The organism is Verrucomicrobiota bacterium, assembly GCA_037139415.1.
Lineage (GTDB): Bacteria > Verrucomicrobiota > Verrucomicrobiia > Limisphaerales > Fontisphaeraceae > JBAXGN01.
The window spans coordinates 1-45,420 of sequence record JBAXGN010000043.1 but is presented as its reverse complement, the minus strand read 5'-3'; the positions used below and the strand labels follow the sequence as shown (position 1 = coordinate 45,420).

The 45,420-nt window shown below is 58.4% G+C and carries 33 protein-coding genes and 1 pseudogene; 16 read left to right on the top strand and 18 right to left on the bottom strand.

Annotated features, from left to right (window positions below):
* Positions 1-768: 768 nt before the first annotated feature.
* Complete coding sequence (gene speY, locus WCO56_09710; GenBank protein MEI7729837.1) at positions 769-1,974, top strand: deoxyhypusine synthase; 1,206 nt, start codon at positions 769-771, stop codon at positions 1,972-1,974.
* 164 nt (positions 1,975-2,138) lie between these two features.
* On the opposite strand, the gene WCO56_09705 is transcribed toward speY, so the two are convergent.
* Genes WCO56_09705 through WCO56_09695 form a run of 3 tightly spaced genes read right to left on the bottom strand, consistent with a single transcriptional unit; the run spans position 2,139 to position 5,382 of the window.
* Positions 2,139-3,254 (bottom strand): carbonic anhydrase, encoded by a 1,116-nt coding sequence (locus WCO56_09705; protein MEI7729836.1) that lies wholly within the window; start codon positions 3,252-3,254, stop codon positions 2,139-2,141.
* A gap of 51 nt (positions 3,255-3,305) precedes the next feature.
* Positions 3,306-4,808, bottom strand: a complete 1,503-nt coding sequence (locus tag WCO56_09700; GenBank protein MEI7729835.1) for an SPFH domain-containing protein — start codon at positions 4,806-4,808, stop codon at positions 3,306-3,308.
* Positions 4,809-4,821: 13 nt separating this feature from the next.
* Complete coding sequence (locus WCO56_09695; GenBank protein MEI7729834.1) at positions 4,822-5,382, bottom strand: hypothetical protein; 561 nt, start codon at positions 5,380-5,382, stop codon at positions 4,822-4,824.
* A gap of 628 nt (positions 5,383-6,010) precedes the next feature.
* On the opposite strand from WCO56_09695, the gene WCO56_09690 reads away from it, so the two are divergent.
* The 7 genes and pseudogenes from WCO56_09690 to WCO56_09660 all read left to right on the top strand — a co-directional run bounded on the left by WCO56_09690 (position 6,011) and on the right by WCO56_09660 (position 11,614).
* A complete protein-coding gene (locus tag WCO56_09690; GenBank protein MEI7729833.1) occupies positions 6,011-7,897 on the top strand; it encodes a proton-conducting transporter membrane subunit in 1,887 nt (628 codons plus the stop codon).
* A 31-nt stretch (positions 7,898-7,928) separates the two neighbouring features.
* Entirely contained in the window at positions 7,929-8,780 is an 852-nt protein-coding gene (locus WCO56_09685) for a complex I subunit 1 family protein (protein MEI7729832.1), read from the top strand.
* A 19-nt stretch (positions 8,781-8,799) separates the two neighbouring features.
* Positions 8,800-9,207: pseudogene (gene nuoB, locus WCO56_09680) on the top strand (NADH-quinone oxidoreductase subunit NuoB).
* Positions 9,208-9,216: 9 nt separating this feature from the next.
* The gene (locus tag WCO56_09675) at positions 9,217-9,705 is read left to right on the top strand and encodes a GNAT family N-acetyltransferase (GenBank protein MEI7729831.1); all 489 of its coding nucleotides are present in this window, start codon (positions 9,217-9,219) and stop codon (positions 9,703-9,705) included.
* Positions 9,702-10,079 carry an NADH-quinone oxidoreductase subunit C gene (locus WCO56_09670; protein ID MEI7729830.1) on the top strand — a complete coding sequence of 126 codons (378 nt, stop codon included), beginning with the start codon at positions 9,702-9,704 and terminating at the stop codon, positions 10,077-10,079. Before WCO56_09675 ends, WCO56_09670 begins: the two co-directional genes overlap by 4 nt.
* 47 nt (positions 10,080-10,126) lie before the next feature.
* Complete coding sequence (locus WCO56_09665; protein MEI7729829.1) at positions 10,127-11,206, top strand: nickel-dependent hydrogenase large subunit; 1,080 nt, start codon at positions 10,127-10,129, stop codon at positions 11,204-11,206.
* Between the two features lie 3 nt (positions 11,207-11,209).
* Positions 11,210-11,614 carry a 4Fe-4S binding protein gene (locus WCO56_09660; protein ID MEI7729828.1) on the top strand — a complete coding sequence of 135 codons (405 nt, stop codon included), beginning with the start codon at positions 11,210-11,212 and terminating at the stop codon, positions 11,612-11,614.
* 34 nt (positions 11,615-11,648) lie between these two features.
* Here WCO56_09660 and WCO56_09655 read toward each other — a convergent pair whose 3' ends face one another.
* The 4 genes from WCO56_09655 to WCO56_09640 form a co-directional block, all read right to left on the bottom strand.
* Positions 11,649-13,511, bottom strand: a complete 1,863-nt coding sequence (locus tag WCO56_09655) for a right-handed parallel beta-helix repeat-containing protein (GenBank protein ID MEI7729827.1) — start codon at positions 13,509-13,511, stop codon at positions 11,649-11,651.
* A 434-nt stretch (positions 13,512-13,945) separates the two neighbouring features.
* Positions 13,946-15,682 (bottom strand): tetratricopeptide repeat protein, encoded by a 1,737-nt coding sequence (locus WCO56_09650; GenBank protein ID MEI7729826.1) that lies wholly within the window; start codon positions 15,680-15,682, stop codon positions 13,946-13,948.
* On the bottom strand, positions 15,683-16,654 hold the full coding sequence (gene rnhC / locus WCO56_09645) for a ribonuclease HIII (GenBank protein MEI7729825.1): 972 nt from the start codon (positions 16,652-16,654) through the stop codon (positions 15,683-15,685).
* 3 nt (positions 16,655-16,657) lie between these two features.
* Positions 16,658-20,794 carry a PQQ-binding-like beta-propeller repeat protein gene (locus tag WCO56_09640; GenBank protein ID MEI7729824.1) on the bottom strand — a complete coding sequence of 1,379 codons (4,137 nt, stop codon included), beginning with the start codon at positions 20,792-20,794 and terminating at the stop codon, positions 16,658-16,660.
* Between the two features lie 132 nt (positions 20,795-20,926).
* On the opposite strand from WCO56_09640, the gene WCO56_09635 reads away from it, so the two are divergent.
* From WCO56_09635 to WCO56_09625, 3 genes are all read left to right on the top strand, one after another.
* A complete protein-coding gene (locus WCO56_09635) occupies positions 20,927-21,826 on the top strand; it encodes a DUF6268 family outer membrane beta-barrel protein (GenBank protein ID MEI7729823.1) in 900 nt (299 codons plus the stop codon).
* A gap of 130 nt (positions 21,827-21,956) precedes the next feature.
* On the top strand, positions 21,957-22,448 hold the full coding sequence (locus WCO56_09630; GenBank protein MEI7729822.1) for a hypothetical protein: 492 nt from the start codon (positions 21,957-21,959) through the stop codon (positions 22,446-22,448).
* Between the two features lie 4 nt (positions 22,449-22,452).
* Complete coding sequence (locus WCO56_09625) at positions 22,453-22,857, top strand: PaaI family thioesterase (GenBank protein MEI7729821.1); 405 nt, start codon at positions 22,453-22,455, stop codon at positions 22,855-22,857.
* 61 nt (positions 22,858-22,918) lie between these two features.
* On the opposite strand, the gene WCO56_09620 is transcribed toward WCO56_09625, so the two are convergent.
* From WCO56_09620 to WCO56_09575, 10 genes are all read right to left on the bottom strand, one after another.
* Positions 22,919-23,950 (bottom strand): sugar phosphate isomerase/epimerase, encoded by a 1,032-nt coding sequence (locus WCO56_09620; GenBank protein ID MEI7729820.1) that lies wholly within the window; start codon positions 23,948-23,950, stop codon positions 22,919-22,921.
* A gap of 199 nt (positions 23,951-24,149) precedes the next feature.
* Positions 24,150-25,586, bottom strand: a complete 1,437-nt coding sequence (locus WCO56_09615; GenBank protein MEI7729819.1) for an arylsulfatase — start codon at positions 25,584-25,586, stop codon at positions 24,150-24,152.
* Positions 25,587-25,718: 132 nt separating this feature from the next.
* The gene (locus tag WCO56_09610; GenBank protein MEI7729818.1) at positions 25,719-28,226 is read right to left on the bottom strand and encodes a hypothetical protein; all 2,508 of its coding nucleotides are present in this window, start codon (positions 28,224-28,226) and stop codon (positions 25,719-25,721) included.
* Between the two features lie 816 nt (positions 28,227-29,042).
* A complete protein-coding gene (locus WCO56_09605) occupies positions 29,043-29,987 on the bottom strand; it encodes an SUMF1/EgtB/PvdO family nonheme iron enzyme (GenBank protein MEI7729817.1) in 945 nt (314 codons plus the stop codon).
* A gap of 178 nt (positions 29,988-30,165) precedes the next feature.
* The gene (locus WCO56_09600; protein ID MEI7729816.1) at positions 30,166-31,206 is read right to left on the bottom strand and encodes a uroporphyrinogen decarboxylase family protein; all 1,041 of its coding nucleotides are present in this window, start codon (positions 31,204-31,206) and stop codon (positions 30,166-30,168) included.
* A gap of 16 nt (positions 31,207-31,222) precedes the next feature.
* A complete protein-coding gene (locus WCO56_09595) occupies positions 31,223-32,641 on the bottom strand; it encodes a sialidase family protein (GenBank protein ID MEI7729815.1) in 1,419 nt (472 codons plus the stop codon).
* A gap of 47 nt (positions 32,642-32,688) precedes the next feature.
* Complete coding sequence (locus tag WCO56_09590) at positions 32,689-34,416, bottom strand: sialidase family protein (GenBank protein ID MEI7729814.1); 1,728 nt, start codon at positions 34,414-34,416, stop codon at positions 32,689-32,691.
* Positions 34,417-34,438: 22 nt separating this feature from the next.
* Positions 34,439-36,319 carry a LamG-like jellyroll fold domain-containing protein gene (locus tag WCO56_09585; GenBank protein MEI7729813.1) on the bottom strand — a complete coding sequence of 627 codons (1,881 nt, stop codon included), beginning with the start codon at positions 36,317-36,319 and terminating at the stop codon, positions 34,439-34,441.
* 3 nt (positions 36,320-36,322) lie between these two features.
* On the bottom strand, positions 36,323-37,591 hold the full coding sequence (locus WCO56_09580) for an MFS transporter (GenBank protein ID MEI7729812.1): 1,269 nt from the start codon (positions 37,589-37,591) through the stop codon (positions 36,323-36,325).
* Between the two features lie 30 nt (positions 37,592-37,621).
* Entirely contained in the window at positions 37,622-38,314 is a 693-nt protein-coding gene (locus WCO56_09575) for a GntR family transcriptional regulator (GenBank protein ID MEI7729811.1), read from the bottom strand.
* Between the two features lie 432 nt (positions 38,315-38,746).
* On the opposite strand from WCO56_09575, the gene WCO56_09570 reads away from it, so the two are divergent.
* The 5 genes from WCO56_09570 (at position 38,747) to WCO56_09550 (ending at position 44,625) form a co-directional block, all read left to right on the top strand.
* On the top strand, positions 38,747-39,358 hold the full coding sequence (locus WCO56_09570; protein MEI7729810.1) for a hypothetical protein: 612 nt from the start codon (positions 38,747-38,749) through the stop codon (positions 39,356-39,358).
* A 35-nt stretch (positions 39,359-39,393) separates the two neighbouring features.
* Complete coding sequence (locus tag WCO56_09565) at positions 39,394-39,798, top strand: YlbF family regulator (GenBank protein MEI7729809.1); 405 nt, start codon at positions 39,394-39,396, stop codon at positions 39,796-39,798.
* A gap of 233 nt (positions 39,799-40,031) precedes the next feature.
* Positions 40,032-40,769: a bifunctional demethylmenaquinone methyltransferase/2-methoxy-6-polyprenyl-1,4-benzoquinol methylase UbiE gene (ubiE, locus tag WCO56_09560; protein ID MEI7729808.1), complete on the top strand. Its 738-nt coding sequence runs from the start codon at positions 40,032-40,034 to the stop codon at positions 40,767-40,769.
* A gap of 293 nt (positions 40,770-41,062) precedes the next feature.
* Positions 41,063-42,358, top strand: a complete 1,296-nt coding sequence (locus WCO56_09555; GenBank protein MEI7729807.1) for a basic secretory protein-like protein — start codon at positions 41,063-41,065, stop codon at positions 42,356-42,358.
* An 11-nt stretch (positions 42,359-42,369) separates the two neighbouring features.
* Positions 42,370-44,625 (top strand): hypothetical protein, encoded by a 2,256-nt coding sequence (locus WCO56_09550; protein ID MEI7729806.1) that lies wholly within the window; start codon positions 42,370-42,372, stop codon positions 44,623-44,625.
* A gap of 41 nt (positions 44,626-44,666) precedes the next feature.
* On the opposite strand, the gene WCO56_09545 is transcribed toward WCO56_09550, so the two are convergent.
* A complete protein-coding gene (locus WCO56_09545) occupies positions 44,667-44,894 on the bottom strand; it encodes a hypothetical protein (protein MEI7729805.1) in 228 nt (75 codons plus the stop codon).
* Positions 44,895-45,420: the final 526 nt, after the last annotated feature.

Genomic DNA, 45,420 nt, shown 5'->3' with positions numbered 1-45,420 from the left:
TTGGAGAACCCTCCACCAGTCTTGGAGAACTCTCGGAACGGTTTGGCGGATCCTCCACGGGTCTCGGAGAACCCTCGGAGAGTGTTGGAGAACCCTCCACCGGTCTCGGAGAACCCGCGAAATGATTTAGCGGATCCTCCAAGGGTCTCGGAGAACTCTCCAAGGGTGTTGGAGAACCCGCGAAATGATTTAGAGAACCCTCTACTGCTCGTGGAGGACTGTCGGGGAGAGTCAGAGAACCCGAAGAATGATTTTTTTGGGAGGGTGATTCTTCCGGATGAACCATCCCGGCGCGCCACGGTTTGGGCGGGGGCGGGGGAAATGGCGGGGAGCGCGCTGGTTAGCGCGTCCTGTTGTCCGGTCGGAATTATATCCAAAACCGCAACCCTGTTCCCGTAACGATCCATGTCGTTCCTTCTTAAGGTCTTTGCTGAATCGCGGAAAACTTATCAAGTCCTTGGCGTCGTGCAACAAAAAAATGCAGGAAAATAAAAATAAATTGGTTCGGCGCAGAGCGGGTGGCGTGGAAGGTTTCTCCAACGCTGCCGGGCTGGAGGCCGGAATCCCCCTTGGGATTCTCCCGGCACACATTGGCGGGTGCGCGGTTTCACGCGGCTCCATTGGCACAACCCGGCGCTGGATCGGATTCCCATAATCTGAAGATAGTGGCCGAGGGAGTGACGGAGAGCGGAATGGGCGGAATGATTTTTGTTGGCAATTGGCCGGGTATCCGTATTGTTAGGGCCGTAACTTTAATTGATACAGAACATGAAACATCAAAAGAACGCACGTTATCGTGAAGACCTGACTGAAACGCCGGAGTGGCTGAAGGCCAAGAAGTGTCCGCACCGGGCCAAGTTCATGTCCGGCAAACGCATTTTGCCCAAGAACCTGACCGGCAAGGAAAAGCTGGCCGATCTGATTGACAACACGTTCCTGGCGTACAATTCCGCCCGCCTCAAGGAGGGCTGCCAGTTGTTTGTCGAGAAAATGCTGGATCAGGATGTGACCATCGGCATGAGCCTTTCCGGCGCGCTGACGCCCGCCGGGCTGGGCTGCTCCTCGGTGGTGCCGCTGATCAAGGCTGGCTTCGTGGATTGGATCGTCGCCACGGGCGCGAACCTGTATCATGACATGCATTACCCGCTGAATTACCCGGTGAAGGTGGGGAACTTCAAGTTTGACGATACGGAATTGCGCAATAACGACATCGTCCGCATTTATGACGTGCTGCTGGGCTACAGCGATTGCCTGATGGCCACGGATGAAGTGCTGCGCGCGCTGTTGATCCTGCCCGAATTCCAAAAGGAAATGGGCACCGCCGAATTGCACTACTTGATAGGCAAGTATTGCGCGGATTGGGAAGATAAAAACGGGCTGAAGGATGTCTCGGTGCTCGCCGCCGCGTACCGCGCCGGGGTGCCGTGCTACACGTCCTCGCCGGGCGATTCGACCATCGGCATGAACGTCGCGGGCGTGGAGCTGCGCGGGAATAAGCTGCGCATGAACCCCTCGATTGACGTGAATGAAACCACCGCCTTTGTGCTCGCGGCCAAACGGGCCGGCGGCAAGAGCGCCGTGGTGCTGTGGGGCGGCGGCAGTCCGAAGAATTTCATGCTGCAAACCGAACCGCAAATTCAGGAAGTGCTGCGCATCAAGGAACTGGGCCAGGATTATTTCCTGCAAGTCACCGATGCCCGGCCCGACACCGGCGGCCTTTCCGGCGCGACGCCGAGCGAAGCCGTCAGTTGGGGCAAGGTGGACCCGGAGCGTCTGCCGGACGCCGTGGTGTGTTATACGGACACGACCATCGCCATGCCGTTGCTCACGCATTACGCGCTGGCCAAGCACAAGCCGCGCAAGCTCAAGCGCCTGTATGATCACCGCGCCAAGATGGTCAAGGCGTTGACCAAGGAATACTTCGCCCATAACAAGGTGAAGATGCTCGATGGCTCGGAGCCGGTGCTGGATTAATGGACCAGAGCGACGCGTTATCACGATATTTCGCAAGCAAACCGGGTTGGCCAACGCCAGCCCGGTTTTTTTACGACGGAACGTCTCCAAAACTCATGCAGGGGCTGAGCCAATCAAGGCCATAACTTGAGACAAACCGTCAGGGCTTGAGGAGCGTTGGTTCCCTATCGTTTTTGGAACCAATCTTTATTACCCGGCAGCGGTGGCGGAGTAGGAACGGCTTTGCCTTTGCCAAGATCCGGCATCAAACCGAGCGGCTGCCATGAGGTGGCGCCTTCCGGCTGAATGGGAGTCTGGGCGTCAATCCGGCTGTCATCAATCCAGCGCAGGATGGTACTGGCCGGCACCGGACCGTACACCTTCTGATCCGTGCCAATGATGCGATAACGTTTGCTGGAATTAATTTTTTTCAGCAACGCTGCCGGGGAAGTGGGGGATAGGGCGACGGGTTCGGCGGCGGCAAAGGCAGTGGGCCGATCATGGACAACGGACGGCGTTTCCGATTTGCTCATCCCAATCTCTTCCTTGACTTTGTGCAGCGTGGCGCCGATTTCCTCGACCTTTTGCTCAACCCGGTGCAGCACTTGGCTGGTTTGGGAAGCCATTTCCCCGATTTTACTAGAGGGAAATTTCATGCCGCCAATCTGAAATTCCGGCGGGTGATCCCCCAGCGCCTGGGTGATGTCCTCGGCTTTACGAATTGCGGAGGTAAATTTGGAAGCCGTGGTATCCAGCGTCTGGTAGCCGTTGACAATCCACTCCAGCTTGCCGCTCTGGATGTCCAGTAGGAAACCATGCACCGGGATTTTGGAGCCAATGATCGGACTGTTGCGGATGTGTTCCACCGCCTTCAATACGTTCTGCCGCTCGCTGGCAAACATGCCGAAATATTCCACCAGGTTTTCAGGAAGCCGCGCCCGCTCGATGCCAAGCGCCCGCATGCGGTCCGTGAGTTGCATGATGGTGCTCTTGCCAATGAGGCAATCGGTATGGCCGATCACCGCAATTTCCTTGCCGCCCTTGACCATGCAGGCCAGCGCGAGGGAACGCATGGTGCTGCTGAGCGGATTGGTGATGATGTTGCCGGCATTGCGCAGCCAGATGAATTTCTCCTCGGGGATGCCGAGCACCTCCGGGATCAAGGGATTCAGCCGGGGATCAATGCAGGTCAGCGCCACCACGGGCAGCGAATCCGGGAAATCCCCCGGCTTGATGCTCGCGCTGTTGTCACCGCCCACCGCGCGGTGATTGGCTTCCACGATGGCTTCAAATAGTCGCATAAAATCACGCCTTGGAACCGGATTGGCGCGACGAACCAGGCGCCAATGCCATTATTCTTTCTTGGTTTGTTCCATCGCGTTCCGGAGCGCGGGCACCTGGGCCAGCAGCTTCTCGAACTTGATGCCGGTCAGGCTTTCCACGACGGGTGGCAACTGGGCGATAATCTGGGTGACGTCGCCCGTCAACTTGCTGGCGCCGCCGCCGGGGCCATTGCCGCTGTTGATGATGACGATCTTCTCGGTCTTGGAGAGCGGTTCGCTGATCTTGCCCGCCACTTCTGGCAGCACGCGCACGATCATTTCCACGACCGCCGCTTCGTTGTATTGCTTGAAGGATTCAGCCTTCAGACGCATGGCTTCGGCTTGGGCTTTGCCTTGCGCCTCGATAACGGCGGCTTCAGCCAACCCTTTGGCTTTATGCGCCTCGGCTTCCGCGATACCGGTGGCCTTCACCACTTCGGCCTGCGCAAAACCGGTCTGCTTCGCAGCGGACGCCGCACCGGCGGCTTCGGTTTCCAACTGGAACTTTTTGGCATTAGCCAGAGTTTCCACCTTGAACCGCTCGGCTTCGGCGGGCTTTTGCACGGTGGCCTGCAATTCGCGCTCCCGGCGTAGAATTTCCTGCTGTTGCAGCTCGATCTGTTTCTGCTTTTCAATAATGGTGACCTGGATTTCTTCCGCCTTGACGAGCTGGCCGGTCTTGAATTTCTGCAAATCGTAAGCGAGGTCAGATTCGGCTTTCTTCTGGTTGACGGTCGCCTGATAACTGGCCACGTTCGATTGATAATCGCGTTGCGCCTCGGCAATCTTGGAGTCGGCCTGGAACTTGGCTTCCTGCCCGGACTGCTGGGCTTGGGAGGATTTGACCATGGCGTCGCGGTCCGCCTCGGCTTGGGCGATCTGCGCGTCGCGTTTCACCTGGGCGATACGCGGCTTGCCGAGGGCTTCCAGGTAACCTTGGTTGTCGCGGATGTCACGAATGGTGAAGCTGACGATTTGCAACCCCATGTTCGCCATGTCGCCGGCGGCGACTTCCTGCACCTTCGAGGCGAAGGCGTCGCGGTTCTGGTAAATGTCTTCCACCGTCATGGTGCCGAGAATGGCGCGCAGGTGACCTTCCATCGTTTGGGTGGCGATGTTCTTAATGTCATCCACGCCTTTGCTGAGAAATTGTTCGGCGGCGGTGCGGATGGAGATGTCGTCGCCTTTGACCTTGATCTGCGCCACGCCGTCCACTTTGACTGGCACGCCTTTGCTGGTATAGACCTCAGGCGTCTGCACATCAATGGTGAGCAACTCCAGCGAGAGAATATCCACCTTTTCCAAGACTGGCCACACAATGGTGCCGCCGCCCTTCACCACGCGGAAGCCGATGGTCGAGCCATCATCCAACTGGTACTTGCGGCCGGAAACGATCAGCACCTCGTTGGGCCCCACCTTCGTGAAGCGACTGGCAAAAATCGCCAGGAAAATGAAGATTACAAACATGATCGCGCCAGCCACCAGCGCGATCGGCACCCACGGAATTTCCGCGAACAATATCAGGTTAGTCATAGTTGAGTTTTGGTTAATGTTTCACTGCCACAAAAAATTGAGTCCCTACCACCCGTGTGATGGTCACCGTCTGACCGCCACTGATGGCCGTGCCATCCTCGGTCCGCGCTGGCGCGTTGTAGCGGGAACCGCCTTGCACATAAGCAATCTCGCCAGTGCCGTTGGCCGGGATGGGGGAGATAACCGAGGCTTCACAGCCAGCCAACCGGTTAACGTGGGATTCACTGGATCCCTGCACTTTTTGCAGTACCGAATTGAACAACCACATCACCAACGTGGCGATCCCACCCGCCCCCAGGCCCGCCAATGGTGCGCTGACCCAAGGGCTCTGAGTCGCCTCCATCGAGGTGAACACAATCCCCAATCCGCCAAACGCCGTGACAAACGCCGCTAAAACTGTGGGGCTGAAGAAGGAAATTCCCGGAATGCCAGAATGATCGTAGCCCGCCTCCGCGTGCCCGCCCGTGCCCACGCCGCTGGCGTCCCCGTCATGGCCACCGAAGAAATGACCAAAGACAGCCGAAAATACGGTGAATAACAACCCCACCACCAAACAGATGGCATAGACTAGCATATTGTGTCTCTCTACTTTGTTTCAGTGCTGACATTAAACCTTATTTTCTTATGACACGCAAGTCCAAAAGGGATATTTTTTAAGTGCCGATGCATGAACGGAGCACAGGTCCGGGGACCGAAAACGGCAATCGGGCCCGCGAAACAACTTAATGAGCGCGAATTACAAAGGCGCTGATTCGCGCGCGTCCGCGTCATTGGCGGACGGGTCCGGACCATCTAGGTAACAGCACCGAATAGTGGCATGGCTTCAAACACCAATGGAATGGGTCCAATGGACGAGCGGTCTCTTTTCACACAATTGGCATTCTCTTTGCATAAATTGTCATTGCTTAGGTCGAAATATGGCTATATGGACGCAGCAATTTAAGGTATTCCTAATGACAACGTGTTTTGTCATGATATAAGCAAGACGTAAAAACACCAGTAAAACACCGTAAATAAGGCTTTCTTTTGTACAATGTCGCAAGTTCCACCGTTCTGCTGCGATGCCAACCGTTTTCGAGTTGTTCAGTATTGCTTATATGTTCTAAATACAGACGTTTATTCTTCAGCTTGACTAATGTTGGTTGGAAGTTATCTTCGACTCCATTGGTAATTTTAAGTTTGTTATTTTTAGTCTTAATTTTATGGGGCTCATTTCATTGATGATCATCCTGCCCCTCCTAACGGGGGTGGGATTATTTATTGTAAAGTCGGACAAGGTCCGGTCTTTGGTGGTCACGCTAATGGTGGCGGCGCTGGCGGCTGGCGCGCTGGCGCTGGCGGTCCATTATTTTCCCGGTGACCAAACGGTGTTCCCTGTGTCCGGCCATGCCGCCAGCATGACCATGATGGGGTTGGAACTGGCCATGGCCCTATTCATCATCGTGGTGGGGCTGCGCTCCAAACGCCCGCTGATTGCGCTGCTGGCACTGGTACAAACCGCGCTGTTGGTGTGGTTTGAATTCGCCAATGAAGGGCACCTCGAAGTGACGCGCAACCTGATGGTGGACAAATTCTCCATCATCATGGCCTTGATCATCAGCCTGGTGGGCGGTGCCATCTGCTTTTACGCGACTGACTACATGAAGGAGTTTCATGAGCAGCATCACCCGGAGGTGAAGGACCGTCGCCCCTTGTTCTTTGGACTTCTGTTAATTTTCATGGGCGCCATGTTTGGCGTGGTATTCTCCAATAATCTGCTGTGGCTGTTCTTTTTCTGGGAAATCACCACGCTTTGCTCCTTCCTGCTGATTGGCTACAAAGGGGATGAAGTCTCGCGCAACAACTCCCTGCGCGCCTTGGTTCTGAATTTGATCGGCGGTCTGGCCTTTGCGGTGGGAATCGTGTTGTTCCACAAGCAAACCGGAAAAATTGAATTGGACCTGCTGGTCGCCAACCATTCGCCCGCCATTCTGGGCGCGGTGGCGCTGCTTTGCGTCGCCGGTCTGACCAAGTCTGCTCAGTTACCTTTCTCGTCCTGGCTGTTGGGCGCGATGGTGGCGCCAACGCCGGTATCCGCGCTGCTGCACTCCGCCGCCATGGTGAAAGCCGGGGTGTATTTGATCATCCGACTCGCCCCGGTACTGCAAGGCACCACGACCGGACTGGTGGTCGCCATGGTTGGGAGTGTAACGTTCTTAATCGGTTCGTTTGCCGCCATTGGTGCGAGTGACGCCAAAAAAGTTCTCGCCCATTCCACCATTGCCAACTTGGGCTTGATCGTGCTATGCGGCGGCATTGGCACCTACGAGGCGGTTTGGGCCGGCATCCTGCTGATTATCTTCCACGCCATCGCCAAGGCACTTCTATTTCTGTGCGTCGGCGTGGTGGAGCACAAGTTGCACAGCCGCGACATCGAGGACATGTCCGGTCTGGTCATCAGCATGCCGCGCGTGTCAGTGATGTTGCAGATCGGCATGGCGGGCATGTTCCTGGCGCCCTTTGGCATGTTGATCAGCAAATGGGCGGTGCTCAAGGCGGTCGTGGATGCGCATCCCCTGCTGGTGATTTTCATCGCCTTCGGCAGTTCGGCAACCCTGGTGTTCTGGGTGAAATGGATGGGCAAACTGATCGAAGTGGTGAAGTTTCACGACAACGTCGAAAAGGGCATCGGCCGCTGCGAATGGCTGTCTCTCACCGGGCTCACCGTGCTGACGGCGTTGACCTGCGTGCTCTTCCCGCTGATTTCCTCGGCGCTGATTGAACCGTACGTCATGGAACTCTACGGTAAAACCGCGCGCATGGCGCATGGCAACCTGATGATCATGCTCATCATGCTGGCGATGATCGCCCTGTTCCCGCTAAGCTTTCTGAACTATGGCCGGCGCGTCAAAGTGAACGACGCCTACATGGGCGGGGCCAACCTTGAGAACAGCAGCGTGCTATTCCATGGTGCCATCGGCCAGGTACAGACCATGCAGATGCGCAATTATTACCTGACGGAATATCTTTCGGAAGCCTGGCTGCTGAACTTCGGTGTCTGGCTGGGCATCGTGCTCACGGTCGCACTGGCTGCCAAGACCTTGTTTTAACCCGAGATTGACGTTTATTTACCACGCTCCTATGAATCCCTACGCTCGTTTCTTTATTTTTCTGGTGGCCGCGCCGCTGATTGGCGGATTGCTGGCTGGCATTGACCGTATTATCAGCGCGCGCATGCAGGCGCGCCAGGGACCGCCGATCTGGCAGCCCTTTTACGATGTGCTGAAATTGTGGCAGAAAGAGAATGTCGTCGTGCGCCGGTCCCAAAATTATTACATTTTCTTTTTCTTCATCCTGACCATTTTCACCGGTGGCCTTTTCTTCGCGGGGTTTGATCTGTTGCTGGTGATTTTCGCGCTTACTCTGGCGGCGATTTTCTTTATTCTGGGAGCGTACAAGGCCAGTTCGCCTTACAGCTTCATTGGGGCGGAACGCGAGTTGCTCCAGATGATGGCCTATGAGCCGATGATTCTCCTGGCGGCGGTAGGCATGTACATGCAGACCGGCACGTTTTATGTGGATCAAATCTACGATCATAACAAACTCCTGGTGCTGACCCTCCCCGGGGCGTTCATTGGCCTGCTCTACTGCCTGGAAATCAAATTTCGCAAATCGCCATTCGACCTGGCCGCCAGCCACCACGCCCATCAGGAGCTGGTGCGCGGCATCACCACGGAGTTCTCCGGGAAAGCGCTGGCGCTGATTGAAATCGCCCACTGGTATGAATCCGTGATGTTGTTGGGCTGGGTGTACTTGTTCTTTGCGGCGGTTCCCTGGCTGGGCGCAACGGCCGTGGGATTGGTCTATTTTTTCATTATTTTTACCGACAACACGTTCGCCCGCTTGAAATGGCATACCGCCGTCAAGAGCGCCTGGGCGGTCGCCATCGTGTGCGGCTTTGGCAATATAATGTGGTTGTCTCTGTTGAAGTAATTCTCACTGTGAATTCCGTATGATTGGCCTGAAAAAATCTCCGTGGATCATCCACTACGACGCCTCGAGCTGCAACGGCTGCGACATTGAAACCCTGGCGTGCCTCACGCCGATGTATGATGTCGAACGCCTTGGCGTGATCAACACCGGCAACCCCAAGCATGCCGATATTTTCCTGATCACCGGCGCCGTGAACGCGCAAAGCAAGAGCGTCATTGAAAATATTTACCGGCAGTTGCCGGAGCCCAAGGTGGTGGTCGCCGTGGGCATCTGCGCCAGCACGGGCGGCATTTTCCGGGATTGCTATAACGTCTCCGGCGGGGTGGATACCGTGGTGCCAGTGGACCTGTATGTGCCCGGCTGCGCCGCGCGTCCCGAGGCCATCATGGATGGCGTGCTCAAAGCAGTGGAAATTCTCCAGGAAAAGCACCGCGAGATGATGAGCATGGCCAACAGCATTGACCGCACGATCATCTGCCGGGCGGAGCGGGACGACCTGCCAGAAATCCTGGCGCTGCAAAAAGTGGCGTATCAAAGCGAGGCGGAAATCTACGGCGACGACAGCTTGCCGGCGTTGCAGCAATCGCTCACGGAAATACAGAAGGACTTTGATCGCGGCCTGTTCCTCAAAGCGGTGGTCAACGGCAAAATCATTGGTTCCGTTCGTGGATACCAGGAAGGTGACACCGCCCACTTGCTCCGTTGCAGTGTACACCCTTACTTCCGCGGGCGCGGTGTGGCGGCGCGCCTGGCCAATGAGATCGAGAAAGAATTCCCGGGCGTTAAACGCTTTGAAGCGTTCACGGGCGACCGCAGCAAACGCAACCTGCACATCTATGGCAAACTGGGTTACAAAGTTTATAAGTCTGAACCGTCATACACCCCGTCTTTCCGCTGGGTCTATATGGAGAAAATGAAGCCATGATTGAGAATCAAACCATCCTCCCGCTTGGCGCGGAAGCCCTCGTCGAACGCGTGCAACAAATGCGCGATCAAGGCTGGCGCCTGGTCCACATCGGCGGCACCACGCTGGCGGACCACATCCAGTTGGATTACGCCTTCGACCGGGAAGGTCAATACACCGCGTTTCGCGTCACCGCCATTGGCCAGGGTCCCCTGCCCAGCATCAGCGGCATCTATTGGTGCGCCTTCATTTACGAAAACGAACTGCACGATCTGTTTGATCTCACGATCACCGGCATGGCCGTGGATTTCAAAGGCAACCTATACAAGACCATGGTGCCGCATCCCTTTGCCTGCCCCACGCCGGTTTCAGTATCCGTGGCGGCCAAAGCCTGAGGTCACGCGTATGTTCAATAAAACATTGTTAAATCCCGCATTTGCCCATGAGTAAGCGAACCATCATCCCCTTTGGACCACAGCACCCGGTGTTACCGGAACCGATTCACCTGGACTTGGTGGTCGAAGACGAACGGGTCGTGGAAGCCCTGCCGACCATTGGCTTTATCCATCGCGGTCTCGAAAAGCTGGTGGAAAAAAAAGACTTCCAGGAATTTGTCTATGTGGCCGAGCGCATCTGCGGTATTTGCAGCGCCATCCATGGCCAGACTTACTGCCAGGCCATTGAAGAAATCATGAACATTCCGGTGCCGCCCCGCGCCCATTACCTGCGCACCATCTGGGGCGAGCTTTCCCGCATTCACAGCCATCTGTTGTGGGCGGGTTTGCTGGCGGACGCCTTTGGCTTTGAAAGCCTGTTCATGCATTCCTGGCGCGTGCGCGAACGCGTGCTAAACGTCATCGAGGCCACCACTGGTGGGCGCGTCATTTTCGGTGCCTGCAAGGTGGGCGGCGTGCGGCGCGATATTGACGCCGAGCAAATGCGCCACCTGCTCAAGGAATTGGACATCATCGAGACCGATATGAAGGAGATCGTCAAGGTCTTCCTGGCCGACAGTTCGGTCAAACAGCGCCTCTGCGGCGTCGGCGTGCTCTCCAAGGCCGAGGCGTACCAACTGGGCTGCGTTGGCCCCATGGCGCGCGCCAGCGGTGTAACCCAGGATATGCGTTCCATCGGTTATGCCGCGTACAAGGACCTGTCATTCAAACCCGCAATCAGCCAAGACGGGGATTCCTTCGCCCGCTGCGCGGTGCGTTGCGAGGAGCTTTTCCAATCCGCAGACCTTATCCGCCAGGCAGCCGCGAAAATCCCGGCGGGTGAACTCGCCGCCAAAGTCACGGGCAACCCCAACGGTGAATTTGCCGCGCGCACCGAACAACCGCGCGGCGAAGTCATTTATTACATCAAGGCCAACGGCATGAAAAACGTGCAGCGCATGCGGGTGCGCACGCCCACGTTTGCCAACATCCCCGCGCTGGTAAAAATCCTCCAGGGCTGCGAACTCTCGGATGTGCCGGTGCTGGTGTTGACCATTGATCCCTGTATCAGTTGTACGGAAAGGTGAATTATGTCGTATTTTGCGATGTCCAAACTGGCCCTGAAATGGGCGTTCAAGAAACCGGCGACGCTGAACTATCCCTTCACGCCGCGCGTGGAAATTCTCGGTTCCCGTGGTCAATTGTCATTCACCGTCTCGACCTGCACGTTTTGCACCGTGTGCGCAAAAAAATGCCCCACCGGTGCCATTGCCGTGATCCGCGCCCAGCGCAAATGGACCATTGACCGCCTGCTCTGCATCAGTTGCGGCGCGTGTGTGGACATCTGCCCGAAAGACAGTCTCGCGCTGGGCTCCGGCCATGGGCATTGCAGTGTGACCAAGGACAAAGAAGTGCATCAGGGCGAAATGCCGCCACCAAAACCGGCTCCCGTGGTCACGCCTTCCGTCGCCCCGGCACCTGTGATGGCGAATTAAAGCGGCAGAAAACCGCTCAGACTGCGATGCTTGTTCAAGGCAACGCTCCGACCGGTTTACCTGCATCGGACAACCTTCGGGCGGGACTATCTGGAGCTAAACGGTAGTCGCGCTGTGCGGCATCGATAAATTTCGGGTTGGCGACCATGGAATGTTGATCCAAGTTATGCGCCTGCATGAACGCGGCGAATCCCTCCGGTCCGATGCTTTCCTTGTCCCATAAAACCAGCGGCCCGCTGGATCGGAACCAGCAGTTGTAGTCCATCGTCAAGGCGGCAGTCCAATCCCGTCCGTGCAGCCGCAGGCAACTGTCTGCGGCTTCGCAAAAAATATTATAACGGATGACCACGTTGGTGGTGACAGCGGTGTTGCTGTAAAACATCAGATGCCGCCCGTTGGGATCAGGGCGCTGGCCATATCCCCAGCCGCGCCCGGCAGCCACGCAGGTATTGTGCTCAAACACAATATTTTGTGTCCGGCTGGCGGGGCCCCGGTTCCAGAATTCAAATGAATATTCGCTATTCCAGATCACATTGCGCCGATAAGTGATGTTTTGCTGGACGTTGGTGCCGTCGCCCTGATTGGTCAGCGCGGCGTCATAAATTTCCCAGATTCGGCAGTCTTCAACCAGGCAATCGCTGGCACTGGACCAAAACTCAATCCCATTGCCAAAGCGCACCGGCTTCCCATCCGGTCGGGTATTTTGATGCCCACCGCCGATAAAGGAAATATCGCAGCCCCGAATCGTGATATGGTGAGTGCTGCCACCACCCACCCCATGCGCCGCACCATAGCGCAAATCCAGGTTCTCGTATGTCACATAGCCGCGCCCGCCCTGGTCAATGATATGCTTGCGCAAGGCCAATTCAGTGCTGCGATGGTTCGACGCCGGGTTGCCGTTGGAACAAAGTTTAACCTGCCAGGTTCGCGCATCGTACAAGTAATCGCCCGCCTGGCGCAGGTCCGCTTCGCTCCATTTCTTAACGCCGGTGGATTTGCCGTGATCGAAGATGATGTTCCCAACATCCACGGATAGCGGTGTCGTTTGATTGCACCGGGCTTTGACAAATTGACCGGGTTGCAGAAACGCCTCGCTGTCTGCCGGCAAGGCCCCTCCAAGATACAAGGTCAAACGGGCATCCTGAGCGGTTTGCCGGGCACGGAGTCGGATGGTGAGTTCCGACCAATTGGTGCCGAGGACCGGCAATCCTGCGTCCGCGTTGGCAAAGGAGGTGTAGGGCGACCCGCTTTTCATCACGGAAACGGCGGAGGGTGTAAATGGTTTCGTGGCGCGCGCCCGGAAAGTGAGGAGATAGTATTCGCCTTCCTCGACCGTCAAACCGAACATGGTCAACTGAATATGATTCGCTTTCGTTCCGTTTTGGCGGCAGGCCAGCCGTAGTGTTGACGCGCCATCCGGCGCTGATTTCTCCTTGGTCAACCCGCAAGCAGCTCCCCCCTCTTGATGCATGGTCCAGTTAGCGCGTTGCAAATCCGTCGGCGCACCGACCGTCTCAAAACGCAATGGCGCGGTGATCCACAGACCTTCTTTCACCGGCACCCAATCCTCGGCGCGGTCCGCCGCCACCGATCCCAGAAAAATCGGTTTGGCACCTTCCCCATACGAACCATAGGTAATCACCCCGGTGGCCGCGCCGCTTTGGGGGATGAGTTGCCCGCGAAATGTTTCACCCCGCCGGAACAACACCACATCGCCGGGTGCCAAGGAGGCACGGTTGACCCGGGGCAGCGTGCGCCAAGCCGATTCCGATTTCAAACCGTCCCGCGTATCCTCACCGCGCGTCGCATCCACGTAATAGGTTGCGGCCAGCGTATTCCCTGTACCAGCGCCTGCCAGCAACGCGCATACCGTAACCAGTGTTCGCAATGTATTCATGCTATGAGTTATCAGACGTCTGATAGGTGTGACTTCATTCAATTCAAGTGGGGCATTCGCAAAGTCGTTTTACCCGATCCGGTTTTACCGACAACATATATGTGCTGGCACTGGTCAATAGCAGATATGCCAAAGAGCCGGGTTCACCTCAGCCGCTACGTTCACCGATTGTGATGGTTTGGTCATTCATGGTTCTCAAATCAGTAGTAATAATGTCACCGATACGGCGCGAACGATAGTCATAGCTATGGCACGTTGAATTGAGCCGGGGATTTTGTGCCCGCGAATCACGCCAACGAACGCGAATAGAAAAAAACACCGGGGACTAGGACGTATGGGAATGATAACAAGGATCTGCCCATCTTCCCGAGGAAATTGGAAAAAATTAGATAACGCGTGATATAGAAAACTTCCCTGCCAACAATGAGGAGTTGTTACGGTTGCGCGGCTTGGGCCAGTTTCAATTGCCGTTGGATTTCCGGGTCGTCGGGAAATAGGGCCGAGGCTTTTTTCAGCCAGGGCAGGGCTTCGGCGCGGCGGCCCAGTTTGGCGAGGCAGAAGTTTAGACGCAGCACATTCAGCGCCCAAAAGCGCGGATATGTTTCGTCCGCCAGCGCGGCTTGGTAATGTTTCACCGCGGCGGGCAGGTTGTCCTGCTGCATGGCGATTTGGGCCAGCATCTGTTCACTGCGCGTCACGGTGCCCTCGTTGTAAATCTGCCGGTCGCGGCGGCGGGCATCGAAGTACGCGGCCCGTTCAAAGCTGACGATGGCGTCGTTGGTGCGTCCGGCGTGCAGATACACGCCGCCCAGCACTTCATCGAAGCGCCCGCGGCCTGGGTGTGAGCCAAAGCGCGCGGTGATGTGCTGATAGAGCGAGAGGGTATTCCGCCACACCGGCACTTGCTGGCGGGAGCACCAGGCAAACCAGGCGGAGATGAACACCAGCACAGTTATCCAGAGGAGCCGTTCCGCGCGTGATCGCCAGAGCGCGCATAGCCCAAGGGTAATCAGCAGGGACCACAGGATGCCGTGCAGGTAGCTGTAGCGGTCGTAGGTGGAATGCGGGTACTCGCTGAGTCCCAGAAACGGCACCAGTATCAACAGGTGGCAAACCCAGAAGGCCAGGAAGGCCGGCCAGCGCCGGAAGCACCAGACGGCGGCGGCAGTCATCCCGGCCACCCACCCGGCACAGAGCAGGAAGGACCAGGCGAGCGGGTTGAAGGCGTGCAGCGTGGGATACGTGGCGGCGAGATTGTACGGGGCCCAGGGTTTCCAGGCGTAGTAGGTGACCACATACGCGGCTTGCATGAGGCGCTCCAGCAAGCCGAATTCAGCCAGCGTGGTGGGCCGGAATTGATCCGTACTGGCCAACCGCACCGAGAACGTGATGGCCAGGACCGTCGCGGATACGATGATGAAAGGGATTTTCTCCCGCCACAGCGGCCACGCCGCGCGCTGGAACCAGCCTTGCCAACCAGCGGGTGCCCGCTGCAAGGGAAGGTAATCCAGCGCCAGCAGCAGCACCGGCGCAAACAAGGCGATGGGATACGTCAGCAAGCTGGCGGTAAAGGTGCCCAGGGCCAGCCATTCCCAGACGCGCCGCTGCCGCACGGTGGTTGCGTCAAGCCCGCGCAGCCACGCCAGTATCCAAAGCAGCGTCCAGAAAAAGGCCATCTCAAAGATGCGCGAGGAAGCCCAGGCGACGGTTTCCACGCGCAACGGATTCACCGCCCAAACCAACGCACCGACGGCGGCGCACCAACTGGCCACTTTTTCCGTCTCCGCCATCCCGCGCACTGCCTGCCGCGCCAAAGTCTTGAGCAGATGGAACAGCAGCAGGGTGTTAATCAGGTGCAGCAGCAGGTTGCCGAGATGCCAACCCACCGGGTTCAAGGCGAACAACTGGCGATCCACCGCGTAGCAAAGCCAGCCCAGCGGCATGTAGCGCGGCGCGTAGCTGGTATCCGTGAGCAGCCATTGGATGGTGGCGGCATTGAGGCCGCTGACGTTGGGGTTACTGTAAATGTTCCGCGCATCATCGAAGTGTACAAACTCATGATTCATCACGCCGCCGAACGCGAGCAGGACAAAGGCCGTCAAGGCCAGCGTCAGCCAGAGATCCAGGGAGATTTGCCGCCCGTTGGCGGATGGTTCGGAAGCCGCGTCCATCTAGCTGTGTTTCTTCCATTGTTTCACCGGCGGCTCCGGCAACCCTTGAATGCGGTAGGCGGTGCGGAAATGCACCTTGGCCACTTTGGGCAGGCTCGCAGCGCCATGTTTTTCGATAAACTGCCGGCCGACATTCTCGACTTGTTCCGAGGCGCCCTTGGGAAATACGAGGCCGTATTCCTTGCCCATGCGGAAGAGCCGCGTGACAAATTCACTGCGCGCCAGGATGGAGGCCGCCGCCACCGCAAGGTCCGATTCGGCCTTGTGGCGTTGCACCAGTTCGATGGCACGGCCCTGGCTCATCAACGCCTTAGCCACGGTGTCTTTCGTCGCAGCAAACTGATCGCTGATGGCGCGCACGGGCGGCGGATTCATTTGGTAGCGCAGCGACATCAGGTTTTCGATGACGCGCGCGTGGCCCCAGGCGAGGATGGCATTGATGCTTTTCAGCTTAAAGTAAAGACGGTTGTACGCCTCATTGCCAATCGGCACGACCGTGCAGACGCAGCCGGGGGTCGTGCGGATCACCTCGGCCAACTCGACAATTTTCTTGTCGCTGCCGACGAGTTTGGAATCGCGGATGCCGGAATTCTTCCAGCCATGAACAATGTCAGCGTTGACATAGACGCCCGCGACGCACATCGGGCCGAAGAAATCGCCCTTGCCCGATTCATCCACGCCAATGCGGGGCAGCAGCAGGTCGGGATTCAGCACTTCCTCGTACCCGAGCTTCGCTTCGCCGAGGATTTCCGGTTCGAGCACAAACTCCACGAACTCGCGGGTGCCTTTGCCCTGCACCACCAGCTTGCCGCTCTCGTAAAAGACCACGTTAATCTTGTCCTTCTCCCCGGCGAACCGGGCGTACGGGACCACCCGGGGCTTGAAGTTGTGTTCCTGCAAGTACCGCTGCATTTGATCCGCTTGCGGCGGCGTCAATTTGCAGGTGTGGGAGTTGAGCGTATCGGGAGTCACGGGTTAATGGTCCTCCAGGATTAATTCGACGCCGGACAGGATGGGGCCCTGCGCGGCGGTGACCTTGGTTAGTTGGATGCGCACGTCGTTGTGTACCTCGATGTGGGGGAATTCCTTGACGAGGCCCCGGTTGACGCCGCCGGCGGCTTTCAGCACGTCGAACGCCTTGAGCACGGGTTTGCCTTGCAGCGCCACATCAAAGACGCGCTCCCCCGGTTGCACGGCATCCGGTTCCATGAAGTACAGGCGCACGGTGTAGCGGGCGGGCTTCAAGTCCGGCAGCTTGGAAGTGTTCAGCACTTCCACGGCGTTGGTCTCGCTGGAGGACGACACCTCATTCGTACTACCGCTACCGTGAGTGCTGTGCGTGGCATTTTCATCCTCATCGTCATCATCCATGCCTTCCCGGACCTTCGGCGCGGCAGGCAGCGGCGGCTGCTTGAGCATCTGCGGGCGGATGGTGATGGCCTGAAGGTCACGCAACCCAGACGCGAACACCCACGCGGGGCCGTCGCCCGTGACCGCGCTGGAGTGGTGGCGGAAAACGTTGGTGGCGGACATTTCAAAGGTGACCGGCAGGCGGGGAGAGATACCAGAATTGGCCGGATACTCCAGCCAGAGAGTGCCGTTCGCCACGCGGCGATCTCCGGGCGCGCCGAGATTGATGCCCACGCGTTGGATGCGGTCGCCTTCCTTGGTCTCCAAACCGGAATAATTGCAGGTCCACATTTCCATTTCCGGCATGGGGATCAAGCCCAAGGAGGTTTGGTTTTGGTAGGGGCAACTGCACGTGCGCGTATAATCGGGGGCGTTCAGGACGCCGTCCGCCACAATTAAATTGAAACTGCACGCAGATTTAAACCCGCCCAGGTTGCCGGTGCCGCTGTGAGTATCCAAGTCATAATAGCCGGCGGCGCCCGAGCGGAAGGTCATCAGGTGCTCGGCTGCAACCGGCGTGCTGCAACCGTAAGTGCGGTAAATCCGCCATGGCTGAACGGCACCCGTGAGGGCATTGGTGATCGTGTGGGGTTTGCCATCCAGCAGGCGGAACGCGCCAGCGGAAAGCTTGTACGAAGTGGGTGTAGTGAGAATCAGGTCATGGTAAAGGATGCAAGGGCCGGTATAGCGCAGATCAGAACGTTTCCAAACCACCGAGCCGTCCTTGGCGCTCAGCACCATCATCCCCTGCCCGGCTTCGTCCTTGAGACGATCCGTCGCAGCGGCTCCGGCATGAAGCAAGACATCATGTTCCTTGGAATAGCTCAACCACGAGCCGAAAATGTTACTGCTCTGCTGCCAGACGGTCTGCCCGGAACGTAGATCGAACGCCGCGATACGGTAACCGATCGCCGCTTTTCCCTCATGCAACTTGTATTTGCTCTCGCTGTTCTTGGGCAGGCGGTCGAGGCAATAGACGCGCCCGTTGCCAATGGCGATGCCGTTGTGAATGAAGCTGTGCTTGGCGGCGGTCTGCCAGAGGACGGTTCCCGTGTGGCGATCAAACGCCACCAGGCCAAGGCTGGCGGAGAAATCGGCCACGGGCGGTGGCCACGACAAATCAATGCCGAAGCGTTTGTTGAACTGGCCAAACTCCGCGCCGCCCAGCAGCACGTTATCGCTGACCGCGAGGAAGCCCCATTGCGGAGCTGGCTGCCCGGCTTTGGCAGGTAGCGTAATCGTGCGCAGAATTTCCCCCGTGACGGCGTTCACCACCACGCAATGATTGCTCACCGCCACATAAATGGCGTCCTCGGTGGCCACAAAGTTGGCCCCGCGTGCGTTCGCGCCGGGGAAATGTTTCTGATTATACAACGTGGTCAGCGGATCGGGGATATACGTTTCGTTATGGTAGATGCCGGTGGTGTCCAGGCCGGGGATCACGGTTTTCCAAAGGCGGCGGCCCGTGTAAACGTCGCGGGCGCTGACGCAATCCATGCCCTCGAGAATCAGGCGGCCACCCACGACTTGCTCCGAGGGGCCGTGGCCGTGGCGCGGCAGGACATCCATGTGCGTATTGCCGCCGAACCAAAGCACGCCGACTGGGAGCTTGATGTTCTGATCATCTGACTTCATGGAGTTCGCGGCATCGCCGTATTGGTGCGTCCAATTGGCCGCGCCGGGCAACGCCCCTTCGCGTTTAATCAAGAGACCATTCTCCGCTGTCTTCACTTGGGCTTTCGCGAGCCGGGCGCTTTTCACCTTTTCGGCCAACTCCGCACCGCCGGTGGCAGTCAGGAGCACGCCGCCGTAAGGCCGCAGCGATTCATAGACGCGATGCAGTACCGCCTCGTCAGCGAGCTTAGCCGAAACACTGGCATTAGCGAACATCACGCTGGCGAAATACGGCGGCGCGCCAAACGATTCCGGCGCGGCGACGATCAAACTGATCCGCGTGCCGTAAAGCCCGGCGGCATCGAAACGCCTCCGCAGCCGATCCACTTTGGCGGCGTCGGCATCCACGCCGATGATCTGTAACTTTGAGGCGTCGGCCAGCGCGGGAAGCAAATCATCCTCGTCCAGTCCCAGACAGAGAGCGTAACCGTCCTTGACGCCGCTTTGCGTGAGCACGCTTTGCGCCTTCGCCACGGTGGCAGGGTCGGGCGCAATGGTTTTATGGTCGTCCTTGATGACCTTCTGCGCGCCGGCACTCGCGCCGAACGCCAGAATGTGGCCCTCCTGCGTTACCGCAAAGAGCATCCCGTTCGCCGCGAGCAAACGCCAAACTTTTCCCTCGATGGGCTGCGTCCAAACGATGGTCGGCTTGGCTGCCCCGGCGGCACCCGCACCCGGCTTGGCGCGGGCCGGCATCTGTACCCCAATGATTACATTCGAGCCCCCGGCGTAGAGCACGTTTTTCGCGCGGATCAAATCGCCAGAGCCGTCCCCCTTCAATTCCCACTGCAGCGTTTTATCCGCCTTCCAGGCTTGGATCACTTTATAGACGGCATTCGTGCTGGACTTCTTCCGCGCGCTTTCCAAGGTAGCCTCGGCGGCACTCAGCTTTTTCTCCGCTCCGCCCAGGGCAGTCTTCAGCCGTTTGATGGCATTGGTATCGTTAAGGTACACGGCGTCCATGTAATCGCTCTTGGCGCGAAGCGCGCCGTAACGGGCGGCGTCCAACTTTTGCGATGCATCGGCCATACCGCCGTTGGAATTCGGGAAATCAGCGGCGCAATAATAGTGGCTAGCGCCCAACACCGGCTCATTGATGGTGAATGTGCCCTTCTTCCCGGTGGCCAGGTCAAACGCGCGCATCCCATGCCCGCGTGTGTGGACAAAAAAGTTGGTATGCCCGGCGATGACGAAAGAACCGCCGTTTCCCTTGCCCGAATCCGCCAGATGATAATACAACAATTTACCAGTCAACCGGTCAAACACTGCGGGAACCGAACGGCTGCCGGGGACGAGCAAATATTTCTCGGTGGCCACAAGCGCGCCTTGGGGGGCGACACCCGAAAAAGCCAGGGCCATGTGCGGCTGTTTCGTATAATTGGCCCCGGTACCGTCATTCACCCACACCACCTTGCCAGTCTCGGCGTCCAGCGCGTAAATATACGTTCCCATGAACGGCCAAATGCTCGCAGCGAAGTAGAGTACCCCGTCTTGGATCACCGGGCCACCCCGCGCGGGCCAAGCGGAAACCAGGCGTCCGTTGCCGAGCGCCTTGCGGTCGGAAGGGCCACCGCGAAATTTCCACACCAGCGCGCCATCGGCGGACTTCACGCAATACATGAATCCATCATCACTGACAAAATAGACCTTATCCTTCAACCCCACCGGGGCCAGCCGCACCGGGCCTTCGGTGTAAATACTCCACGCCTCGCGGCCCGTCTGCGTATCAAGCGCCACCACCTTGTCGCGGTCGTTAAACCCGATCACTAGGCGATCCCCGAGCACAATAGGCTCGAAGCCAGCGTCAAACGGCATGAGATCCTGGTTGAGCGGGTCTTCCCAGGCAGGCGTGCGTGGGGAATACTCATGAGACCACGCGGGGACAAGTTGGGCGGGCAATTTCTCCTCCGAATCCGCGCTGCGCCGGGCGTCATAACGCCATTGCGGCCAGTCCCCAGCCAGGACCGTTGCACTTTTACTGGCCGCAAGCAGCGCGACCACCCACACGAAACGGCGTACGCAATTCATTCGTAAAGCGCGGAAGCATGTGGAAATGGCAGACACTTGGCAATGCCTGATTTTGCTCAGATACGGGTTGCGTGGCGGCGCAGGCCAAGGCAAAATGCACGTCGTTCAATAGAACGACAAAATGAAATACGTATGAAACGAAATGTTTTTTGGCAGAAATCGGTATTGGTGCTCGGTGCGGTTGCCCTCACGCTGCCCAAGTTGGTGGGCGCGGAAGCGACCAGCGACGGTTACCGGGGCGAATTCACGGCGGGGGCTGGTCTCACCGCTGGTTCCCAACTCCGCGTTGGTGATACCAAGTTGGGAGGCTTACGGAGCTTCAACTATGATGCCGGTTACACCGCCACCACCCCGCTGAACGAGTTCCTCTCCCTCCGTCTGGGGCTGGGCTGGCACCGCTATGATTTCGACCGTCCGGCGGCAGCACCCGTTCCCAGCCAACTCCAATCCGTCGCCCTGCGCGTTGGTCTGAGCTGGCAGATTGCGGAAAAATGGAAAATTTCGGGCGACCTCGCGCCGGGGATTTACAGCGATTTCAAAGACATCAACTGGTCGGACTTCAACATGCCGTTCGGCCTGCGCGCCAACTTCAATCAAAGCCCCGAGGTGCATTGGATGTTTGGTTTCATGGTGAACGTCCGCAGCGAATACCCGGTGCTTCCGGCGGTGGGCGTGCGCTGGAAACTGGACGACAGTTGGACCCTGAACCTTATGGTTCCCAAGCCGGGTATCGAATACAAAGTCAATGACGCCCTTACCCTACTCGCCGGCGGCGATTTTAAAGGGGGCGCGTTCCGCGTGGCGCAGGACTTCGGCGACCGCAACGGACATCGCGAACTCAACAACCAGATGCTGTCGTATCGGGAAATCCGCGCCGGGGTGGGGTTACGCTACCAGATGTGCAAGGATTGGAGTGTCGTCGCGGACGGCGGCTGGATGTTTGATCGGCGCTTCCGTTTCAAAGAGCGGTATTTCTCGCTCCGCGCGCCCAACGCCCCCTACGTGCAACTGGGCATCCAAGCTAGCTATTAAAACCGGGGCTCCCTCGCCGGGACGGCCATTTTGCCGAACCGTAGGCCCTGCTCGGTTGTTTTACCGGCTGTTTACAACTTGTGAATAACTTTGCATTGCCGCGCCGCGCAGTTTGACACACATTGGTGACGTGGCAAAACCAGCATTAGGCCGTAATCTTGGAAATCTACTGGGCGAAACACGTGGCGCCGCCAGTGCGGAAAAAGTGATCGTCCCAGTCGCGGATTCCTCACAGGCAGTCGGTTCCGGATTGGAGACGCTTCTGCGCGGCAATCGCGCGGAGACGGCAGTGGAAGACGCCCCGATTCTTCCCAACCCCAACCCCGATAGCGTGAGTGTGCTTGCAGAACCCGAGCCCTTGGCGACAGAGCACGCCCAGGAGACCATCACCCCTCACCCCGCTATCGCCGAGCGTCCCACGCGCGAGGAATTAGAGACGCCGTTTCGGTTCCCCCGCTGGTTGTTGCTAACGGCGGATGGGGCATTGGTTGTGATGGCCGCTTTGCTTGCCTTTAAAAGTCCGATCCCGCTGAAAACATGGGAAACCGGCGTCTGCATGGTAGCCGTTCTACTTGGTGGATTACTCGCGCTTTCCGCAGTATTGTTCACCAAAAACAAGTGATCGCATGAAAGACGTGCTCGCGTGCCTGCATAACGACCGTTTTGCGGCGCTTTCAAATATCGAGTTAGTGGAAGTTTCCCTAGGCCATGCCCGGGCGAAAATGACCATCCAATCGCATCATCACAACGGCCTTGGCATCGTGCATGGTGGCGCGGTGTTCACCCTGGCGGATTTCACCTTTGCCGCCGCGTCCAACTCGCACGGCACCATGGCGGTTGCCATCAACGCCAGCATTTCCATCATGAAAGCGAGCAAGTCCGGGGTGCTTTACGCGGAAGCCAAAGAAGTCAGCCGAAACCCCAAGCTCGGAAACTACTCGGTCGAAATCAAGGACGACCAAGGTGAACTGGTCGCCCTCTTTCACGGGCTAGCCTATCGCAAGACGGATAAGTTACCGTCCAGCCAATAAGAAAGCGCCGGAGTTGGATTCCTCCGGCGCTGAATCGGTCTTGTGGTTTTTCCGCCTTCGATTAGGCGCCCATGCCATCTTCAAAGGAACCAGAGGCGAGCGGGAAGCAGAGATTGTCGCGCACGTAGCCAATGCCGTTGGCGCTGGCGGCGTCCAAATCGCGATACGCACTCTCGGCTTCGACCACCAGCGGGGCGGTCGGGCGCTGCATGATCTTCATGTAACGCTGCGGATAACCGGTCAGCACCAGCAATTCGGCGTAGCGGACCATGTTCAGGTCGCCGCTCGGGAGATCGGTGAACTGCATCGGGCGTTTCTGCCAGTTATTTTCCATGGTGCGCAAAGGCATGCCTTTACGGATCACGAAATTCTTCACGTGCGCGGCATAGATGCGGTCTGCGACCTTCAGAAAGCGGGTCTCAAAGGATTCACCTTCCCAGCAGTGGGAGGGATCGGCATTGACGCCCAGGCATTTGTCGCCGTCGCAAATCTTGACGAGCATATTGAAGTCATCGGCGCACATGGCGGCGGTGCCCGGATGGATTTCGTGAGCGAGATAGATGCCAAGCTTATTGGCATGGGCACGAATCTTCGCGGTCTTGGTCACAAAGCGCTCCTGGCCTTCCTTGATCAGGTCGTAGCCGGCCTGCCAGAATCCCCAAGGATATCCGGTCGCCATTTCCCAACCGAACGCCACGCCCCAGAACGTGGGCAGAATCTTGATGTCCAGTTCAATCGCCAGATCCATCAGCTTGAGCAGGTACGTTTCACAGTATTGTTCAATCTTCTCCGGCTTCATTTTGGCAACCTTTTCCGGAATGAACGGTTTGATGGTGGGGCTCTCGGTCCAAGCCGTCGTATGCACCCAAGTCGGGCAGTGGCAGGAGATACCGTCGAGCTTCAGCCCGCGCGATTCAAATGCGGCTTTGATTTCCTTGGCCGATTTGAGTCCACCCTTGCCGTCGTCCAGCATGTAGTTGGAAGGTTGCGCGCCCGCCGCGCCGGAGTTCTTGGCAAAATCCAGGAACTTTTCGAGCCCTTTTGCACCGTGTTGAGCGCCTTCAATTGAGGCGTGATAAATTGCTTGTGCCATATTTTTTATTCTATTGATTTAAACTGTGTTCGGCTTCCTAAATAGCGGGTACGCCGTGCAAATGCAACCGGGAAATTGAAGAAAATTTGCAAAACCGGCAAGGTTATGGGGCGGCATTGACCCCGCCCCGCCAGTTTTACAATAGCCCACACACAGAGCCGCCGAGGTGCCAACGGATATAGCCGCGAGACGAACGAGGCTATTTCTTTTTCCCTTTTTGCGCCGGGCGGCGATCCACCAGCGGCCAGTTCGGGTCATCCGTACGTGCGGTTTTCATCAGGGCTTCCGCTTTTGCCACCAGGTCTTTGTGGTCCGCCGCGAGGTCGTTCTTTTCTCCCGCGTCGGTTTTCAGGTCGTACAATTCAATCGGGCTGGAGGGACCATTGCGCACGGCTTTCCAATCGCCAAAGCGAATCGCCTGGAGGGACTTTCCTTCGTGCAGTTCCCAATAAAAATATTCCCGTTGGGGAGCCGGCCCACCTTTGAGGAAGGAGACAAGGGACAGCCCATCCATTGAGGCATTGCCGGGAAGCTTCGCGCCAGTCAATTCGGCGACGGTGGGCAGGAAATCCCAGAAGGCCCACGGTTCGTCGCTCACGCGTCCTTTCGGGACGACACCCGGCCAGCGGGCGATTGCCGCCTGACGCAGCCCGCCTTCGTACAGTTCCCGCTTGTACCCGCGCAATCCGTTCGCGGCCTGCTCAAAGAGTTTCCCAAGTTCCGATTTGGGTGGGAAGGAGGAGCCATTGTCCCCCGCGAGCAGGACCAGGGTTTTCTCGTCGAGCTGCAATTCCTTTAGCAAATCGAGCACGCGCCCCACATCAGTGTCGAGGCGCGTGACCATGGCGGCGTAGCTTTTCTGCTGCATGGTCCATGGCTGCGACGCGTAAAGCTTGCCGACGTCATCAATCTCATATTGCGCATGCGGCAGCGTGATGGAGTAATAGAGGAAGAACGGTTCGGCCTTGTGCGCGCGGATCCATTTCAGCGTTTCGTCGGCAATCAGGTTCTGGGCATACGTTTTGCCAATGCCTTTGCCATCGTTGCCCGGAAGCTCAAACCGTTGATCATCGTTATACAGATAGGTGGGAAAGTAACTGTGCGCGTGGCGCTGGCAATTGTAACCGTAGAAATGGTCGAAGCCCATCTTGAGCGGGCTGCCGGTGGTATCGAACAAACCCATGCCCCATTTGCCAATGCAGGCCGTCGCATAGCCCTGGCTTTTAAGCAAGTGGGCTACGGTGAAGGTGCCGGCGGGCACGGGCATCTGACCTTCGGGCTGAATCTCCCGATTGGCGCGAATGGGGCTGTGCCCCATGTGCCGTCCGGTCAGCAAAGACACTCGGGAAGGCGCGCAGACGGTGGTACCGCAATATCCCTGGGTGTAGCGGGTGCCTTCCGCCGCCATGCGGTCCATGACGGGCGTCTTGATGAGCTTTTGTCCGTAACACCCCACGTCGCCTTGCGCCAAGTCATCGGACAGGACGAAGATGATATTCGGTCGGTCTGCCGCGGCGGCATGGGCGTTGGCGACGCAGGCGCAAAGCAGAATCAAGGTCAGGAGACCGGTGGCCCGGACGAGCCAAGGGTTCGACCAGCGGGATGGACAGCTAACGTGGCGGATAGGAGTTTCCATAAGCGTGCGATATCGTTGGTTGGTTCGATTTAATGTTCGTGTATTTCAAATCTGTGTGCTCACGGGAGGCAACTTAGAGCAATCCCGCGCGATTTCAAGCACAGTCTGTCAGTTAGCCCGCCAGTTAATTGATTACCGCCCCTTCTCATTGACCACGCCGCGCGCGACCAGGCGGCGTTGCACTTCTCCGGCTTCCAGCGTGCCCGTCACCGCCACGGTTTGGCCGCGGGTCGGCACGGGGGTCAGCCGGGATTTGAAGACCGCGAGCCCCCCAGCGGCGACCTCCACAGAAAATTCCGCCGGTTCCACTGTCCCTTGGGCGGTGCTCAAGGCCACCCGTCCCTTGAGGGGCTTATCCTTCGGCGCGGAGACCACGGTCTGCACCACGCCCTCGGCGAGCACGGTAACGTTCAGGTTCGGCGCACGCGCATCTAGGGCATAGGACGGCAGCGGAACCAAGGTGTAGCCCATCGCGCCCATGGCGACGGTCTGGCGATAGGCGGGATCTTGCATGAACGTGGGGCGGCGGTCCATCGCTGGGATGGCCGTCGTGTAAATGCGCAGTTCGCCGGGCGTGGAGACGATCAGTTCCTCGCGCCAATCGCCCAAAACGTCCGCCACCATGACGACGGTGCCCTCAATTTCCTGCTGGACCAAGACGCTGTATAAGTCCCGAATGTTTCTCCCCTGATAGAGGATTTCCCGCTGCAGGTCGGCGTCCCAATAGACGGTCTTTTGGCCGAAACCGAAGTTGACGTCGCGGCTCAGCACTTCCCCCTTGGCGCTCCAGAGCCAGCGGTCGCCGGTCGGAATGTGGTTGGTGCAATCGGCGGCGTAGGCCTCGGCACCCGGCACGGCGGGATCCATGTCGGCGCACATGCCGAAGCTGTGAATATGCGTGGTGGGTTTGTTCCAACCCCAGAGAATTTTGCCGGTGGCCGCCTCGACCATGCACATGCCGTTGCTTTGATGGGCGGTTTCAACCCCGTAGAAAATTTGCAGGCCGGAGCGGGAGGGATCGAGGTTGCCCACGTACATGTGATCGGGATGCCCGAGGCCGGTAGTCCAGAGCGGCGAGCCGTTGTCATCCAGCACCGAGCTGCCGAGGATCACCTCGTCCCGCCCATCGCCGTCCACGTCCATCGTATGGGTGAAATGGCAGCCCTGGCCGGAATATTTCTTGCCGCCCTCGGCATCACGGAAGGTCCAGAGCGAGCGCAAGCCGTTTGGTCCCAGCTCATAGGCGTCCACCTTCATAGTGTTGTACGTGCCGCGCAGCGCGAGGATCGCCGGCGTCTTGCCGTCCAAGTACGCCACCGCCAATTGATTGCGGCTGGCATAATTATACTGCCGCTTGCCTTCGCCGAACCCGCTGCGATCCGGCCAGGGCACGCGCCCCTTCTCCTTGCCGGTCGTGCCATCCCACACCACCAGCCATTCCGGGCCGCTCCGCACGCGGCCATCCGGGTCGCGCGGGTCCCCTTCCCCGATCTTGGCCGCGACTTCCGCCCGGCCATCACCATCGAGGTCAAAGACGATGAAGGGCGAATACCAGATGCCCATTTCAATGGCCCAGCCGAGGTCCTTGCGCCAGAGCAGCGAGCCGTCACTGCGGCGGGCTTCCAGCTTGTACGTATTGGTGGAGGGCTTCCAATATTCGTCCGCCGGGTCAATGTTATAATTGGGCAACTTTATAACCATATCATAGCGGCCATCGCCATCCAGGTCGCCAATGCCCACCTTCTGGAACGTGGCGCCGGGCTCCAGCTTGAACCGCAGGCAATTGCCCACGGTGGCCGGCACGATGGCCGAGCCTTGCTCCGGCCCTTCCACGCCGCCGCGCACCGGGCGGACGCCATACCGCAACCCCTCCGCCTGCGGGGCGGTGCGATCCACAAAATCCGTGGTGCGCGTCACCGGCACAGCCGTCACGCGTTCCGGCGCCTGCCCCGGCACCGTGCGGTACACATGAAACGCGAGGTCGCCCGGGTCCTCGACCAGCAGCCGCCAGCCGACATACACTTCGGCATCCATGCGCAGCGCCACCACCCCGCGATCCAGCTTCTCCCGCACCCGCTCCTTGGCGAAGCCCTGCACCAACGGCTTCACCACCCGTTCCGGCACGCGCGTCAGCTCCACATAATCATAGTAACCAGTGCCGGGACTTCGCTCATCCGCGTAGCGATCATCCACCCAGAGTTCAAAGACGCCGTTCGTAATCACCACCCCTTCGGCCAGCAAGCCGCCTTTGAACGGCTGCCACGTGCGGCCATCCAGCGACACTCCCAGCGTTCGCACAATTTTGACGCTCACATCAAAGGTGCCCGCCGGAATGCCGGTAATCCGCGTATGCAACGGGGGCGCGCCTTCCTCGGGCGTGTTGCGCGTTTTCAATGCGGCGGGCGCGCGCAGCACCACCCCCTTGGACCACTTACTCTCCGCGTCCTTATCCTTGCTCCAGAGATTCCAATGATCCGGGGTATCCTTGTTTTCAATCCAGGCGGACTTGGGTTCGCTCCACGCCTCGGCCTCATAGCGCAACGGCTCCGGGGTCACCGCCGCAGGGGCCGCCGGCCCGGCCAAGGCGGCCGCCATACCAAGGACAATCCCTGCCAGCGAACGGATGTTTGACGAATGCATATCCAGGGAAGGTATTGCAAAGCGGCCCCCGCTGGCAAATAGAAAGACCCCTCAAGAAATAGACCGCTCCAGCCGCAACGGTCGGCGACCGCGGACCACGCCAGCGCCCCCGGAGGGCCGCCAGAGGTGCTGTTTAGCGCGGGCTGCTCCCTTCCCGACGCACCGCCTGCCCGGAAACCTCCCGGACCGTACTCGCCCATGTTTCCACGCTGCCCAATTTCATTTCTCGCGTGCCGAAAACCCAATTGGGCGTGCAGCAAATCGCTTGGGGGCTCCCCCCTGCCATTTAGGGGCTCCCCTGGCTCATTTGGGGGCGCGCTGAAACCCTTTGGGGGCTCCCCTATTTCATTTGGGGGCGTCCCCAAATCGTCTGGGGGCTCCCCTAAACCATTCCGGGGGTTCCCCAAACTCCATGGGGGCCACCCGAAACTCCGCAGGGGCCACCCGAAACTCCGCAGGGGCCACCCGAAACTCCGCAGGGGCTGCCCGAAACTCCGCAGGGGCTGCCCGAAACTCCGCAGGGGCTGCCCGAAACTTCACGGGGGCTGCCCGAAATGGCGGAGGGGCGCGCCCAAATGCGCCAAGGGCGGCGGAAAACTCCGGAGCGCCGCGCAGAAACGCGCCAACGATGCCCCGGAGAGCGCCAACGGTGCGGTTGCCTACCGGACGGCACGGGGTGCGGGGCATCCGGGTGCCAGGGGATGGTTTTGGGGCGCCCACACGGGCGGCAATGGAGGTATTGGCGCAGCCAACCAAAGCGGCGGCTCGATCCCCGACGCCCCGGCCTGGCCGTGCGCACTCCCGGAGAGCCGCAGGCTACGGCGCGGCTCCCAGAGTCACTATCACACGGAAACCAATACCGCTGACCCGATACTCAGGCGTGCTGAACCAACGGCGCGAGGACGGCAGACTGTCGGGAAGGCTGCGGTACCACGACCCCCCGCGCAATACCCGGTATTTCTGGTCGGTATCATACCAATCCTCGCACAACTGCCACACATTCCCGCCCATATCATATAGTCCAAACGGATTCGCCTTAAAGCTGCCCACCGGCGACGTCGTCGCGTACCCATCATCATAGCCCCCAATAAAGGTCCACTTATCGCCGAACTTCTGTCGGCTCGTCATATCCGAGTAATTGCCCGCCCCCTTCGGCGGCGGCCATTGGTTGCCCCATGGATAGACGCCTTCGAGTTTCATGTTCTTGTCTTTAGGTGTGCCATTACCATTCTTTTCTTTATCCCCAATCCCCACCGCGTAACTCCATTCCGCATCCGTTGGCAGCCGATACTCCTGATTGGTTCCCAATTTACCCTCGCCCTGTTCCTTCTTGGTCAGCCACGCGCAAAATGCCTTGGCGTCCTCCCAGCTTACCTTCACCACCGGATGCTCCGGCCCATCGCTCACTGGCACGCCTTTATATTCCACCTTCTTCCACTTCTCATCCACTCCCGGAACGGCGGCGGCATACGCGGCATAATCCTTCACCCGCACATCCCAGATGCCAAAGAGCACCTTGGTTCCCGGCACGGGGGCGAAGGGCATCCCGAGGCTGTTCGTCCAGCGCGCGCCCAGTTGCGGCACGGCGCTATTGGTCTCCGTCAGTTTCCCAACGGCTTGGTTCGTCCCCTGCCCGACCACAGTGAAGGCGGCGAGGGTGATCAAGAAGAGCAGCAGCGTCAGCAGTTGTTCCGGCGCACAACTCCACGCCCCGACTGCTTGGCCGGGGATCCATTGCGCGTTACTGGTACGGTTTAGCATGGGAGTAGTATGCCAGAAAATGGGGCGCGGGGGAAAGGGAAAATCGGCAGAGATTCCAAACCCCGCTCTCCGCCGACAACCAGCGGCGCACGCTTGATATGTGGCAGCGCATCAATTCCTGGTGCTGAGCGACAACGCTGCTGCCGGCCGGCGCGGGCAGTTACTGCTGCTCCAATTGTTAGACCCGCTTGCGCTCGGCATTGTAGGTTCCAAATTCGTGGCAGGCCTTTACCATTGCGACAAAACTCTGCGGATTGCAGGAGGAGTGAATACTGTTGGAGGAAGTGAGGATGTAACCACCACCGGGTGCCGCATCGGCGATAGCCTGCCGCACCGCTTCCCGGACTTGTTCCGTGGTGCCATGGCACAAGAGTTGCGCGCAGTCAATGTTGCCGGTGACACATACGCGGTCACCCACCAACCGCTTGACCGTTTTTAAATCCATGCCAGCCACGGGTTCCACCGGGTTGATGCCGTCCGGTCCGGCACTGACGATATCGGCGAGAATGGGATAGAGGTTGCCATCGGAATGCTTGATGCAAAATGCGCCTTCGGCGTGAATCAGGTCCACCATTTTTTTCAGACGCGGTAGAATGTACTGGCGAAAATGCGCCGGGCTCATCATCGGTCCTTGGTTCCCGGCATAGTCATCTCCGAGAATAATCACCTCCGCTCCGGCACGAATGGCACGCTGTACAATGCGCATGTTGCAGGTCAAAACCTTGTCCATCAGCACCTCGACTAATTCCGGCTCGACCAGGAAATTCAGCAGGAGGTTATCCAGCCCCGTTAAGTAAGCCGACCACATGAAGGCGGCGCGATGATGAAAGCAGATGGCGCGTTTGCCTTGATAGCGCGATACCAGGTCGGGCAGTTTTCCCAGGCGATGCGGGGCATCGGGATCAGGAGTCTGGTAGCGCTGAGCATCCTCCAGCGTCGCCACTGGTCCGTGATGCGGATGGGCCACGGCTTCCGGGCTGGGAATATAGGTCACGCCCCATTCATCCACAAATGATTCATCGGCATTCTGCCTGATGATATCAAATTTGGCACCGCACCCCACGGCATCCATATCCAGTTGGTCCATGGCGTCCGCCACATCATGGCAGCCGGGTACGGCGGCACGGGCCACCTTTTCATCCACGACAAATTCGATCACCGGCACGCGGTCGGGCTGACCACGGCGCAGGGCGGTATGGACACGTTCGACGGAGTTCATAACGTCATTCCATCTCTCATTTAAACCACTCCGCGCCGATTACCCGGCCCAGCAGGAAAAACTTCCGCTCCGGATACCAAAGTACCGGTTTGCCGTTCCGAACCGTAAAACTGGAATAGAGGGAAAGATCATACCGGCCGCTCGTGCCAGGTTTGCCTAGGCTGACATGGTCGTGGTCCATGAAGAATTTCATTTCGTCGAACCAAACGGGCTGGTCCGCGCCGGGCTGAAAACGCCCGGGGACGAGATAGATCGGGCGGCGATTGAAACCGGTGACCGGTGGTGTTGGCCGGTAACCTTTAAAGTGCCCATCATTATTATGGATGAAAAGCACGTAACGACCACTCCCTGCCTCATTGCCGCCCACATCGTAGATCGGGCAGGGGGAAATCGGGTGCTGCAAGGGGGCGCCGCCATCCTTGCGCAGGAGACGGCGTGGCTGGGCCCATGTCTCGCCCAGATCGGCGCTTATGCTCCAAAACGGGCTGCCCGCTCCGGTACGCATCACGCAGAACAGCCGTCCATCCGGCAGCTTCACGATCGAAGGTTCCTGGCAAACGCTGTTCTCGGGAAAGCTTGGGGTTGGCACGGCCAGCGCCTTTTCGTTCGCGGCGAACCAACTGATCCTCAGGTCGCGCGGCTCAGGATTATCATCCACGTTTTCGAAGCGCATAAACTCAACGCGTGAGTCGGCTGTTCCTAATGACTTGGGCGACGGTTTCCGGACCGCGAAGCTGGTCCAGCGGGTAAAACCGGCGAAATACTTGCCGTCCCTGCCCAATCGCAATGGTTTCTGCCAGCACAACATGTTTGGTGGCATATTGGTGTCCGGATTATCGTTGATGCTGCGCGCAACCGAGACGTTCTGCGGCTTCGACCATGTCGCTCCCTGGTCATCACTGTAAATGCCATCCAACCGCCCGGTATGGTGGAAGAAGGAATCATATTTCCCAATGTGTTGGCTATAGAGTACGTAGATGCGTCCCTTCTTGCTCACCAGGGGATAGGCCCAACTGGCCATGAACCCATCGCCGGCTTTCTTCGGTCCGGCAATGATGCGTGGTTTGGACCAGGTCACCCCTTCATCAGTGCTGCGTGCGAACGCAATGTGCTGGTCTGCCGGTGCATCCGGAGAAAAGTTCTCTACGGAGCTTTGCGTCCAAATGGCTGCCAGCGAACCATCTTTGGCTTCGCAAACCAGGAAGTGCTCATTACCGGTATCACTGACGCCCGCATCGGTAACTTCGGGGACAAAGACCACATAGTCCGGCTTGGTGATGCGGAGCTGGGCCGGGATGCGTGCCCTGAGTTCGGCGGGCGTGGCGATGAAATTGGTGTCTGGCTTTGCGACAACAACGTTGGTAGCAGCATCCATCAGGCATGGGGCGGCACAGAACGCCGCCACACCCAATAGCCAGGAAAGAGGTGTTTTCATAAAGTACAGAGCATTGATTGTTGCGTGTTTAACGGTTCGGACTTCGGCTATTCAACCTGGATGGTATCCAGCTTCAGCCGCACATCACTGGTCCACTGCATTCCCATGGGCCAGGCGGGAGCGACGTATAGACCGCCGAAGCAGATTTTGCGCAGGAGGACGCGCTTCACGTTGATGGGGAGGGCGCTGTTCAATGTCACCGAGAAATCATCGCGGCGCAGTTCCAGTTCCAGATGATTCCATTCACGGCGTTTGACTTGGCCGAGATCAGCCCATTGATTACCTCCGATGGCCACTTGCAGGACGTCGGATTTAAGCTCCTCGCGATAGATTGCGCGAATACTGCTGCCGTTGCGGCTTTTGCCCCCGAGGGTGAGCAGCGGCCAGTCATCGCCAGCGTAGCGGTGGAGGTTGACATCAAACGACAGCCGCAGTTTGGTGGCGCGGGTCATGGCTTCGGTGAGCACGAGCCCCAGGCTGGTGACGCGTTGTTCGAAGATGGCGAGGTTGGGTTCCAGCCGCAGCCCGGCCCGGCCGGCCCGTGGTAACAGAAACGGGCGGGTGAAATCCGGGAGGGATTCAACCACGGAACTGTGGATGCCGCGGGGATAGGTGTAAGCCACATAAAGTTTGCCGTCATCCACGAACCCGTTGGGGTAATATGCCGTGCCGCCTGCGGGTTGTACCACCGGACCCGGCAGCAGCAGGTCAGGATCGCAAACCGGCGCGCAGAAGAGCGAAAGAAAATAACGGTCGCGACTGATGCGTTCCGGCACGCGCACGTTGTTATCGTTCATCACCATCAGCAGGCTGTCGGCAGTGCCCACCCCAGACGCGGCGTAATTGCGCGAACAAATGGTGTCCACCTCCACCGGACGGGCTTTGGTCCAGGTTAGGCCGGCATCAGCACTGGTGCAGTAGAGCAGCATGCGATGCGGTTTTTCCATTCGTTCAGGCACATCCTGCGCCGTCGAGTTGCGGATGAGGAGGCCGATTTTGCCGTCCGCTTGCTCAAATAGCATGGGCTCCCAGAGGGTAATCGTCTCGCCGCCGAAATCGGCCGGTTTCTCTCCCGCCTGGGTCCAGCTCACCGCCTCGATCGGTTCGCTCCAGGTCCAGGTTTTGCCACCGTCTTCACTGCGCAGTACGCCGGCATATTGTGTGCGCCCCACCTGGGCGCGGGGAGTATCGGAAAACGGAAGGCTGCACGGAAAAAGCATGACCCCTTTGGAAGTCACCAGACCGTGGTTGGTGGGAAAGCCGCAGGCTTTGCCCTTGAGCTTTTCGGGAGCGTTCACCACTTCCACATTATTCCAGCGGACGCCATCCGTCGAGACGGCCACGAAGACCCGCCGGGCCATGAAATCGCTCCAGGCGCAAAAGAGCTGCTGGTCCTTCCAGTTGATGAAGTTGGGCTGCCATTGGTTGTCGCTCTCCACGGGATTCTGCGCGCCCGCCTCGGCGGTGAACATGCGCACGGGCGGGGACCAATGCTCAAAATCGTCGCTGACGCTGAGAAAATTATACTGGCCGGGCACATCTTCACGCTGGGTTTCATTGGCGTTCCAGGCGGCGAAGAATTTTCCCTTAAATTTCACAATATCCACATCGTGATTATATTTCAGGGCCGGTTTGGCACCCGGATGATAATAATAAATGTCCGCCAGTTTCACCTTTGGTTGATAAATTTTAAGCGGTTCGCTGGCGGTAGCTACGCTGGCGGCAACACAGAGAGTTGCGACAAGATGAGTATATAGAGTCGGTGATCCGTTCATAAGGTTGGAAATGTTTATAGTGTTACCAAACCGGGCCGGCGCGGAAGTTGCCAACAGCTTCGCTGGTGCGGAGCGCTCGATTATATAGGCGCATTCCCTGAATGGTTGCGGTGATCTGCAATTTTGAGGCACCGTTGGGAGCGCGCAGCGTGGGGCTAAATCGGCCCCAGCCGAACTGGCGCTGATCACCGCCATCGCATAACACCCCATCCACGACGAAGGTGATGATTTTCGGGCCGCTGTCCACGGTCGCCACCACGTGATGCAGTTTATCTGCCTGGATGACGCCGCGATCACAATCCCAACCGGTTTCCTGGCGGCCATCATTCAGGGTAAGCCGGAGAGTGCCGGATTCGGTTGTGGCCAGCAGAATGCCCTGGCCGGATTCCGTGCGGCTATCGAGCAGGACCTGCCCAGCCTTGAGTGAATCAAGTTTCAACCACACATCCAGGCTGAAGCCCGCCCGCAGGTCCTGACCGCGCTGATCCTCCGACTTCGTGTTGCGCCGGTGGAATTCCGGCAGCTTGGGCATCGTCACTTCCCGCGCTGCCGGTTGCCCGGCAGGCAGCTTGCCGATCAACCCATTCGTTGCGCCGGCCCGGCAGGTGAACTGATTGAACAAACCTTCCACGAGCGCCTTGGGGATTTCGTGCGCCCGCCCAATGGTCTTCTGGGTTTCCGTGATGAAGTATTTGCCATCGTCTTCCACGAGATCGGGGTAACTCATGCGGATAAATGGATCATCGTCGTAGAGCAGAATTTCCGGCTGGGACCATTCGATGCATTTGCCCTGAGGCGTATCCACTTCACGCCCGGCCATGAGCCACGCGGGGTTGCGATCGTCATAGGGACTGCGTCCACCCTTGCCGTTGGCCCCCAGTTCGCCCACGAACCGGCCACCGTGATTGTGAAACCAGTAAAGGAACTTCCCGTTTGAACAGTTCCAGGCGAAGTTGGCCGCGCGTGGGTGTTTCACGCGGCGTCCCCCCGGGGAATAAGTCTTGTAGGCCGGGGTGGTCCAGGTATGACCATGATCCCGGCTATAGGCGCACGTCGGCCAGCCATCAATGGTGCGATAAACGCAATACAATGAACCATCACTCAGCTTGACGATGCTTTGTTCCTCCGCAACGCGTCCGCCTCCGGGGGGCGTGCGCAGCCCAATCTCCCCATCGGGCAGAGTGGTGAAATTGATTTTGGCGGGGTCGCGTTCGCTAAGGATGTTCCGGCTGCTGAAGAAGGCCCCCTCGGATTGGGCGAAAAAGCCGTCGCCCATGGCACCCACCTTGTGGATAACCAGCATGGCGGTACCATCCACAATCAAGGGGCGTCCCACATTCCAGAAGAAACGCAGCTTGCCACCATAGGCGTTATTGCGATCACATTCAAATTCACGCAGCTCCACCTCGTAGCGCTTGGCGGACCAGGTCCGACCATGGTCGTCGCTGTATTTGAAGACGTAATGGCCGAGGGAATCCACGCGCTTATAAACGCCTTTATCCTCACGCTTCACTTCCGGCACCCGGTCCGTGTTGTGATTGTAGAAGGCATAGATTCGACCGCCCGGCACCTTCAGGAGCACTGCGTAACTCGCTTCCGGTCCAGCGGCGGGTTCGATCGGCACAATTTCCGACCAGGTGCGGCCTCGATCCGTGCTGCGCATGGACACCACATGCTGTCCGCCAGCTCCCTCGACGCCTTTGCCGGTGGTCATGACACACAGCCACGCGGCGTCATCGGTCTTCACGATGTACGGCTGGTCCGCATACCCTTCGCTGGGGATATTCCAGCCATTACTGAGATGGCGGGGATCGGGAACGACTGCGGCAGGAGTTTCTGCGTTGATGATTTGTGCTGCGCAAGAAAGCACGGCAGCCAACAGCCAAGGATAATGTATTTTCATGAATTAATCGAATATGCGCTTATGCGGGTTTACAAAACACCAACCAACCGCTCCCATTAGGAAGAGGCCGCCCATCAGGAATAGCGGTGCGTTCCAATCCTGGTACGTCTTATGCAAGAACGTCACCACCAGGGGACACAGTAGGCCTCCGATCTGGCCGGAGGTGTTCATGGCGGCACTGACCACGCCCGCATGGGTTCCGCCAATGTCCTGGCAGGTGCTCCAGGCGGCACCCAGCGTGAACATGCTCGCGCCCAGCGCCACGGAGATCAGCACGGCAGCGGTTACCGGGTGTCCAGTCATCGCCGCGCCCAACATGGCAACGCCCGCCACCACATACGCGGCGGCGCCGACGCCCGCGCGCCCGATGCGCAATCCGAGCTTCCGGGTCACGGCATCCGTAGTGAAGCCGCCAAACAAATCCCCCAACACACTCAGAATAAGCGGCAGCCCCGCAAACACCGCCAGCAACGTGGCATCGAAGCCATGCTTTTCATTCAAATAGGTCGGCAGCCAGGTGATGCAAAAATAAAACACAAAACTGTTGGGGAAATACATGAAACAGAGCGCCAGAATATTGCGCTGGCCCAATAAGCACCGCCAGTAATCCCAGCCGGCATGATGGCCCGAGGCTGGCTCGCGCCCGGCTTCGATCAGTTGCAGTTCCGCCGCGTTCACGGAGGGATGCTCGGCTGGGTCATTCCGAAACCAGTGGTGCCACGCCACGGCCCAGGCGAAACCAATCAGGCCAAAGCAGACAAACACCATCCGCCAGCCCATAAAGTTGAGCATGCATACCACCAGCAATGGGGTAAGCCCCCCGGATAGGTGGGCTCCGGCGAAAAAGATCCCCATGATGGTCCCGCGTTCATGACGGGGAATCCAACGGGAAAACGAACGCGCCACCCCCGGCCACGCACCGGCTTCGCCTGCGCCAAAAAGGAAACGGATCGCCAGCATGGAAACGTGGTTAAACGCCAAGGCGGTCGCCATGGTGAACGTGGACCACCAAGCGACAATGCGGGTCAGCACCTGACGGGTGCCGTGGCGGTCCGCCCACCAGGCCGTGGGGATTTCAAACAGCGCATAGGCCAGCGCAAAGGCGCTGAAGACCATGCTCATCTGTTCTTCGCTGAAACTCAGGTCCCGTCGAATATACGGGGTGAGCACCCCGAGGCAGGCCCGATCCAAGTACGTGACCATGGCCAGCAGCACCGCCAGACCAACCACTTTATAGCGGGTGCGGGTAGGTTGGATAACGGGGGGTATCATGATATATAATTGTCGGATGGAGGCATCGGATCAGGTCTTGAGTGATTTGGCTAAATCCTCCATTTGCTGCTTCACGTTATAAAGAACATGTTTGCGCATCGCTTTTTCCGCCCGGTCAGCATCCCGCGAACGGATGGCTTTGACCAGTTGCGCATGCCACTGGTCGGGCACTCCCAACGTTGCGGCGGTGAGCGTATTCAGCACCATCAGACGCCGGAACCAGAGTTTGGCCAGGGCGTCCACCAGCGCGCTGTAGCCGGTGTAACGAGCGATGTTGAGATGAAAATCCAGGTGCTTTTCCGCGTGGGTCTGTCCACCGGGGTCGCTCACCACCAACTTATCCAGCACTTCTGCCTGGCCCGCCAATTCTTCCAGTTGCTGCGAGATTGCATGTTCGGCACAAAGCCGGGCTGACTGGCATTCAATCGCTTCGCGCAGCACATGATCATTGCGCATGGACTCCGCCGTTAGCACCCGTACCCGGTGCCCGAACATCGGTTCGCTTTCCACCAATCCGTCCTGTTCGAGCTGATGCAGCGCCTCGATGACCGGTATGGGGCTCACCCCCAAACGCTTGCTGATACCGCGGCGCACCAACCGGGTGCCGGGAGGTGTTTTCCCGGCAATAATCTCCTGGCGCAAGATTTGGCAAACCCGCTCCTTCAGGGTCAGGAATCCAGCGCTGGGAGCGGGTGCCAACGGCTTTTTAACACGGCGTTGCATATTTGATATATCAGTAATATCAAGAACTGCTGGATCGTCAAATATTTTCGGCACACCGCATCGCTGAATCGCTGAATAGAAACCGTGCCCGTCACCATACGGCGGGGGCGAAGACCACCCTCGGTCCCTGATAGGGCTGGGGGAGAGTGTAAAAATGGGGGAAACCATGGATGATAGGCCTTAACTGAGACAGATGGGAGTAATGGCTTTGGTAAATCGTATTGGAGTCTGCATACGTCGGCTACCACGGGGGTTAGGCGGTAGCCAGTTTGAGTTCGGGTTGTAGTTTACGGTCGCGCCAGGTTTCCCATTCTGCTTTAGTGCGGGCTGGCACCATGACATTCAGAAGAGAATGGCTTTAGAGCAATTTCTGATGACGCCGTTGACTTTCCGGGCAAACGGGCGCACATTCACCTGAAATTGAATGCAGTTATGAAAACATTGGTTCCCATCCTGGTTTTGGGCGGCATGCTGTCGGCCAACCATTTGTATGCGGATGCCGCAACGATCTTGAAGCAGCGCGCGCGCGGCATGGCCAATCCGCCCGAGCAAGGCGGCGGCGCACCCGCCCGTCCCCAGCCCCCTGCCCCACCACCCGCCCCGTCGGCGGAACCCGAGGTCCCCGCCAAACCGGGCGCGGCCAAGTTGAGCGCGGCGCAGTTGGAGTCCGCCAAGGAATTGCAAAGCAACCTCGACGCCATCAAGGCCAAGGGCCAGGCCACGGCGGAGTTGAATCAAAAGCTGATGACTGCCTTAGAAAGCACCACTAAAGCCGGCACCAAACCGGACAAAAGTACCTTGACCAGCCTGGCCGCCGATCTGGCCACCGCCTGGCCCACGCTGAAAATGAATGAGGCGGAGAAAGCCACCTTGGTGAAGAACGTGGTGATTTTGCTGAACGCGCAGTCCTTGGCGAATGTGGACCTGCCCGCAGTTATCCAAAGTTCGGAGGCGCTCCTGAAATTCAGCGGCCTCAACGCCGATGCTTCCCGGAAGATCTTGAACGACTTGAAATGCGTCCTCGCGGACGTCCAGAAATACTAACCAAACCATAACCCAGTAACCCAACCTAACCAACCATGTCATTGATCCAAGACGAGAGCCCCGTAATGCAGAAGACGCGCGAATTGTGCGCCACCCTGGCCGATCACCCCAGCTTTGCCAGCATCCGTCAGCGTATGGATGCCTTCATGGCCGATGATAAAGCGCGTGCCGAATATGAAGAAGTCCACATGATGGGCCAGGCGCTCCAGGAAAAGCAAAGTAACGGCGTCGAACTCACCCCGGAGGAAATCGCCAAGTTTGAAGCGCAACGGGACAGCTTTATCAGCAATCCGGTCGCCAAGGGATTCCTGGATGCCCAGGAGGAAATGAATGAAGTGCGCTCCACCGTGGTGCGCTATGTCATGAAGACCTTCGAAGTGGGCCGCCAACCCGAGGCGGACGACTTCCACCAATGCGGCTCCGGCTGCAATTGCGGCTAGGCGGCATTTATTTTCGGTGTTTTAATCCCCTGCGAACCGCCACAGGATTAATGCGGCAGCAGGGGATTCGCCGGTGGCGCAGACTTCCAGTCTGCTGTATCGCGGATTTCCAATCCGCAGACGCGGGGGTAAACCAAAGTCGTTGGAATTTTGCACCGTCTGCCGACTGGAAGTCGGCGATACAGCAGGTTTGGAAACCTGCGCTACAGGAAGAAGGCGGCAGATAATTTATCATGGCCAACGAGTATTATGCGACCGGATCGAACCGGGCCGCCAAGGTGGCGGCTTTGTTCGACCATATTGCGCCACGATATGACCTGATCAATGACCTGCAAAGCTTCGGCCTGCACCGCTGGTGGAAGCGCAAGCTGGTGCGCCTGGCTGCGCTGAAACCCGGCGAACACGCCTTGGATCTTTGCTGTGGCACCGGGGATATTGTCTTTCGCCTGGCCAGCCAGGGTGCCGCGGTGACGGGGCTGGATTTCAGCGAACCCATGCTGCAAGTGGCCAAACGGCGGCTGGCGCAGATGCAGCCCACGCCCCCCGCAACCCCCGCCATCTCCTTCCAACACGGCGACGCGCAGAAACTGCCTTTCCCCGACGCCCGATTTGATGCTGTAACCGTCGCCTACGGTTTGCGGAATCTCACCAGTTGGGAATCCGGACTGGCGGAAATGTACCGCGTGGCCAAACCGGGCGGGTGTCTGTTGGTGCTGGACTTCGGAAAGCCGGACAACGCCGCCTGGCGCTGGATGTATTTCCAATACCTGCGCTGGTTGGTCCCCATTTTTGGCCGGCTTTTTTGCAAGGATGCCGCCGCCTACGCTTACATATTGGAGTCCCTGAAACATTTCCCCGCCCAGCACGGCATTGCGCAGAACATGCGCGACTTGGGCTGTCAGGATGTGCGCGTTCATAACCTGCTTGGCGGAGTGATGGGATTAAACTACGGAGTCAAACCACGCAAATGAACAAGCGCAGAACAGGTTTCCCGGATGTAGTCGGCGGAATGGTCGGTAGAACTCCGAATCCCGAATCCCGAAATCCGAAAGAAGGCCGAATCCCGAAAACCGAAACCGAGAATTCAAGTTCAGGCAGAAAAATGGCGGGTAAAACATTCCCCATTTTCCACTTACCATCTTTTTATCAGCCTGCACTTGCCTTGTTTTCGGGCTTCGAATTTCGGTTTTCTTTCGGGCTTCGGGCTTCGGGCTTCGGCTTTACTCGCATTCTCTTCCTCACGCTTCTTGGTTGCTCCTCCCTCTTGCGTGGCGAGATCAAAGTCGTGGTGAACCACAACAGCAGCGAGGACGCCACCGCTGAATTCAAGTTCAATCAGGTGCGTCCCCCGGCACGCGGCGATGCCGCCGCCCAGGCGGTCTTTAAAATCGTGGATGGCACCCGCGACCAGAATGGCGGAACCGTTGACGTGTTGCATGACGGCAAAGCCCCCATGGAGGGAGATCAGCCATCCGCGAATTGCTTCTTCCGTGCCGGCACCGATGGCGGACGGGTCATGGTGGACCTTGGGAAAGCCATCGAGATCAAACAGGTCAACACCTACTCCTGGCATCCCGGTACCCGCAGCCCGCAGGTGTATCATCTATATGCCAGTGACGGAAACGCGGCCAATTTTAACGCCGCCCCCAAACGGGATACCGCGCCGGATCAATGCGGTTGGAAGCTGCTGGCCAAAGTGGATACCCGGCCCAAAGACGGTGAACCCGGTGGACAATACGGCGTCAGCGTCGGCGATTCCGAAGGCTCCGTGGGCAAATACCGTTTCCTGCTCTTCGATATGTTCCACACGGAAACAACCGATTCCTTCGGCAACACCTTTTATAGTGAGATTGATGTCATTGACCGCAATGCGCCCGAGTTGGTGGAACCATCCCTGCTGCCGGAAGGCGAGAAGACCATCACGTTCGGGGACGGCAAATACACGCTCGCGCTGAACACCAGCGAAACGCCCGACCTCGCCGAGTGGGCGGACAAGGAATTAATCCCGCTCGTGGAACAGTGGTACCCCAAGATCGTCAATCTGCTGCCCAGCGAAGACTACGAGGCTCCGCGCAAATTCAGCATCGTTTTCAAGAAGGATATGAAAGGCGTAGCCAACACTGCCGGCACGCGCATCCACTGCGCCGCCAAATGGGTCCGGTCGAATCTGAAAGGGGAAGCCAAGGGCGCGATCTTCCATGAGATGGTCCATGTGGTGCAGCAATACGGCCGGGCCAAGCGAACGAATCCCAACGCGACCACTGCTCCCGGCTGGCTGGTGGAAGGCATCACGGATTATATTCGTTTCTACCACTTTGAACCGCAAACCCGTGGCGCGGAGATTGCACCGGGCAATATGGCGAAAGCCAAGTATGACGGCAGCTACCGTGTCACCGCGAATTTTCTGAACTATATCTCGGAGAAATACGGCAAAGATCTGGTCCCCCGCCTGAATGCAATCATCCGCGATGGCAATTTCAACGAATCATCCTGGAACAAACTTACGGGACACTCCGCGCAGGAACTGAACGACGAATGGAAAGCCCAGTTGGGAAAATAACACGCGTGATTATGTTTCGATCAACTTGGGGTTATTGCGCGGCACTGACGTTGGGTCTGGCGGCTCAGGTTTTGGCACAAGTCAATCCCGTCCCCAAAGCCGTCGAGGCGCGGGAAGGCCGGGATATTACCTGGCGACTGGCCGGGCCAAGCGGAGGCGGGTGGATTCAATCCATGACCTTTGATCCACAACAGCCGGACACCTTGTACGTTGGGTGCGATGTCGGCGGCTTTTATTTTTCCACCAATGCCGGACGCACGTTTGAAATTCGCAACCGTGGCTTGCGGGATTACTTTGTGGAAGCCATTTCCGTTCATCCACGCGACCGCCGCATTATTCTGCTGGGCACGGAAAGCGGCCTGCACCGGACGGCGGACCAAGGGCGTACCTGGCAATGGGTTCGCGATATTTTTCCGAAGCCGGAGCGCTTCTCCTTCAGCGCGCCCATTGGCGCGGTGTGCTTTGATCCGCTCAATCCCACCGTGGCCTACGCGGGCGTGGGTCGGCCGCGCTGGGATAAGTCTGGGGCCGGTGCGATTTTCCGCAGCGAGGATACCGGTGTCACCTGGCGGCGCGTGGATGGCGGGCGCTTGCCACCCAAGGCGATTGTCAGCGATATCAAGGTGAAACCCGGCGATTCCCGAGTGGTGCTCGCCGCCACCAGCGAGGGCGTATTCCGCAGCGACAACGGCGGCGCGGACTGGCAGCTCTCAAGCGACGGGCTGCCGCATCGTTACACGGAGGAACTGGCCTTTGCACCGTCATCGCCGCAGATCGTTTATGTGACGTTGCGTTGCACGGCGCATGACCAGGAGCCCTGGAACGGCGGCGTATTTCGCAGCGAGGACGCGGGCCGAACCTGGCGCGCCGCCAACGGCGAGGGGCTGCCCCGGCGGGTCGCCGAGGGCAAGACGTCCAGAACCCATTCCTCCAACCCCAAGGAATTAGTGGTGGACCCACGGGATGCCAACGTGGTCTATGTCGGCCACCGCGACTGGGTCACGGCTGGGATTTACAAGACCACCGACGGCGGCGGCCATTGGAGCCGATGCGCCCGCCGCACGCGGGAGGAAACGAACATGGATTACGGCTGGATCACCCAATGGGGACCAGCCGTGGAATGCCTGGCGCTTTCTCCTGCCGCGCCGGATCGGTTGGCATTCGGCACCAGCGGCCATGTGTTTGTCACCACGGATGCCGGAAAATCGTGGCAGCAACGCTATGCGGCACCGGCAACCGATGGCACCATCGCCGGCAATGGTTTGGCGGTCACCTGCGCCTGGCGGGTGGTGCCAGACCCGGTACGGAAGAACCGCCTGTATTTTTGTTACATGGACATCGGCCTGTTGATCAGCAATGACAACGGGATGACGTTCCGCCGCAGTTTCGAGGGGATGAAGATGTCCGGCAACTGTTTCGGCGTCGCGGTGGACCCGCAAGCGCCGGAAACAATCTGGGCGACCACCGGGTGGTGGAATCGCAACGAAGGGGATGTTTGCCGTTCCGAAGACGGCGGGAAAACCTGGCGGGTAGTGGGCGAGCCAAAGTCGGGATTGCCTGCCGGACAAGTGTTGGAACTGCTGCTCGACCAGCAAAGCCCGACCGGGAATCGCCGACTCGTGGCCGCTTCCAATGGCAATGGCATCTTCGAGACGCGGGATGGCGGGAGTACCTGGCACACTATCAATGGCAACCTCCCGGCGTCCGACGCCAAAAAACCGCGCGGCCTTTTGCTGGATGCAACAAATCCCGCCCATCTCATTGCCGCCCTGGATCGGAACCTCTTTGAGACGCAGAACGGCGGCCAGACCTGGCAGCCGTTGGGAACCGCCGGCGCGCTGCCCACCATCCAACAATTGACCGCTGATCCGAAACATTTACGCACGCTCTACGTTGCCGGACGCGAACACTTCGACCCGACCGCAAAGCGGCTGTCCCCCGGTGGAGTGTACCGCAGTGAAGACGCGGGGCAGACGTGGCAACGCCTGCTCGATTTTCGATTCGTGGCCAGCGTCGCCGTCAGCCCCTTGGATGCAACGACCATTTACGTCACCACGAAGGACGATCCGTTCCACGATGACGCCATCGGCGAAGGGGTGCTGAAAAGCACGGACGGTGGCCGGACTTGGCAGCACGAGAACACCGGGCTCTCGCATTTAAACGTCAAAGCGATTTGCCTCAGCCCACTTGATCCCACCACGCTGTTTATCAGCACCAGCGGCAACAGCGTGTTCATCGGGCGGGATGCGGGTGGAAAAAACAAATAATCGCGCCCCTAAAATTTGCTAGGCAGACCGCAGAAATTTGTTTAGCGCAAACTGACAATAACCAACGCCAGCGTGAATGCGGTTGCGGCCATAATTGCCTCGTGCGGCCACCAGTGGCGTTGCAACGCGTGACTTTCCGGTGCGGATACCTGAGACGGCTCGTCCTCGGTCAGCTCAGACCAACCTTCACGCACCAATAAAACGCCAAAAACCACGGTTATCAGCATGGCCACCCCGAACGGGACATTGTTAAACCAACTGGCAATCATAAGTCTCGTTTATTTAAAGTTCACAATTCCGCAATTCAACCGACACCCAATCGTAACGCATGTCATAGTCAAATGCAAGCGATTTCCACCGTTATTTGATTAATTGGCCGGGCGGCTGGTGACGAAACTGGTGACGAAAGGCGTTGCGACCGCTCTGGGTGGGGTTTACCTTATCTATCTTGGCCTGCTTTTCCTGCTCAGCTACTTTTTTCCTGAAACCTGCCACATCTTCAGATTCATGCGCTATATCAGCGAGGATCTCTCGCGCCCCCGAAGCCGATACATGCCGTTGTGCTATTGTGCATTGGCCATGTTTTTTGGAGGTTGGCTTTTGCTTGTTGGCTTGGGATTGATCGAGCCATGAGTAACGAACGGGGCCTAACCTCCGGTGCCAGTCAACTATCTGCAAACCCTCCGGGTTCGGTCACAGCGGCCTTCCGGACATTCAGTCATCCCGCCAGGGATGACCGATAGCTAGAGCCCGTCCCGAAGCAGAATAAGCAATAGCCACTGCGACGGTTGGGAT

Excerpts from the sequence above, each read along its gene's own strand:
- speY (MEI7729837.1), top strand. The coding sequence starts at position 769 with ATGAAACATCAAAAGAACGCACGTTATCGTGAAGACCTGACTGAAACG.
- WCO56_09705 (MEI7729836.1), bottom strand. The coding sequence starts at position 3,254 with ATGCGACTATTTGAAGCCATCGTGGAAGCCAATCACCGCGCGGTGGGC.
- WCO56_09700 (MEI7729835.1), bottom strand. The coding sequence starts at position 4,808 with ATGACTAACCTGATATTGTTCGCGGAAATTCCGTGGGTGCCGATCGCG.
- WCO56_09695 (MEI7729834.1), bottom strand. The coding sequence starts at position 5,382 with ATGCTAGTCTATGCCATCTGTTTGGTGGTGGGGTTGTTATTCACCGTA.
- WCO56_09690 (MEI7729833.1), top strand. The coding sequence starts at position 6,011 with ATGGGGCTCATTTCATTGATGATCATCCTGCCCCTCCTAACGGGGGTG.
- WCO56_09685 (MEI7729832.1), top strand. The coding sequence starts at position 7,929 with ATGAATCCCTACGCTCGTTTCTTTATTTTTCTGGTGGCCGCGCCGCTG.
- WCO56_09675 (MEI7729831.1), top strand. The coding sequence starts at position 9,217 with ATGATGAGCATGGCCAACAGCATTGACCGCACGATCATCTGCCGGGCG.
- WCO56_09670 (MEI7729830.1), top strand. The coding sequence starts at position 9,702 with ATGATTGAGAATCAAACCATCCTCCCGCTTGGCGCGGAAGCCCTCGTC.
- WCO56_09665 (MEI7729829.1), top strand. The coding sequence starts at position 10,127 with ATGAGTAAGCGAACCATCATCCCCTTTGGACCACAGCACCCGGTGTTA.
- WCO56_09660 (MEI7729828.1), top strand. The coding sequence starts at position 11,210 with ATGTCGTATTTTGCGATGTCCAAACTGGCCCTGAAATGGGCGTTCAAG.
- WCO56_09655 (MEI7729827.1), bottom strand. The coding sequence starts at position 13,511 with ATGAATACATTGCGAACACTGGTTACGGTATGCGCGTTGCTGGCAGGC.
- WCO56_09650 (MEI7729826.1), bottom strand. The coding sequence starts at position 15,682 with ATGGACGCGGCTTCCGAACCATCCGCCAACGGGCGGCAAATCTCCCTG.
- WCO56_09640 (MEI7729824.1), bottom strand. The coding sequence starts at position 20,794 with ATGAATTGCGTACGCCGTTTCGTGTGGGTGGTCGCGCTGCTTGCGGCC.
- WCO56_09635 (MEI7729823.1), top strand. The coding sequence starts at position 20,927 with ATGAAACGAAATGTTTTTTGGCAGAAATCGGTATTGGTGCTCGGTGCG.
- WCO56_09625 (MEI7729821.1), top strand. The coding sequence starts at position 22,453 with ATGAAAGACGTGCTCGCGTGCCTGCATAACGACCGTTTTGCGGCGCTT.
- WCO56_09620 (MEI7729820.1), bottom strand. The coding sequence starts at position 23,950 with ATGGCACAAGCAATTTATCACGCCTCAATTGAAGGCGCTCAACACGGT.
- WCO56_09615 (MEI7729819.1), bottom strand. The coding sequence starts at position 25,586 with ATGGAAACTCCTATCCGCCACGTTAGCTGTCCATCCCGCTGGTCGAAC.
- WCO56_09610 (MEI7729818.1), bottom strand. The coding sequence starts at position 28,226 with ATGCATTCGTCAAACATCCGTTCGCTGGCAGGGATTGTCCTTGGTATG.
- WCO56_09605 (MEI7729817.1), bottom strand. The coding sequence starts at position 29,987 with ATGCTAAACCGTACCAGTAACGCGCAATGGATCCCCGGCCAAGCAGTC.
- WCO56_09600 (MEI7729816.1), bottom strand. The coding sequence starts at position 31,206 with ATGAACTCCGTCGAACGTGTCCATACCGCCCTGCGCCGTGGTCAGCCC.
- WCO56_09595 (MEI7729815.1), bottom strand. The coding sequence starts at position 32,641 with ATGAAAACACCTCTTTCCTGGCTATTGGGTGTGGCGGCGTTCTGTGCC.
- WCO56_09590 (MEI7729814.1), bottom strand. The coding sequence starts at position 34,416 with ATGAACGGATCACCGACTCTATATACTCATCTTGTCGCAACTCTCTGT.
- WCO56_09585 (MEI7729813.1), bottom strand. The coding sequence starts at position 36,319 with ATGAAAATACATTATCCTTGGCTGTTGGCTGCCGTGCTTTCTTGCGCA.
- WCO56_09580 (MEI7729812.1), bottom strand. The coding sequence starts at position 37,591 with ATGATACCCCCCGTTATCCAACCTACCCGCACCCGCTATAAAGTGGTT.
- WCO56_09575 (MEI7729811.1), bottom strand. The coding sequence starts at position 38,314 with ATGCAACGCCGTGTTAAAAAGCCGTTGGCACCCGCTCCCAGCGCTGGA.
- WCO56_09570 (MEI7729810.1), top strand. The coding sequence starts at position 38,747 with ATGAAAACATTGGTTCCCATCCTGGTTTTGGGCGGCATGCTGTCGGCC.
- WCO56_09565 (MEI7729809.1), top strand. The coding sequence starts at position 39,394 with ATGTCATTGATCCAAGACGAGAGCCCCGTAATGCAGAAGACGCGCGAA.
- ubiE (MEI7729808.1), top strand. The coding sequence starts at position 40,032 with ATGGCCAACGAGTATTATGCGACCGGATCGAACCGGGCCGCCAAGGTG.
- WCO56_09550 (MEI7729806.1), top strand. The coding sequence starts at position 42,370 with ATGTTTCGATCAACTTGGGGTTATTGCGCGGCACTGACGTTGGGTCTG.
- WCO56_09545 (MEI7729805.1), bottom strand. The coding sequence starts at position 44,894 with ATGATTGCCAGTTGGTTTAACAATGTCCCGTTCGGGGTGGCCATGCTG.